The organism is Streptomyces sp. NPDC033131 (genome assembly GCF_055578365.1).
In genome coordinates this window covers 11,843-68,392 of record NZ_JBVIPA010000042.1, presented here as the reverse complement: position 1 = coordinate 68,392, position 56,550 = coordinate 11,843, and the positions used below count along the sequence as shown (strand labels likewise).

49 protein-coding genes (1 of these 49 running past the window's edge) are annotated in these 56,550 nt (G+C 70.8%); 26 read left to right on the top strand and 23 right to left on the bottom strand.

Going from position 1 to position 56,550, the window contains the following annotated elements; all coding sequences use genetic code 11:
- The 3 genes from ACZ5XS_RS37270 to ACZ5XS_RS37260 all read right to left on the bottom strand — a co-directional run.
- Positions 1–1,395, bottom strand: partial view of an ABC transporter ATP-binding protein gene (locus tag ACZ5XS_RS37270; RefSeq protein ID WP_468659039.1) — the 5' portion only. Its footprint begins 468 nt before the window's first position; only the first 1,395 of its 1,863 coding nucleotides appear in the window; it begins with the start codon at positions 1,393–1,395; its stop codon lies beyond the left edge, outside the window.
- Positions 1,396–1,812: 417 nt separating this feature from the next.
- Positions 1,813–2,250, bottom strand: coding sequence for a hypothetical protein (locus ACZ5XS_RS37265; RefSeq protein ID WP_468659013.1), 438 nt, complete (start codon positions 2,248–2,250; stop codon positions 1,813–1,815).
- Positions 2,247–3,074, bottom strand: coding sequence for an ATP-binding protein (locus tag ACZ5XS_RS37260; protein WP_468659011.1), 828 nt, complete (start codon positions 3,072–3,074; stop codon positions 2,247–2,249). Before ACZ5XS_RS37260 ends, ACZ5XS_RS37265 begins: the two co-directional genes overlap by 4 nt.
- A 231-nt stretch (positions 3,075–3,305) precedes the next feature.
- Between ACZ5XS_RS37260 and ACZ5XS_RS37255 the strand changes: the two genes are divergently transcribed.
- From ACZ5XS_RS37255 to ACZ5XS_RS37245, 3 genes are all read left to right on the top strand, one after another.
- Positions 3,306–4,166, top strand: coding sequence for a helix-turn-helix domain-containing protein (locus tag ACZ5XS_RS37255; protein WP_468659009.1), 861 nt, complete (start codon positions 3,306–3,308; stop codon positions 4,164–4,166).
- On the top strand, positions 4,167–4,421 hold the full coding sequence (locus ACZ5XS_RS37250; RefSeq protein ID WP_210575902.1) for a DUF397 domain-containing protein: 255 nt from the start codon (positions 4,167–4,169) through the stop codon (positions 4,419–4,421). It abuts the gene before it with no gap.
- A 77-nt stretch (positions 4,422–4,498) separates the two neighbouring features.
- Positions 4,499–5,302, top strand: coding sequence for an SAM-dependent methyltransferase (locus ACZ5XS_RS37245; RefSeq protein ID WP_468659007.1), 804 nt, complete (start codon positions 4,499–4,501; stop codon positions 5,300–5,302).
- A 26-nt stretch (positions 5,303–5,328) separates the two neighbouring features.
- On the opposite strand, the gene ACZ5XS_RS37240 is transcribed toward ACZ5XS_RS37245, so the two are convergent.
- A complete protein-coding gene (locus ACZ5XS_RS37240; RefSeq protein WP_468659037.1) occupies positions 5,329–5,649 on the bottom strand; it encodes a phosphatase domain-containing putative toxin in 321 nt (106 codons plus the stop codon).
- 356 nt (positions 5,650–6,005) lie between these two features.
- Positions 6,006–7,439, bottom strand: a complete 1,434-nt coding sequence (gene pdxR, locus ACZ5XS_RS37235) for a MocR-like pyridoxine biosynthesis transcription factor PdxR (protein ID WP_468659005.1) — start codon at positions 7,437–7,439, stop codon at positions 6,006–6,008.
- Between the two features lie 41 nt (positions 7,440–7,480).
- Here pdxR and ACZ5XS_RS37230 point away from each other — a divergent pair, with 41 nt between their 5' ends.
- A complete protein-coding gene (locus ACZ5XS_RS37230) occupies positions 7,481–8,065 on the top strand; it encodes a carboxymuconolactone decarboxylase family protein (protein ID WP_468659003.1) in 585 nt (194 codons plus the stop codon).
- Positions 8,066–8,116: 51 nt separating this feature from the next.
- On the opposite strand, the gene ACZ5XS_RS37225 is transcribed toward ACZ5XS_RS37230, so the two are convergent.
- The 3 genes from ACZ5XS_RS37225 to ACZ5XS_RS37215 all read right to left on the bottom strand — a co-directional run bounded on the left by ACZ5XS_RS37225 (position 8,117) and on the right by ACZ5XS_RS37215 (position 11,205).
- On the bottom strand, positions 8,117–9,604 hold the full coding sequence (locus tag ACZ5XS_RS37225; protein WP_468659001.1) for a glutamate synthase subunit beta: 1,488 nt from the start codon (positions 9,602–9,604) through the stop codon (positions 8,117–8,119).
- Between the two features lie 242 nt (positions 9,605–9,846).
- Complete coding sequence (locus tag ACZ5XS_RS37220) at positions 9,847–10,326, bottom strand: anthrone oxygenase family protein (protein WP_468658999.1); 480 nt, start codon at positions 10,324–10,326, stop codon at positions 9,847–9,849.
- Positions 10,327–10,482: 156 nt separating this feature from the next.
- Complete coding sequence (locus tag ACZ5XS_RS37215; protein WP_468658997.1) at positions 10,483–11,205, bottom strand: DUF2293 domain-containing protein; 723 nt, start codon at positions 11,203–11,205, stop codon at positions 10,483–10,485.
- Between the two features lie 192 nt (positions 11,206–11,397).
- On the opposite strand from ACZ5XS_RS37215, the gene ACZ5XS_RS37210 reads away from it, so the two are divergent.
- From ACZ5XS_RS37210 to ACZ5XS_RS37200, 3 genes are all read left to right on the top strand, one after another.
- On the top strand, positions 11,398–12,039 hold the full coding sequence (locus tag ACZ5XS_RS37210) for a nucleoside/nucleotide kinase family protein (protein ID WP_468658995.1): 642 nt from the start codon (positions 11,398–11,400) through the stop codon (positions 12,037–12,039).
- On the top strand, positions 12,027–12,266 hold the full coding sequence (locus ACZ5XS_RS37205; RefSeq protein ID WP_468658993.1) for a pyridoxamine 5'-phosphate oxidase family protein: 240 nt from the start codon (positions 12,027–12,029) through the stop codon (positions 12,264–12,266). The genes ACZ5XS_RS37210 and ACZ5XS_RS37205 overlap by 13 nt, the downstream gene beginning before the upstream one ends.
- Before the next feature lie 111 nt (positions 12,267–12,377).
- Entirely contained in the window at positions 12,378–12,809 is a 432-nt protein-coding gene (locus ACZ5XS_RS37200) for a CBS domain-containing protein (RefSeq protein WP_468658991.1), read from the top strand.
- Positions 12,810–12,837: 28 nt separating this feature from the next.
- On the opposite strand, the gene ACZ5XS_RS37195 is transcribed toward ACZ5XS_RS37200, so the two are convergent.
- A complete protein-coding gene (locus tag ACZ5XS_RS37195) occupies positions 12,838–13,965 on the bottom strand; it encodes a magnesium and cobalt transport protein CorA (RefSeq protein ID WP_468658989.1) in 1,128 nt (375 codons plus the stop codon).
- A gap of 258 nt (positions 13,966–14,223) precedes the next feature.
- Between ACZ5XS_RS37195 and ACZ5XS_RS37190 the strand changes: the two genes are divergently transcribed.
- A complete protein-coding gene (locus tag ACZ5XS_RS37190; RefSeq protein WP_468658987.1) occupies positions 14,224–15,018 on the top strand; it encodes a methyltransferase domain-containing protein in 795 nt (264 codons plus the stop codon).
- Between the two features lie 91 nt (positions 15,019–15,109).
- On the opposite strand, the gene ACZ5XS_RS37185 is transcribed toward ACZ5XS_RS37190, so the two are convergent.
- The gene (locus ACZ5XS_RS37185; protein WP_468659035.1) at positions 15,110–15,997 is read right to left on the bottom strand and encodes a carbohydrate kinase family protein; all 888 of its coding nucleotides are present in this window, start codon (positions 15,995–15,997) and stop codon (positions 15,110–15,112) included.
- Between the two features lie 77 nt (positions 15,998–16,074).
- A complete protein-coding gene (locus tag ACZ5XS_RS37180) occupies positions 16,075–16,983 on the bottom strand; it encodes a pseudouridine-5'-phosphate glycosidase (protein WP_468658985.1) in 909 nt (302 codons plus the stop codon).
- A 99-nt stretch (positions 16,984–17,082) separates the two neighbouring features.
- Between ACZ5XS_RS37180 and ACZ5XS_RS37175 the strand changes: the two genes are divergently transcribed.
- Positions 17,083–17,511: a VOC family protein gene (locus ACZ5XS_RS37175; protein WP_468658983.1), complete on the top strand. Its 429-nt coding sequence runs from the start codon at positions 17,083–17,085 to the stop codon at positions 17,509–17,511.
- A gap of 147 nt (positions 17,512–17,658) precedes the next feature.
- On the opposite strand, the gene ACZ5XS_RS37170 is transcribed toward ACZ5XS_RS37175, so the two are convergent.
- Together ACZ5XS_RS37170 and ACZ5XS_RS37165 are read right to left on the bottom strand one after the other, a co-directional pair.
- Positions 17,659–18,213 carry a methylated-DNA--[protein]-cysteine S-methyltransferase gene (locus ACZ5XS_RS37170; protein ID WP_468658981.1) on the bottom strand — a complete coding sequence of 185 codons (555 nt, stop codon included), beginning with the start codon at positions 18,211–18,213 and terminating at the stop codon, positions 17,659–17,661.
- A 91-nt stretch (positions 18,214–18,304) separates the two neighbouring features.
- Complete coding sequence (locus tag ACZ5XS_RS37165; RefSeq protein ID WP_468658979.1) at positions 18,305–19,171, bottom strand: glycerophosphodiester phosphodiesterase; 867 nt, start codon at positions 19,169–19,171, stop codon at positions 18,305–18,307.
- A gap of 280 nt (positions 19,172–19,451) precedes the next feature.
- On the opposite strand from ACZ5XS_RS37165, the gene ACZ5XS_RS37160 reads away from it, so the two are divergent.
- The 6 genes from ACZ5XS_RS37160 to ACZ5XS_RS37135 all read left to right on the top strand — a co-directional run bounded on the left by ACZ5XS_RS37160 (position 19,452) and on the right by ACZ5XS_RS37135 (position 28,123).
- On the top strand, positions 19,452–20,318 hold the full coding sequence (locus tag ACZ5XS_RS37160) for an MHYT domain-containing protein (protein ID WP_468658977.1): 867 nt from the start codon (positions 19,452–19,454) through the stop codon (positions 20,316–20,318).
- A gap of 40 nt (positions 20,319–20,358) precedes the next feature.
- Positions 20,359–22,497 (top strand): excinuclease ABC subunit UvrB, encoded by a 2,139-nt coding sequence (gene uvrB, locus ACZ5XS_RS37155; RefSeq protein ID WP_468658975.1) that lies wholly within the window; start codon positions 20,359–20,361, stop codon positions 22,495–22,497.
- A gap of 325 nt (positions 22,498–22,822) precedes the next feature.
- Positions 22,823–23,389 (top strand): TerD family protein, encoded by a 567-nt coding sequence (locus tag ACZ5XS_RS37150; protein ID WP_217235867.1) that lies wholly within the window; start codon positions 22,823–22,825, stop codon positions 23,387–23,389.
- Between the two features lie 48 nt (positions 23,390–23,437).
- The gene (locus tag ACZ5XS_RS37145) at positions 23,438–25,696 is read left to right on the top strand and encodes a TerD family protein (RefSeq protein ID WP_468658973.1); all 2,259 of its coding nucleotides are present in this window, start codon (positions 23,438–23,440) and stop codon (positions 25,694–25,696) included.
- Between the two features lie 226 nt (positions 25,697–25,922).
- A complete protein-coding gene (locus ACZ5XS_RS37140; RefSeq protein WP_468658971.1) occupies positions 25,923–26,930 on the top strand; it encodes a TerC/Alx family metal homeostasis membrane protein in 1,008 nt (335 codons plus the stop codon).
- 92 nt (positions 26,931–27,022) lie between these two features.
- Positions 27,023–28,123 carry a calcium:cation antiporter gene (locus ACZ5XS_RS37135; protein ID WP_468658969.1) on the top strand — a complete coding sequence of 367 codons (1,101 nt, stop codon included), beginning with the start codon at positions 27,023–27,025 and terminating at the stop codon, positions 28,121–28,123.
- 205 nt (positions 28,124–28,328) lie between these two features.
- Here ACZ5XS_RS37135 and ACZ5XS_RS37130 read toward each other — a convergent pair whose 3' ends face one another.
- Both ACZ5XS_RS37130 and ACZ5XS_RS37125 read right to left on the bottom strand, forming a co-directional pair.
- Positions 28,329–29,633 (bottom strand): MFS transporter, encoded by a 1,305-nt coding sequence (locus tag ACZ5XS_RS37130; RefSeq protein ID WP_468658967.1) that lies wholly within the window; start codon positions 29,631–29,633, stop codon positions 28,329–28,331.
- 60 nt (positions 29,634–29,693) lie between these two features.
- On the bottom strand, positions 29,694–30,740 hold the full coding sequence (locus ACZ5XS_RS37125) for a S66 family peptidase (protein ID WP_468658965.1): 1,047 nt from the start codon (positions 30,738–30,740) through the stop codon (positions 29,694–29,696).
- Between the two features lie 103 nt (positions 30,741–30,843).
- On the opposite strand from ACZ5XS_RS37125, the gene aroQ reads away from it, so the two are divergent.
- Complete coding sequence (aroQ, locus tag ACZ5XS_RS37120) at positions 30,844–31,317, top strand: type II 3-dehydroquinate dehydratase (protein WP_468658963.1); 474 nt, start codon at positions 30,844–30,846, stop codon at positions 31,315–31,317.
- Between the two features lie 35 nt (positions 31,318–31,352).
- Here the strand turns inward: aroQ and ACZ5XS_RS37115 are convergent, their stop codons facing one another.
- The 5 genes from ACZ5XS_RS37115 to ACZ5XS_RS37095 all read right to left on the bottom strand — a co-directional run bounded on the left by ACZ5XS_RS37115 (position 31,353) and on the right by ACZ5XS_RS37095 (position 35,786).
- A complete protein-coding gene (locus tag ACZ5XS_RS37115) occupies positions 31,353–32,108 on the bottom strand; it encodes an amino acid ABC transporter ATP-binding protein (RefSeq protein ID WP_468658961.1) in 756 nt (251 codons plus the stop codon).
- Entirely contained in the window at positions 32,105–32,998 is an 894-nt protein-coding gene (locus tag ACZ5XS_RS37110; protein ID WP_468658959.1) for an amino acid ABC transporter permease, read from the bottom strand. Before ACZ5XS_RS37110 ends, ACZ5XS_RS37115 begins: the two co-directional genes overlap by 4 nt.
- Entirely contained in the window at positions 32,995–33,879 is an 885-nt protein-coding gene (locus ACZ5XS_RS37105; RefSeq protein WP_468658957.1) for an ABC transporter substrate-binding protein, read from the bottom strand. The genes ACZ5XS_RS37110 and ACZ5XS_RS37105 overlap by 4 nt, the downstream gene beginning before the upstream one ends.
- Positions 33,880–34,396: 517 nt before the next feature.
- Entirely contained in the window at positions 34,397–35,053 is a 657-nt protein-coding gene (locus ACZ5XS_RS37100) for an MBL fold metallo-hydrolase (RefSeq protein ID WP_468658955.1), read from the bottom strand.
- A 46-nt stretch (positions 35,054–35,099) separates the two neighbouring features.
- The gene (locus tag ACZ5XS_RS37095) at positions 35,100–35,786 is read right to left on the bottom strand and encodes a maleylpyruvate isomerase family mycothiol-dependent enzyme (protein ID WP_468658953.1); all 687 of its coding nucleotides are present in this window, start codon (positions 35,784–35,786) and stop codon (positions 35,100–35,102) included.
- Between the two features lie 225 nt (positions 35,787–36,011).
- Between ACZ5XS_RS37095 and uvrA the strand changes: the two genes are divergently transcribed.
- The 4 genes from uvrA to ACZ5XS_RS37075 all read left to right on the top strand — a co-directional run bounded on the left by uvrA (position 36,012) and on the right by ACZ5XS_RS37075 (position 43,247).
- A complete protein-coding gene (uvrA, locus tag ACZ5XS_RS37090; protein WP_468658951.1) occupies positions 36,012–39,095 on the top strand; it encodes an excinuclease ABC subunit UvrA in 3,084 nt (1,027 codons plus the stop codon).
- 221 nt (positions 39,096–39,316) lie between these two features.
- Positions 39,317–39,796, top strand: a complete 480-nt coding sequence (locus ACZ5XS_RS37085) for a DUF4231 domain-containing protein (protein ID WP_468658949.1) — start codon at positions 39,317–39,319, stop codon at positions 39,794–39,796.
- On the top strand, positions 39,793–41,745 hold the full coding sequence (locus tag ACZ5XS_RS37080) for a TRAFs-binding domain-containing protein (protein ID WP_468658947.1): 1,953 nt from the start codon (positions 39,793–39,795) through the stop codon (positions 41,743–41,745). The genes ACZ5XS_RS37085 and ACZ5XS_RS37080 overlap by 4 nt, the downstream gene beginning before the upstream one ends.
- Positions 41,742–43,247 (top strand): toll/interleukin-1 receptor domain-containing protein, encoded by a 1,506-nt coding sequence (locus tag ACZ5XS_RS37075; RefSeq protein WP_468658945.1) that lies wholly within the window; start codon positions 41,742–41,744, stop codon positions 43,245–43,247. The genes ACZ5XS_RS37080 and ACZ5XS_RS37075 overlap by 4 nt, the downstream gene beginning before the upstream one ends.
- 53 nt (positions 43,248–43,300) lie before the next feature.
- Here ACZ5XS_RS37075 and ACZ5XS_RS37070 read toward each other — a convergent pair whose 3' ends face one another.
- The 3 genes from ACZ5XS_RS37070 to ACZ5XS_RS37060 all read right to left on the bottom strand — a co-directional run bounded on the left by ACZ5XS_RS37070 (position 43,301) and on the right by ACZ5XS_RS37060 (position 46,472).
- A complete protein-coding gene (locus tag ACZ5XS_RS37070; protein ID WP_468658944.1) occupies positions 43,301–44,206 on the bottom strand; it encodes a carbohydrate kinase family protein in 906 nt (301 codons plus the stop codon).
- Positions 44,203–45,378, bottom strand: a complete 1,176-nt coding sequence (locus tag ACZ5XS_RS37065; protein ID WP_468658942.1) for a LacI family DNA-binding transcriptional regulator — start codon at positions 45,376–45,378, stop codon at positions 44,203–44,205. Before ACZ5XS_RS37065 ends, ACZ5XS_RS37070 begins: the two co-directional genes overlap by 4 nt.
- 146 nt (positions 45,379–45,524) lie before the next feature.
- Complete coding sequence (locus ACZ5XS_RS37060; protein ID WP_468658940.1) at positions 45,525–46,472, bottom strand: hypothetical protein; 948 nt, start codon at positions 46,470–46,472, stop codon at positions 45,525–45,527.
- 500 nt (positions 46,473–46,972) lie between these two features.
- On the opposite strand from ACZ5XS_RS37060, the gene uvrC reads away from it, so the two are divergent.
- From uvrC to gap, 6 genes are all read left to right on the top strand, one after another.
- Complete coding sequence (gene uvrC, locus ACZ5XS_RS37055) at positions 46,973–49,048, top strand: excinuclease ABC subunit UvrC (RefSeq protein ID WP_468658939.1); 2,076 nt, start codon at positions 46,973–46,975, stop codon at positions 49,046–49,048.
- The gene (gene rapZ / locus ACZ5XS_RS37050; RefSeq protein WP_468658937.1) at positions 49,045–50,004 is read left to right on the top strand and encodes an RNase adapter RapZ; all 960 of its coding nucleotides are present in this window, start codon (positions 49,045–49,047) and stop codon (positions 50,002–50,004) included. Before uvrC ends, rapZ begins: the two co-directional genes overlap by 4 nt.
- Positions 50,001–51,068, top strand: a complete 1,068-nt coding sequence (locus ACZ5XS_RS37045) for a gluconeogenesis factor YvcK family protein (RefSeq protein WP_468658935.1) — start codon at positions 50,001–50,003, stop codon at positions 51,066–51,068. Before rapZ ends, ACZ5XS_RS37045 begins: the two co-directional genes overlap by 4 nt.
- The gene (whiA, locus tag ACZ5XS_RS37040) at positions 51,059–52,048 is read left to right on the top strand and encodes a DNA-binding protein WhiA (RefSeq protein ID WP_217235683.1); all 990 of its coding nucleotides are present in this window, start codon (positions 51,059–51,061) and stop codon (positions 52,046–52,048) included. Before ACZ5XS_RS37045 ends, whiA begins: the two co-directional genes overlap by 10 nt.
- A gap of 153 nt (positions 52,049–52,201) precedes the next feature.
- Positions 52,202–55,153: a M14 family metallopeptidase gene (locus tag ACZ5XS_RS37035; RefSeq protein ID WP_468658933.1), complete on the top strand. Its 2,952-nt coding sequence runs from the start codon at positions 52,202–52,204 to the stop codon at positions 55,151–55,153.
- 226 nt (positions 55,154–55,379) lie between these two features.
- Positions 55,380–56,390: a type I glyceraldehyde-3-phosphate dehydrogenase gene (gene gap / locus ACZ5XS_RS37030; RefSeq protein WP_468658931.1), complete on the top strand. Its 1,011-nt coding sequence runs from the start codon at positions 55,380–55,382 to the stop codon at positions 56,388–56,390.
- Positions 56,391–56,550 lie beyond the last annotated feature (160 nt).

Here is a 56,550-nt window from a genome sequence, read left to right as displayed (position 1 = left end):
CGAGGAACGGCCGACCGCCACGTTGACGCGGGCCGTGAACGGCCACCGCTTGAAGTCCTGGGCCACCATCGCGACGCGCTCCGCGAGCAGATGCCGGTCCGCGCCCGCCGCGTCCACGTCGTCCCACAGGACCCGGCCCCGGTCGGGGGCGTACAGCCCGGCCAGCAGCTTCACCAGCGTGGTCTTGCCGGATCCGTTCTCGCCGACCAGTGCGACGATCTTGCCGAGCGGGACGGTGAGCGTCACGTCGTCGAGGGCGGGGCGGGCCGCGTCACCCGGATAGGTGAAGGTGACGTTCTCGAACCGGATCTCGCGCGGATCGTCCGGCAGGGCGGCGCCGCCCACCGGAATCGCCCGCTCGGCCGCCTCGACGTAGAGCCGCTGGAGGTCGCCGACGAACAGTGCCTCCTCGTGCAGGGAGTTCATCTCCACGACCAGCGTGGCGAGGCTCTGCGAGCCGGTGCGGATGGCGATCACGGCCGTGCCCGCCACCGACAGGGCCATCGCGCCGGCCAGCAGGAGCCCGCCCAGCGTCGCGTACGTCGCCGCCGTCGCCAGACCCGTCCAGGCCGCCGCGATCAGACCCGTACGGGCCGCCAGCCGGGCCAGGCGGGCCTGTTCCGCCTCCGCCGTCTCGGACATCTCGCGGAAGTGGCGGAGCAGGAACGGGCCCACCCCGTGCACGCGGATCTCGGGAGCCGCCTCCGGCTCGATCAGCAGGGCCCCGAGCAGCCGTCCCGCGCGCGCGTGCTGCACCCAGGTGTGGAACGACTCGTAGCGGCGGCGCGCGTTCGTCAGCGCGCTCCAGGCGCTCGGCAGGGTCATCGTCACCAGCAGCGGCAGCAGCGCCGGATGCAGCACGGTCAGTACGCCCGCCGCTGCGATCAGCGAGATCATCGCGTTCACCACGCGCGTGGCGTACGAGATCATCCGCCGGGCGGACGTGGCACCGTACTGCGCGGTGTCCAGCAGCTTGTGGAAGGCGTGGTCCTCGATCGCGGACAGTTCCACGGTCGCCGCCCGCTCCAGATACCGTTCGGTCGCCACCCGCTCGACCTTGGGCTCCAGGCGCCCGGTGGCGTACGTCGACGCGGCCCGCAGCAGCGCCCCGACCAGCATCACCGAGGCCATCACGACCAGGGCGGGTACGGCCCCGCGCAGCCGGTCCTCCAGGGCGCCGCCGCCGATCAGCCGGCCCAGCACGCTGTTCACCGCGAGCAGGCTCACCGCCTGGGTCAGGCCCCGGCCGACCTCGGCGGCCAGGACGGTCCGGGCGGCGCGCCGGTCGGCCTGCCAGGCGAGCCGGAAGCTGGCCGTCAGCAGGGACGGCAGGCGGGTGATCATGGCCCGGAAGTTCAGCTCCAGGAACGCGTCCGCGTGCGAGTTCCAGCCCATGTCGTAGCGCAGCGGGCCGCCGAAGAGCAGCTGCTCCGACTCGGAGACCTCGGGCTTGTCCGGGACGCCCTCGCCGCGTCTGTTTCCCACCGTCGGCCTCCCGCGATCGTGGACGAACGGCCACTATCGCGGGGGCGGACACCCGAGGGGCAGGGCGTGTGCCGAAGAGACGGGAGCGCGCGGGCGCACACCCGAAGGGTCAGGGCCTGTCCGGCGGGTCATGCCGCAGACGCGGGGCCTGGCACGCCGGTCTGCGGCTTTCTCGTCGGTTGCCGACTCCGCCACTCTCGACTTCCCTCCCGCGGGGCCCATCGCGTCGACGCCCTCCTCGGCCTTGCAGCTCGAGGCACCAGGCCCCGCTCGCCTGCGTCGATGAGGCGCCGTGGATGTCCTGCGACTTGATCCGCCGGACAGGCCCTACGCGCTGACCGGCCGGGACCAGGTGGGAGTCGTGCCGGTGAGCCGGCACAGGGCCAGGAAGAGCGGTATCGGCGGGGTGTACGGAAGCGTGCCGTCCGGCTTGTGGATCAGCTCGGGGACGCCGGGCGCGTCGGGGACCGTGGCTCCGGTGGCGTAGCGCGCGGGGGCGGGCCACTCCAGGGCGTAGTCCGAGTCCGCCGGAACGATCCACCACCAGTGCGTCTCGTCGGCGTAGACGCATCCCATCTGCGGCAGCCGGGACCTCAGCAGCGGACCGAGGCGGGCGGGCACCGCCACCGCGTCACAGCCCAGCGGGGCCGTCATGCCCTTCGGCAGGGGCAGGCCGCGCGGGGTTCCCGGTGTGGGCAGCGCGCGACGGAGGCGGACCAGTGTGTCCAGGTTCAGCACCTGGCCGCCACGGGCCCCGGCGGTCACAGCCTCCCCCGATCCCGGCTCCGCTCCGTCGGGGGTGTCCCCATGGCCCACGACCCGTGCGGGCGTGCCTCGGTGCATGTCCGGTGAGGGCGCGCCTCGGCGTCGGGCAGCGCTCGGTGGTGTGTCGTTTCTTCTTTTTCCGGCTCCGGACGTGTCGAGGGTGCGGGAGCCGCCTTGGCGGTCGTCCCGTGGTGCGCCTCCGCCGCGTCCTCCTCGCCCGAACCGCCGGACGGCCCCGGCTTCGGGCGGGCTCCCCAGCCCAGGTCGTTGCGCGGGACGTCGGCGTCGTCGCGAGGGGTGTCGCCCTTGCGCGGCAGCTCCGCCCAGACCAGCAGTCCGGGTCCGGGACCGTGCTCGTGGGCCCCCCAGCTGTGACAGAGGGCGTCGACGAGGAGCAGCCCCCTCCCCTGCTCCTCCTCGGGCCGCTGCGGGGACGAGTGCGGCTCACCCGGTGCGCAGCCCTCGTCACGTACGGCTATGCGCACGAGGTCGTCACCGTCGTGCAGCTCGCAGACGACGCTGCGGCTCGCGGTGTGCACGATGGCGTTGGTGACCAGCTCGGAGACGACCAGGGCCGCCGAGTCGCAGGTGTCCTCGCAGACCGACCAGTGGGTCAGCCGGGCCCTCGTCAGCCGTCTGGCCTGCGCGGGAGAACCCGGGTGTGCGGCCAGCTCGAAACGGAACCGGCGCGCGGCAGCGGCCCTGTCGGGGCTCACTCCCGCGGCGGCGCCGAGACCGGTGGGGCGGTCCGCAGCGGCATCTGTTCCTAAGGGCGGGGACGGAATCACGCTTGCCACTATCGCCCCGCCGTGAACACTTGGCAAGTGTCACTCTGAAAAATGCAGAGTGCCGGGTGACGCGGTGAAGTGCCGTGGCACACTGCTCGCAACAGCACGTCGAGCGGCGCCAGTTGGGATCAGCGAAGATCCGTACAGATCTTCGAATAGATCTTCGAATGGCGCCGTAGGGCTGTCAGCATGCTTTTGTGACCGGCCCGATCCCCTTGGTGGCCGTACTGTCGGGGCTTTCCGGCAGGGACTTAGTGGAGGTGGAGGGTGAGCGAACCGCGGTCCGCGCCGACAGTCGGCCAGGTCGTCCTCGGTCGGCGCTTGCTGGACCTGCGCGAGCGCGCGGGCCTCAAGCGTGAGGAGGCCGCCCGTATCCTCCGCGTCGCCCCCGCCACGGTCCGCCGTATGGAGATGGCCGAGGTCGGGCTCAAGATCCCGTATCTCCAGCTGCTCCTGAAGGCCTACGGCGTCACCGACCTGGAAGCCGAGGGCTTCGTCCAACTGGCCGAGGAGGCCAACCGGCCCGGATGGTGGCAGCGTTTCCACGACGTCCTGCCGGGCTGGTTCTCCATGCACGTCAGCCTGGAAGGCGCGGCCGCCCTCATTCGCCAGTACGAGCCGCACTTCATTCCCGGCCTGTTGCAGACCGAGGACTACGCGCGAGGTGTCCTGCGGTCCGGGGCCATCGGACAGACCAGCCCCGACGACATCGAACGCCATGTCGCCCTGCGCATGCAACGCCAGGATCTGCTCACCCGTCAGGATGCCCCCCGGCTGTGGGTCGTGATGGACGAGACCGTGCTGCGCCGCCCCGTCGGGGGCCCGGAGGTGATGCGTGCCCAGATCGGCAAACTGCTCGACGCCACGAAGCTGCCCAACGTCACGCTGCAGGTCGCCCCGTTCGCCAACGGGCCGCACCCCGGCACGTACGGGCCCTTCGTGCTGTTCCGATTCGCCGTGCCGGAACTCCCGGACATGGTTTACAGCGAGTACCTGACCGGCGCCGTCTACCTGGACGCGCGCGCGGAGGTGGCGACCCACCTCGAGGTCATGGACCGCATGGCGGCGCAGGCCGCTACGGCACATCGCACGAAGGAGATCCTCCGGGATCTCCGCAAGGAGTTGTGAATGGATCGCATCAAGCCGCGCCTACGCGTCTACAACGGCATGCCCGCGCGGGACTTGGGGAGCGAAGGCTGGCACAAGCCGTGGAGCGGCGGCAACGGCGGGAACTGCCTGGAGGCGATGAAGCTCGCCGACGGCCGGATCGCCGTGCGCCAGTCCACCGACCCGGACGGTCCGGCGCTGATCTACACCACGGACGAGATGACCGCGTTCATCGAGGGTGCGAAAGCGGGGGAGGCCGACTTTCTGCTGTCGTGACGTGATGGGCTGACTGCCGCTCAACTTTCTTGTCTTGATGCTCAATTGATGGATATCGATGATATTGATGAATGTTGATGGGTGTTGAATCAATGGTCGAGATCGACACCACCAAGCCCCACCCGGCGCGCATGTACGACTGGTACCTCGGCGGTGAGGACAACTATCCCGTCGACGAAGCCATGGGCCGGCAGATGCTCACCCTCGACCCGCGTGTTCCGGTGATGGCACGAGTCAACCGGGCGTTCATGCACCGGTCCACGCGCTGGCTCGCCGAACACGGCGTACGCCAGTTCCTGGACATCGGCACCGGCATCCCCACCGAGCCGAACCTCCACCGGATCGCCCAGCGCGTGGTGCCCGACGCACGCGTCGTCTACTGCGACAACGACCCGATCGTCCTCACCCACGCGGCGGCCCTGCTGCGCGGCACGGACGAGGGGGTGACCCACTACCTCCAGGCCGACGTGCGGGATCCCGACGCCATCCTCGAAGGCGCCGGGAAGATCCTGGACTTCAGCCGGCCTGTCGCCCTCTCGCTCATCGCGCTGCTGCACTTCGTCTCCGACGAGGACGGCGCGCACGAGCTGGTCGGCCGGCTGCTGTCCGAACTGCCCTCCGGAAGCCATCTGGTGGTCAGCCATGCCACCGCCGACTTCACGCCCGAGGAGTCGAAGGCGGCCACAGAAAAGCTCAAGGCCGCCGGAGTCACGCTGGCGCTGCGCTCCCGTGCGGAGTTCAGCCGTTTCTTCGACGGCCTGGAACTCGTCGAGCCGGGCATCGAGGTGCCGCAGCTGTGGCATCCCGAGCTGGGGGAGCCGGTCCCCGGGCAGGACGACGGGGTCATTCCCGGATACGGGGCGGTGGGGCGCAAACCCTGACCGCGGGTCTCTCGCGACCCCAGCCCTTACAGCGAGGTCCGGATCCGGCGGGGCGCGTCCACGAGACGGTTCACCATGACCACCGGAAGCGGCGGCTGCTGCGCCTTGCTGGGGCTGAGGTTCAGCCCGTAGCAGATCTGCTCGATCGACGGCGGTCCGGCCGCGAGGTCGCGCCGGACCGCCGTCGCGGACGACTGCTCCCCGGTCCGGACGAGACAGGCCGCGGCCGCCGCGCCCGTACGGCCGACTCCGGCCCCGCGGTGCACGAACACCGGCCCGGAGGCCTCGGCGACCACGCCGAGGAAGTGCCGCACCTGATCGGGGCTCGGCGTCTGCCCGTCGCGAATGGGCAGGTGTACGACGTCCAGTCCGGCTGCTCGGGGGATTGGCGAGCTGCGCCGCGCTCAGGTCCTCGGGCGCCGTACGGGGCGCTACCCGCCCGGCTCCCGCCTCACCGCTTGGACCCCGCAGGCAACGGGAGTGCGGCGCTGGGCCGGTCCAGCGGGACGGCGGCCGGGAGGCCGGCCTCGAACAGGCCGGGCACGCCCTGCCCTGCTTCGGGCAGTGGAGAGGAAAGTCGAGAGGAGACCGGTGCAGCGGTACGGCCCCCCGGCGCGGCTCCTCCGTGGGCAGCAGCGGACGGCTCCGGCGAGGGACAGGACACCGCACGTGGCCGCTCCTCCGAGGACAGGAATCCCCAGGCCTACCCGGCCGGCGGCAGCACCCCGCACAGCGCCTCCAGCGCCGCCTCGTACGCGTGTTCCGAGGGTGTCGCATACCCCACGACCAGGCCGTCCCGGGCCGCCATGGCGGTGTCCGGGTGCCGGAACCCGGCGAGGCCGTCCAGGGCGACGCCCTGCCAGGCGGCGGCCTTGACCGTGGAGCGCTCGGTGCCGGGCGGCAGCCGCAGCACGGCGTGCAGTCCGGCCGCGACACCGGTGACCTCGACGTGCGGCGCGTGCACGGCGAGCGCCGCGGCGAGCCGGTCCCGGCGGCTCCGGTACCGCTGCCGCATCCGCCGCACATGACGGTCGTACGACCCACCCGAGACGAAGTCGGCAAGGCTCAGCTGGTCCAGGACGCTCACCCACGCCTCCCGCTCGCCCTTGGCCGCGAGGACGCCGTCGACGTACCGCTCCGGAAGGACCATCCACCCGAGCCGCAGCGCCGGGGACAGGCTCTTGCTGACCGAGCCGACGAAGATCACGCGCTCCGGGTCGAGCCCCTGGACGGCGCCGACCGGCTTGCGGTCGTAACGGAACTCCCCGTCGTAGTCGTCCTCGACGATCACGCCTCCCCGCGCGCGTGCCCAGTCGACGACGGCGGCCCGGCGCGCGGGATCCAGCGGCCCGCCGGTCGGGAACTGGTGCGCGGGCGTGAGCAGCACGGCCCGCTCCCGCCCCAGCCGCTCGACCTGCGCGCCGCGCTCGTCCAGGGGCAGCGGTACGGTCCGCACCCCGGCGGCGTCGAGAAGCTCCCGGTGGAATCCGAGCCCGTACGCCTCCACCGCCAGCGGCCCCCGCAGCACCCCGCCGCCCCCGCCCCTGTCCTGGCCGAACAGCAGCCGCAGCGCGTGCGCGAAGCCGGAGCAGATCACGATGCGGCCCGGCTCGGTGCGTACGCCACGCGCGCGTGCCAGGTATTCGGTGAGCGCCTCTCGCAGTTCGACCCGGCCGGCGGGATCGCCCGGCCCGAACACCTCGTTGGGCGCCTGCTGGAGGGCCCGCCGGTAGGAGGCGAGCCAGGCCGTGCGCGGGAACGACGACGCGTCCGGAGTGCCCTGGCGCAGGTCGTGCCGTGGTCCACGCGCGCGTGGAGGTGCCTTCCAGGGCACCCGTGCGGCGTGTCGCAGCGGTTCGGCACGCTCGGCGACCCGGGTGCCCGAGCCCTGCCGCGCGGTGAGCCACCCCTCCGCGACGAGCTCGGCGTACGCGTCCGCCACCGTGTTCCGGGCGACCTTGAGGTCGGCGGCGAGCGAGCGGTACGGCGGCAGCCGAGTCCCGGGAGCGAGCCGCCCGCTGCGCACCGCCTCCCGCAACGCCCGGATCAGCGCCGCCCGCCGCCCGCCGGGGCCGGACAGCTCCAGATGCAGGTCGGCGCCGATGCGCTCGGCGGAATTGACCCACGATTCATCCATGGAAATGCACCCTACAGAGGGTCTATCCGGCTCGTAGGTTGATGCACATGACGACGAACACGATCGACACCACGACCGCTGACAGCACGACGGCTGACGTCACGGACACCGGCAACACGACAGCTGACCCCACGACCGTCGGCTCCGCCGCCGCGGTGGCCCGGGCGGAGGCCCGGCGGTCCCGCCTGGACTTCGCGAAGTCCGCCCCGAAGGTATTCCGCGCCCTCGTCGGCTTCGACGCCGCCGCCCGCGAAGGCCTCGACCCCGCCCTCGTCGAGCTGATCCAGATCCGCGCCTCGCACCTCAACCACTGCGCGTACTGCCTGCACATGCACACGAACGACGCGCGCAAGGCCGGCGAGAGCGAGGACCGGCTGCACATGGTCGCCGTGTGGCGCGAGGCCCGTCACTTCTACACCGAGAAGGAACAGGCGGCCCTCGCCCTCACGGAAGCGGTGACCCTGGTCGCCGACGGCGGAGTCCCCGACGACGTCTACGCCCGGGCCGCAGCCCACTTCGACGAGGACGAACTGGCCCACGTCCTCGCCCTCATCCTCGCGATCAACACCTGGAACCGGGTGGCACTGTCCACGGGCAAGGTGGCGGGCACGGACGAGCGCCGCTAGGCGTTCGGGCTCTGCACGACCAGGACGAGCTCTGCACGACCAGTTCGGGCTCTACACGACCATGGGCCGGTCGTACGGACCGATGGGTGCCGGCAGCCGTGAACTCCCCGTCAGATGACGGTCGACGGCCGCCGCCACCGCCCGCCCCTCGGCGATGGCCCACACGATCAGCGACTGACCGCGCGCGGCGTCACCGGCGGCGAACACGCCGGGGACGTTGGTCGCGAAGCCCGCGTCCCGCGTGAGCGTCCCGCGCGGCTCCAGGCCCAGCCCCAACTGGTCGACGAGACCGTCGGCCCGGTCGGGCCCGGAGAAACCGAGGGCGAGGAGCACGTGGTCGGCGGGCAGGGTCCGCCCGGTGCCCGGCACGGGCCGGCGCTGCGCGTCGACCTCGACGAGATGGAGCGACCGTACGTGTCCGTCGGCGTCCCCGGTGAAGCGGAGCGTGGACGCCGCGAACAGCCGCGCGTCCGCGTCCGCCGCCGGGGCCGTCCGCAGCACGCCGGCCTCCTCGTGCGCCGCCGACAGCCGGTAGACCTTCGGGTACGTCGGCCAGGGGTCGGTGTCCTCGTCCCGCTCGGCGTCCGGCTGCGCGTAGATGTCCAACTGCGTCACGGACGCGGCCTCGTCCCGCACCGCCGTGCCCAGACAGTCGGCCCCCGTGTCCCCACCGCCGACGATGACGACATGCTTCCCGGCGGCGGACATCGGCGAGACCTCAAGGTCCCCCTCGCACACCCGGTTGGCCAGTGGCAGATACTCCATCGCCTGGTGGACACCGGCCAACTCCCGCCCAGGCACGTCCAGTTCGCGCCAGGCCGTCGCTCCGGTGGCGATCACCACGGCGTCGTAGCGCGCCCGCAGCTCGGCGGCGCCGACCTCCCGTCCCACCGCGGTCGACGTACGGAACTTCGTGCCCTCGGCCCGCATCTGCTCGATCCGCCGCTCCAGATGGTGCTTCTCCATCTTGAACTTGGGGATGCCGTATCGCATCAGCCCGCCGAGCCGGTCGTCCTTCTCGTACACGGCGACCGTGTGTCCCGCCCGGGTCAGCTGCTGCGCCGCGGCAAGCCCGGTGGGCCCCGACCCGATCACCGCGACCGTCCGCCCGGACAGCCGCTCCGGCGGGCGCGGCGGTGCGAACCCGGACTCCCACGCCCGGTCGGCCACGGCGACCTCGACGTTCTTGATGGTGACCGCCGGCTGGTTGATGGCCAGCACACACCCGGTCTCGCAGGGCGCCGGGCACAACCGGCCGGTGAACTCGGGGAAGTTGTTGGTCGCGTGCAGCCGGTCGGCGGCCGCACGCCAGTCCTCACGCGACACCAGGTCGTTCCACTCGGGTATCAGGTTGCCGAGCGGACAGGCGTCGTGGCAGAAGGGGATGCCGCAGTCCATGCAGCGGTCGGCCTGCTTACTGATGATGGGCAGCAGTGCCCCGGGGACGTACACCTCGTCCCAGTCCCGGACCCTCTCCTCGACCGGCCTGCGCGGCCAGTCCTGGCGGGGCGTGGTCATGAATCCCTTGGGATCGGCCATGAGCGTCTTCCTTGCGTACGCGTGCGACGCTTGCGCGTCCGACGTGGCCGTGCGTCATCGAGCGGCACTCTTTCGGAACGCCTGCGGAATCTCCTGCGGAAGTCTTCGGACCCTCGTGCGGAACGCCGTCGGAGGCTCGCTCGATCCCCCTTCGGAGGTTCTTTCGGCCACGATACGTCCCCTCGCCCACTCGCGCAGAGCGTCGGACAGCGCCTTGTCGCCCGCCGATGGGGCGCCTGCCATCAGGTGAGAGCCAGTACGTACGCGAGGGCCGCGGCCGCCGAGGCGACCGTGCGGACGTGGTTCCACAGCGTCCACTCACGGACGTACGTCGGCCAGTACGCCGCCCCTTCCCGGGTGTCCGGATCCATCCTGGCCAGCGCGTCGTTTCGCGGCACGTTCGCCACCATGGTCAACCCGAACACGCCGAACAGGTACAGCCCGCTGCCCACCAGCAACTCCACCGTCCCCTCGTCCGGCCACAGCACGAACGTCACCACCGCGATCACCGCGCACAGCACCGCCGACCCGGCGAACACGACCATGAACGCCGGCCGCACCGCACTCACGTTGATCGCGTTCATCGCGGCGACCCCCTGTGCGGGCGGCAACGCGGCGAGCCCTCGCATCACGAACGTCGAGAACCCGCAGAAGACCCCGGCCACCAGCCCGGTCCCCAGGACACCCAGCACGGTCAGTGCGAAATACGGACCCTCGATCATCCCGACACCCACTCCCACATCCGGCCGGGCTTCTGCCCGGCCCCGCCCGGCACCACCGGTCACGACAAGTGAATCCCCGCCCAGACCCACGAACCATGCCCGAACCGCGCGGGGGCATGCGCGAGCGTCCAGCGCTCCACCGGCGGTGCCCGCCCCTCAGCCGACCTCCGCCTCCGCTCCTGCCGCCATTCCCGACATCGCCTCCGCCCGCCACCCCCGCAGCACCGTCTCCACCCCCGCCGCGATCCGCCGTCGCGCCTCGTGCCGTGCCACCCCGCTCATCAGCAACTGGTCGTACGGCGTGTCCACATGCCGTACGGACGCCACGACAGCCGAGATCACCGCCCCGTCGGACAATGCGCGACCCGCCGCGCTCCGCCCGACCCGTCCGCTGCCCCGTGCCGAGGCATGCTCGGCGATCGCCCGCGCCCGGGCTGCCGGGCACCCCGGGAAGAGCCGCCGTATCTCCGCCGCGAAGGCGTCGGTGAACCGCAGGTGCTGAGCCGCCCGCCGCGCGGCGTCCCGCACCCGGCGTCTGCGACGGGCCTCCGCGTCCGCCAGGCAACGTCTCTCGGCCCGGGCGAGCCCAGCCTCCTCGACGAGGACGCCTTGCCGCTCGTAACGGCCCTTGCGCCGGTTGAACCGTACGACCACCGCCGACAACGCACTCTCCTCCCGCGACCTGCGGGTCAGAGCCGTGTCGCCGCGCGGCAGGAACACCAGGTGCCCGAGGTCCGCACAGTCGAGGCACCGCGGCGCACCGTCCTCCAGCACGAGCATCGACAACGGACCGCCGCAACACTCCGAGCAGGGCCGTCTCCGCAACGGCTGGATGACGAGAAGCCCCGTCCGAGGCGGGGGAATTTCGGGAGCTGCCATACGGTCTTCATGCCCGCCGCCGACGTCCGGAACTACGCCCTCCGTGCCCGACTCCGCCGCGCCGGCGCCCGCGCCCGCATCCCCAGGACGAACCACCGACACCGGCGTCCGATGACCGCCCGTCCGCCCGCCCGGCCCGAGCAGGTTCGCGAACGCCCCGACGACGACCAGCCGCCGCGGGCCTGACGCATCATGGGCCGTGTGCGACTCGAAGCGATCACCTGGGACCGGCTCGGCGACCTCCTGGCAGAGCGACTGCTCGACCTGAAGCCGGCCGACGGCAGCCCCTGGCCGCGCGTCGCGTTCGACGGCGCCCCGGCCGCCCGCCCGGGCGACCTCGCCGACCGCGTCTGCGAGGCCCTGCGCATACGCGGCCGCCCCTCGCTGGTCGTCGGCACCCACGGTTTCCTGCGCCCCGCCTCGCTCCGCCTGGAGTACGGCCACCAGGACGTGGACGCCTACTACGACGGCTGGTTCGACACCGGTGCCCTCTGGCGCGAGGTCTTCGGCCCCGTGGAACCCGGCGGCGACGGCCGTGTCCTGCCCGACCTGTGGGACCCCGCCACCGACCGCGCCACCCGCAGCCCTTATGTCCAACTTCCGCCAGGCGGCTTGCTGTTGCTGCACGGCCCCCTCCTGCTGCGGCACTGGTTTCCCTTCGACCTGACCGTCCACGTCCTCCTCTCGTCCGGCGCCCTGCGCCGCCGCACCCCCGAGGCCGAGCACTGGACCCTCCCCGCCTTCGAGCGCTACGAGGAGGAGGCCGACCCGGCCGGCACGGCCGACGTCCTGGTGCGCGCCGACGACCCACGACACCCGGCGTGGAGCGGCTGACCCGAGCCCGCGACCCCCGCATCAGCATCTCGGTGTTCGACCTCGCCAACCCCTACAACTCGGTCGAGATCCGCGGCGCCGCCGAAATCCTCCCGGACGAGGGCAAGCGGCTCCCGTACGACCTCTCGCACAAGTACCTCGGCATCGACCCGCCCGCCGAGAAGGACGACGAGGTCCGGTTGATCATCCGCGTCGTCCCGCGGAAGATCGTCGGCTTCTCGGCCTGAGCACGAGGTCCGGGGTGCGTGCGCCTGGCCACGCGGCGAGAATGTAGGGCGCCGGGACTTGCGGTGCTCTCTCTCGCGCCGCGCCGGCCGCCCGGCACCGGGAGGTACTTCATGACCACCGCCGGAGACATCATGCACCGTGGGGCCCAGTGGATCCCCGCCCACGAGACCCTGGACCGCGCCGCCCAGCTGATGCGCGAGCTGAACGTCGGAGCACTGCCCATCAGCGACGAGAACGAACGGCTCTGCGGCATCCTCACCGACCGCGACATCGTCGTCGGCTGTGTCGCCCTGGGCCACGACCCGGCCAGGGTCACCGCGGGCGAGATGGCCCACGGAACCCCGCGCTGGATCGACGCGGACGCCGATGTCAGCGAGGTGCTCCACGAGATGCAGGAGCACCAGATCCGCCGGCTCCCCGTCATCGAGAACAAGCGCCTGGTCGGCATGATCAGCGAGGCCGACCTGGCCCGGAACCTGGCGGAGGACCAGATCGCGACCTGGGCCGAGAGCGTGTACGCCAGGCCCCCCGGCCGCCACTGACCCCCGTGCCGGGCGGCGTCCCCGGTCGTCAGAGCCAGCCGTTGCGCCGGAAGCCGCGGTACAGCGTCAGACATGCGACGGATATCACGCCGATCACCATGCCGTAGCCGTACCGCCAATGCAGCTCCGGCATGTGCTCGAAGTTCATGCCGTACACGCCGCAGACCATCGTCGGTACGGCGACGATCGCGGCCCACGCCGTGATCTTCCGCATGTCCTCGTTCTGCGCGACCGTCACCTGCGCGAGGTGCGCCTGCAGAATCGAGTTGAGCAGTTCGTCGAACGCGGCGATCTGCTCCTTGGCTCGCAGCAGGTGGTCGGAGACGTCGCGGAAGTAGGCCTGTATCTCCGGATCGACCAACCGGATCGGCCGGGTGGCGAGATCCTCGAGCGGGCGGCCGAGAGGGACCACGGCCCGCTTCAGCTCCAGGAGTTCACGCTTGAGCTGGTAGATGCGTCCCGCGTCGACACGCGCGCCGTTCTCCGCGAAGACGGCCATCTCGACCAGGTCGATGTCCGCCTGCACGGCATCGGTGACGTGCAGATAGTCGTCGACCACGTGGTCCGCGAGCGCGTGCAGCACCGCGGCCGGTCCCTTGGCGAGTTGCTCGGGCGCGGCCTCCAGCTCCTCGCGCAGCGGGCCCAGTGAACCGTGCCGTCCGTGTCGTACCGTGATCACGAAGTCGCGGCCGACGAACACCATGATCTCGCCGGTGTTGACCACTTCGCTGGTCGCCGTGAGTTCCTCGTGTTCCACGTAGCAGACCGTCTTGAACACCGCGAACAGTGTCTCGTCGTAGCGCTCCAGCTTCGGGCGCTGGTGGGCCTCGACCGCGTCCTCGACCGCCAGCGGATGCAGGTCGAAAAGCTCCGCGATCCCCGCGAACTCGTCGTCCGTAGGCTCGTGGAGACCGAGCCAGACGAAGCCGTCGCGGTTCTTGCGCACCCGTTCCACGGCGTCCACCAGGTCGACGCAGGCCGGCATCCGGACGCCGTCCCGGTACGTCACGCAGTTCACCACCGAGGAGCCCAGCGGGGACCGGGCCGGGTGGCTCAGGTCGACGCGCGGGCGCCGCCGGGCCAGCCGTGCCACCTTGCGGAGGCCGCCGACCCTGCCGAGGCTCGTGACCTTCCGCAGATTCCCTGCCATGGACATCTGGATCTCCTTGCGTGGATCTCCCTCGCGCCGTGTTTCCGCGCCCTGGCGAGCCAGTTTGCCAGCTCGGGGTGTGGACCGGGTAAGCCTGTGGGAACACGAGGTTCCGCTTGGTTCCCGGCTGTGGACAACGGATCCGGCTGTGGGTGACTTTCCGGCCGTGGACACGGCGGACCCGGTCGGCCGGGCGTCCGCCATCTCGTCGTGGGCACCGCGTCGACGACTCCGAACAAGCCGGACAACTGGGATGATCGCGGCATGACGCGAACCGACGGGTATCTCCTCGACAACCGGCAGAGCGAGGCGGCGGAGCGTTTCGACGCCTTCGCCACTGTCTTCGACCCTACGACCTTCCGGCACCTCGAAGCGCTCGGCATCGGATCGGGCTGGCGCTGCTGGGAGGTCGGCGCCGGCGGCACCTCCGTGGTGTCCTGGCTGGCCAAGAAGGTCGGCCCGACCGGACGGGTCGTCGCGACCGACACCGAGACCTCCCGCCTCGCCGCGGCCGCCCGGCCGCCGGTCGAGGTACGCGTCCACGACGTGGGTGCGCAGGAGCCGCCGGGGGAGGGATTCGACCTGGTCCACGCCCGCCTCGTCCTCGTCCACGTGCCGGACCGCGAAAGGGCGTTGCGGTCCATGGTCAAGGCCCTGCGGTCCGGCGGGCGGATCCTGGTCGAGGACGCCGACCCCGCCCTGCAGCCCCTGCTCTGCCCCGACGAGCACGGCCCCGAGCAGCAACTGGCGAACCGGCTGCGGCAGGGTTTCCGTCAACTGCTCGCCGACCGGGGCGCCGACCTCGCCTACGGCCGCAGGCTGCCGCGCCTGCTCCGCGATGCCGGCCTGCGCCGGGTGGAGGCCGACGCGTACTTCCCGGTGACCTCGCCCGCCTGCGCCGCGCTGGAATCCGCCACGATCCGCCAGATCCGCGACCAGCTCGTCGCCGCGGACATCGCCACGGACCAGGACATCGACCGGCACCTCACCAACGTGGCCTCCGGCAGCATGGACCTCGCCACGGCACCGATGATCTCGGCGTGGGGACGCAAAGCGTAGAGACACGGCGGGAATCGACGCCGACAGCCCACGGCGGCGGCACAAACCGGAGCAGCGTGGCGGCCGTACGTGTCCGAGCCGCCCGCTTCCGTCAGGCGTCCACCGGCGGCCGGCCCCCCACCCGCTCGACGGCCACGGCGCCCGCCCGGCACCCCTCCGCCGCCGCGGCTTCCGGCCCGGCGCCCATGAGGAGGGCGGCGAGGAAGGCACCCGTGAAGGCGTCGCCGGCTCCGGTGGTGTCCCGGAGCGTCGCCGGGACCGCCGGGACGTGGGCGACCACCGTGCCGGAGCGGGCCACCAGCGCACCCTCCGCGCCCTGCTTGGCGACGACCAGCGGGACGTGACGGCTCAGCTTGGCCGCCGCGTCCGCCGCCTCGGGCAGTCCCGTGAGCAGGCATGCCTCGTCTCGGCTGGGCAGCAGGACGTCGACGCCCTCGATGAGCGTCAGAAAGCGGTCGACTCCCAGCTCCACGAGGAAACCGGCCGACGCCGGATCCAGGCTCACCGGCACCCCACGCGTGCGTGCCGCCGCCAGCGCGACCGCCACCAGCGCGCGGCTCTGCTCGGAGAACAGCAGGTATCCCGACAGATGAAGCCGCGCGACCCCGTCGAGCAGCGTGTCCGACCAGTCGTCGGGCGCGAGCCGCAGCGACGCCCCGCTGTCCGTGAGGAACGTCCGCTCAGCGGCGTTCCCCGCGTCGACGAGGCAGATCACCGTGCCGGTCGCCGCCTCGGGGTCGACGACCAGCCGGGGCTGTACACCGCACGCGACCAGCTCCCGCTCGTGCCAGGCGGCCGAGTCCGCGCCCACTCGCCCGAGCAGCCTCACCTCGGCACCGCCGCGGTGCGCGGCCCAGCAGGCCACGTTGGCGCCCGCGCCGCCCGGCACCGTCCGGATCGTCGCGGCCGTGTCGGTGCCCGCCGCGAGGGGGCCTCGGTGCCGGGCCACGACGTCCGTGATGACGTCCCCCACGACCAGGAGCGCGCCGTCCGGGGATCCTCCGCCGCGCCGGTGATCCGGCCCTGCGGCCCCACCGCGCCCAGGTCGCCGCGCCGTCACGCCCCCGCCCAGGCCGCCGCGATCCGCGCGGCCAGCCGTACGTTGCCGCGCACCGCCGCGAGATTCGCGGTCAGCGAGGCACCGTCGGTGTGCCGCACCAGGTAGTTCAGCAGGAACGGCGTGACTCCCTGCCCGGTGACCCCCTCCTCCTCGCACGCGTGCAGCGCGTCGGCGAGCACGCGCGCGTGCAGCTCGGGATCCAGCTGCTCCGCCTCGGGCACCGGGTTGGCGACGATCAGCGCCGACTCGGGTCCGGCGACCGCGTCCTGCGCCCGCATGACGTCCGCCACCTGCCCGGGGCTGTCCAGCGTCCACTCCACGGGATGACCCGAGTCCGACAGGTAGAAGCCGGGGAACCGGTCGGTGCCGTACCCGGCCACCGCCACGCCCAGTGTCTCCAGCCGCTGCAGGGTCGCCGGCACGTCCAGGATCGACTTCACGCCCGCGCACACGACGGTGATCCGCGTCCGGGCCAGCAGGCCGAGGTCGGCCGACTCGTCCTGGGTCACCGTCCACTCCCGGTGCACCCCGCCGAGCCCGCCCGTGGCGAACACCCGCACGCCCGCCAGGGCCGCCAGCAGCGCGGTCGCCGACACCGTGGTGGCCCCGCTCGCCCCGGAGGCCACCGCGAGCGGCAGGTCGCGGTGGCCCAGCTTGCGGATGCCGTCCTCGTTCGCGACCCGCTCCAACTGCTGCTTGTCCAGGCCGACATGAGGCCGCCCGTCCAGCACGGCGATCGTCGCGGGTACGGCACCCTCCTGCCGTACGACGTCCTCCAGCTCCAGCGCCACCTGCAGGTTGCGCGGGCGCGGCAGCCCGTGCGCGATGATCGTGGACTCGAGCGCCACCACGGGGCGACGCGCGTCGATCGCGTCACGCACTTCTTCGGACACCACCAGCACCACGTGCCTGCCTCCTGTCGGTCGGTCTTCCCTCATCTCTGGCGGGCGGCGCACCCGGTCAAACACTTGCGGCCTGTGGGGGACGACACCAGCCTGGGATCCATGACGGACAACACCACACGTCTCGACCATGTCGTCCTCTGGGTGCACGACCCGGTGGCGGCGGCCGACTTCTACGAGAAGGCGGTCGGCCTTGAACCCCTGAGGCTCTCCGAATTCACCGCGGGGGCGGAACCCTTTCCCTCCGTACGGCTCAACGACGAGACCATCTTCGATCTCATGCCGCACTCCATGGCGGAGCGTATGAAGATGCTTCCCGGCGCCGCCGACAGCGCGGGCCACCCGGTCAACCACGTCTGCCTGGCCCTGGCCGGCGACGACTTCGAGGCACTGCGCGCCCGCCTGGAAGAACGGTCGGTCCCGGTCTCGGACTTCTCCTACGACTCCTTCGGCGCCCGCGGGTCGGCCCGGCGGAGCTTCTACTTCCGGGACCCGGACGGGAACGTCTTCGAGGCGCGGCACTACAACTAGCGTGCGAGGGGGTCACGCGCGCGTGGTGTGGCCCCCCTGAGCGACGTCTCTTCGCCCACCCGAGCCCGAGTCCGAGCCCGACTCTTCGACGTCCCGGCGTTCCCGGCGTTCCCGGCGTTCCGGCGCTCCCGCTCCTCGCGGCCTCGGCTAGAACAGCGGCTCGGGCAGCACGCCCTCCAGGGCCAGCAGCTTCCGCTTGGTCTCCAGGCCGCCCCCGAACCCGCCGATGCCGCCGTCGCGCTCCACGACCCGGTGACACGGCACGACGACCGGCAGCGGATTGGAGCCCATCGCCACTCCCACCGCCTGGGCCGCGCCCGGCTGACCCACTCGCCCCGCCAGATCGCCGTACCCGACCACCGTGCCGAACGGGACACCGGACGCCAGTTCGCGCAGCACCTGCCGGTTGAAGCCCGAGATCAGCGACCAGTCCAGCGGCAGCTCGAAGTCGTGCCGCTCCCCGGCGAAGTACGCCTCCACCTGGTGTATCGCCTCGGCCAGCAGCGGGGAGCCGGGCGCTTCGACGGGCTCGCCGCCCAGCCGGGACGCGAGCCGGTCCAACGCCTTGTCGCGGACCGCGTCCGTGGCGTGGAACACCACGTTGACCAGACCCTCGCGGGTCGCGGCCAGCAGCAGCGGACCGACGCCGGTGGTGACGACCGTCCACACGACCTGCTGCCCGTACTGCCCATGGCTGTTCATGCGACCCACCGTACGACCCGCCACTGACAACGCCCGGGGAAGCGCGGGGAGCCTCCGGCGAGGCCCCGCGGGGCTGCTCGGGCAGCGGCGGTCAGCCCCAGCGCAGCGCGGCGCCCACCAGGTCCGGCTTGTTGCTGATGACGCCGTCGACCCCGTACCCGGCGACACGTCGGGCGGCGGCCGCGGAGTCGACGGTCCAGGCGAAGACCTGCAGCGGCCTGCCGTGCGGACCCGTGAAGGCGTGGACGGCCGAGACGTACCCCTTGGATAGGGAGCCGTGCGAGGGATTGATCTGGTCGGCGAAGGTCGCGTACGCGTCCAGGTTCGCCACGGGTGGCGTACCGAGGAGCCCGGTCTTGACGCCCGGCTTCAGCTTGTGGACGGCGCGCACGCTGGCCGGGCTGAAGCTCTGCACGATCAGCCGGCTCGCGACGTGCTGCTGGTCCAGCCACCCCTCGTTGCCGAGGACCTTGAGGGTCTGGCCCTCGATGCCCGGGTACAGGTCCGGGTTCTTGATCTCCAGGAGCAGCTTCTGCTGGTGAAGCTCGACGCGGCGCACATACCGTTCGAGCGTGGGCACGCGCGCGCCCGCGTAGGCGGGGCCGAACCAGCTCCCCGCGTCGAGGCGCGCGATCTCGGCCGCGGTGAAGTCCCGCACCTTCCAGGGCGCCCGGTCGGGGAAGACCTCCTCGACGTCGGTGGTGCGCCGCAGATTGTCGTCGTGGAGGACGACGAGCCGGCCGTCCTTGGTGCGCTGGACGTCGTTCTCCACCCAGTCGATGCCCAGCCCGGCCGCCTTGTCGACGGCGGCCAGGGTGTTCTCGGGCGCGTAGGCGGAGGCGCCTCTGTGGGCGACGACCGTCGGCCGCTTGCCGTCGGCCCGGACGTCGGAGGGGGGCAGGAAGGCGGCGGCTCCCAGGAGCGCGGTGGTCGTGGCGGCAACTGCGCGCGCGTGCATGCGTACTCCTCGCGTCGAGCGATCACAGACAGCTCAACTGTGACAGCAGAGAGTCAACGGGAGGGGTGCACAGAATAGACACAACTTGAATGGAGTTGTCCCAAGTCCGCGCACGGGTACCGCACAACTGAGGCAAGGGCGTGTTTCTTTGCCGGAAAATCGTTCGACCATTCCGGTGGGAGTCATACTCTCTGCGTCAACCCCGACCGCTCGGGCGGTCCTGGGAAGGGGCGAACATCAGGGAATTCCGGGACGCAAGAGGGCGGAAGGACAGCCGCGCATGCAAGGCACGGTCGACGGATTCAGCTACGGACTCGTCACACCGGTGGTGGCCTATCTCATGGCCTGCCTGGGCGGCGCCCTCGGCCTGCGCTGCACCACCAGAGCCATGGTCAGCAACGCCTGGCGCCCCGGCTGGCTGGCCCTCGGCTCGGTCGCGATCGGCTCAGGCATATGGACCATGCACTTCATCGCGATGATGGGCTTCAAGGTCGAGCAGGCGCCGATCCACTACGACAGGGCGATGACCTACGCGAGTCTGGGTGTCGCCATCGTCATGGTGGGCCTGGGGATCTTCATCGTCGGCTATCGCGGGGCGTCCGGAACGGCCCTGATGACCGGGGGTGCCATCACCGGCCTGGGAGTCGCGTCGATGCACTACCTGGGCATGGCCGGCATGCGGCTGAACGGCAAGCTGGAGTACAACACCCTCACCGTGGGCGCCTCCGTCGTCATAGCTGTCGTCGCCGCCACCACGGCCCTGTGGGCCGCCGGACAGGTGCGGGGGTTCCTGTGGAGCGTCGGCGCGAGCCTCGTCATGGGGCTCGCCGTGACCGGCATGCACTACACGGGCATGGCCGCCCTCACGGTCCATCTGCACAGTTCCACGGCCCCCACCGGGGGCGACTCCGCGGCCTCCCTGATCGCGCCCATGATGATCGGCCCGCTCGCCTTCCTGCTCCTGGCAGGCGCCGTCGTGATGTTCGACCCACTGATCATCATGGGAAAGCCCGCACAGACGCCCGTCGAGAACAAGCCAGGTGTGCCCGCACGCGAGCTCGTCTCCCACCCGCCGGCCCGCCGGCCCTCCCTGCGCACCCGGCGGAACCTGGACCACGAGGGCTCCCGCACCCCGCAGAACCGCTGATCCGGCCGCGTTGTCAGTGGGGGGTCGTACGGTTGATGGCATGCGGCCCGTTTCCCACATCGAACGCACGGTGGCGCCCTTCGAGGTCGTCAGTCCGTACCAGCCCAGCGGTGACCAGCCCGCGGCCATCGCCGAGCTCGCCCGGCGCATCGAGGCCGGTGAGAAGGACGTCGTCCTGCTCGGCGCGACCGGCACCGGCAAGTCCGCCACCACCGCGTGGATGATCGAGAAGCTCCAGCGCCCCACGCTCGTGATGGCGCCGAACAAGACCCTGGCCGCCCAGCTGGCGAACGAGTTCCGGGAACTCCTCCCGAACAACGCCGTCGAGTACTTCGTCTCGTACTACGACTACTACCAGCCCGAGGCCTACGTCCCCCAGTCGGACACCTACATCGAGAAGGACTCCTCGATCAACGAGGAGGTCGAGCGGCTGCGCCACTCCGCGACGAACTCGCTGCTCACCCGCCGTGACGTCGTCGTGGTCGCCTCGGTCTCCTGCATCTACGGCCTCGGTACTCCGCAGGAGTACGTGGACCGCATGGTGCCCCTCCGAGTCGGCGACGAGATCGACCGGGACCAGCTGCTGCGCCGCTTCGTGGAGATCCAGTACACGCGTAACGACCTGGCTTTCTCCCGAGGCACCTTCCGCGTCCGCGGCGACACCATCGAGATCTTCCCGGTCTACGAGGAGCTCGCCGTCCGCATCGAGATGTTCGGCGACGAGATCGAGGCCCTGTCCACCCTGCACCCGCTCACCGGCGAGATCATCAGCGACGACCAGCAGCTGTACGTCTTCCCGGCCTCCCACTACGTCGCGGGCCCCGAGCGCCTGGAGCGGGCCGCCAACGACATCGAGAAGGAGCTGGGGGAGCGCCTGTCCGAGCTGGAGAAGCAGGGCAAGCTCCTGGAGGCCCAGCGCCTGAGGATGCGCACGACGTACGACCTCGAGATGCTCCGCCAGATCGGCTCCTGCTCCGGCGTCGAGAACTACTCGATGCACTTCGACGGCCGGCAGCCCGGCTCCCCGCCCAACACGCTGCTGGACTACTTCCCGGACGACTTCCTGCTCGTCATCGACGAGTCCCACGTCACCGTCCCGCAGATCGGCGCCATGTACGAGGGCGACGCCTCGCGCAAGCGCACCCTCGTCGACCACGGTTTCCGGCTGCCCTCGGCCCTGGACAACCGTCCCCTGAAATGGGAGGAGTTCCAGGAGCGCACCGGGCAGACCGTCTTCCTTTCGGCGACCCCCGGCAAGTACGAGCTCTCACGCGGCGACGGCGCCGTCGAACAGATCATCCGTCCCACCGGCCTGATCGACCCGGAGGTCGTCGTCAAGCCCACCGAGGGTCAGATCGACGACCTGGTGCACGAGATCCGGGAGCGTGTCGAGAAGGACGAGCGCGTCCTGGTCACGACCCTCACCAAGAAGATGTCCGAGGACCTCACCGACTACTTCCTGGAGCTCGGCATCCAGGTGCGCTATCTGCACAGCGACGTCGACACGCTGCGCCGCGTCGAGTTGCTGCGCGAGCTGCGGTCCGGCGAGTTCGACGTGCTGGTCGGCATCAACCTCCTCCGCGAGGGCCTCGACCTGCCCGAGGTCTCCCTGGTGGCGATCCTCGACGCCGACAAGGAAGGCTTCCTGCGTTCCGGCACCTCCCTCATCCAGACCATCGGCCGCGCGGCGCGCAACGTCTCCGGCCAGGTCCACATGTACGCCGACAAGATCACCCCGGCGATGGAGAAGGCCATCGAGGAGACCAACCGCCGTCGGGAGAAGCAGGTCGCGTACAACACGGAGCGGGGCATCGACCCCCAGCCGCTCCGCAAGAAGATCAACGACATCGTCGCGCAGATCGCCCGCGAGGACATCGACACCGAGCAGCTGCTCGGCTCCGGCTACCGCAAGCTGAAGGAGGGCAAGGGCGCCAAAGCACCCGTGCCCGCCCTCGGTGGCAAGGCGGCCAAGGGCACCAAGGCCGCCAAGGGCAAGTCCAGGGAGACGGTGCCGACCGACCGCCCCGCGGCCGAGCTCGCCGAGCAGATCGAGGAGATGACCGAACGCATGCGTGCCGCAGCGGCCGACCTCCAGTTCGAGATCGCGGCCCGACTGCGGGACGAGGTCTCCGAGATGAAGAAGGAACTCCGCCAGATGAAGGAAGCCGGCCTGGCCTGACGGCTTGACGGTCCGATCGCGTGACGGCCTGATAGTCCGATCGCGTGACGGCCTGACGGCCTGACGGCCTGACGGCCTGACGGCCTGACGGCCTGACGGTGCGCCGGTCACTGGAGGGAACCGGCGCCCCGGACCTGCCCGCCACCCCGGGCATGCGCGCTGTGTTGCAAGACCGACACAAAGTGTGGATCGGGGTACGGCAGTGTCAGTGGCCCTGCGTAAGGTGCTGGCCATCCGCGGATCCCGCGGCAACAGGGGACATACGAGAGGGGATCAGCGCGTGGTGGACGTATCCAAGGGCGGCGCGTCCGGTGGCGGCGTCAATCTGACCAAGGGTCAGGCCATCAGCCTGCAGAAGTCCGACGGCGGCAGCCTGACGGCGGTACGCATGGGGCTCGGCTGGCAGGCGGCTCCCCGGCGCGGCCTGTTCGGCTCGCGTACCCGGGAGGTCGACCTGGACGCCTCGGCCGTCCTGTTCGCGGACAAGCAGCCGGTCGACGTCGTCTTCTTCCGCCATCTGGTGAGCGACGACGGCTCGGTGCGCCACACCGGCGACAACCTGGTCGGCGGCGTGGGCCAGGGTGGCGACGACGAGGCGATCCTCGTCGACCTGTCACGGGTGCCGGTCCACATCGACCAGATCATCTTCACCGTGAACTCCTTCACGGGCCAGACCTTCCAGGAAGTGCAGAACGCGTTCTGCCGTCTGGTCGACGAGACGAACGGCCAGGAGCTCGCCCGCTACACGCTCGCGGGCGGCGGCGCGTACACGGCCCAGATCATGGCCAAGGTGCACCGCACGGGACCGGGCTGGACGATGACGGCCCTCGGCACTCCGACGAACGGCCGCACCTTCCAGGACCTGATGCCGGCGATCCTGCCGCATCTGTAGAGGCAGCGCGGCGGCAGCACACGACACACGACACAGGGGGAGAAGGCGATGGCGGCCGAGCTGGTGCGGGGACAGAACCACCCGCTCTCACAGGCCCGTCTCGAGATCCGGGTGGCGGCCGGCACGCCGGTCGTGGTGGGCGCCACGCTCGGCGACGAGCAGGGTGTGGTGCACGGCGTCGAGTGGGTCGCCCACCCGGGCGCACCCACCCTGCCCGGGCTCGAGGTCTCACGTCAGGCGGCCGCAGACCATCGCCTCGCGGTCGACCTCGGCGCCGTGCCGGAGGCCGTGCACCGGGTCGACGTGCTGCTCGCCCTGCCCTCGGCGGGCGGAGCGGGGCCGGTGTGCTTCGGCGCCGTCGCCGCCCCGTTCGTCGCGGTCACCGACCTCGACGGCACCGAGATCGCCAGCTACACGATCACCGGTCTGGACGCCGAGTCGGCCGTCGTCGCCCTGGAGCTGTACCGCCGGCAGGGCGCCTGGAAGGTGCGTGCCGTCGGCCAGGGGTACGCGGGCGGACTCGGCGACCTCCTCACCGACCAGGGGCTGGCCGAGGCCCACGGACTGGCGAGCGGTATCAACGAAGCGGTGGCCCAGGGCCTGGCCCGCTCGCTCCCGGCACCGTCGCGCCCCGCCGAAGCCGACCGCTCCCGGCAGGCGACCGCACCGGCCCTCAGCGGCGACCAGGGCGACTCCGCTGCCCAGGGCGCCTCCGGCGCCGCACCGCCACGGCCACTGACTCCCAACGGAACCCAGTCCTCCGGCGTCGCACCAGAGCCCACGTCTCAGTCCGGCGCCCAGACTCCCGGCGTCGCCGCGCAGCCCACGTCCTCGTCCGGCGTGCAGGCCCCCGGCGTCCCGCCGCAGCCGACGTCCGGACACCGTCCGCCGGTCAGCCCGGCGCCCGGTGCGCCCCAGCAGCCCGGCTCGCCCTACGGCACACCAAGCACTCCGGTGGGCGGTACACCGCAGCAACCCACCTCGCCCTACGGGCCGCAGAGCACGTCGGCGGCCGCCGCGCCGCGGCCCGCGAACCCCCAGGGCCACGCGCCCGCGGATTCCTCAGCCGTCGCCCAGCCGCCCGGCGCGGCCCCCGGCGGTCCGGTCGACTACAGCCACCCGCGGCGGAAGAGCGCGACGCCGACGCCTCCGCCGACACCGCCCCCGGGGCAGCCCGCGCAGCCGGTCGCGGGGGACGCCACCGGGTGGTCCATGGACGAGCGGCTCTACAACCAGGTGTGGGGCATGTTCGAGGACCTGGCCCGCACCATGGCCGCGTACCGCAGCGCCGTCGACTTCGCCGACTCGCGGATGGAGAAGGAACTCGACCAGGTGCTGTCCGACCCGCGCAGCCGGCTCGGCGGGCAGGGCGACGCCGCGCGCGAGGCGGCCCAGGCCAAGCACGCCCAGCTCGTCGACCAGGCCAGAACGGTCCTCGACCGGGACCTCGCCCAGCTCACCGCCGAGGTCGATGTCGTCGAGCCCGCGCTGCCGCCGGCGTACGCACGCTGGGACAACCCCGTGTGGCACGGCTACCGCGTGCCGATGGAGGTACCCATGGCGGTGCGCCTGGGTGACGTGCACCTGCCGGAGGCCGCCGAGCTGCGCATACCGCTGCTGGTCCGCCTGCCGCTGGAGCGCGGCCTGTGGATCGACAGCGGACGCGCCGGATCGCTCGACGGCTCCTTCACCGACTCCCACGACCTGCGACGCCTCGCGATGGAGACGGCGGTGGCGCACGCTGCCCGGCTGCTGGCCGTGTATCCGGCGGGCGAGTTCACCGTGCACGTCATCGACCCCGCCGGCTCGGCCGCGCAGGCGCTCGCGCCCCTGGTGCGGACGGGTGTGCTCGCCGCCCCGCCCTCCGTCGGTGCGGCAGGGGTGACGGACGTTCTGGCCCGGCTCACCGAGCGCGTCGACCTGGTGCAGATGGCGGTGCGCGCGGGCGCGGCCGACTCGCTCCCGCCCGGCCTCGACACCGCCGAGCAGCTGCTGATCGTGAACGACTTCCCGCACGCATTCGACGACCGAGCGGTGACCCAGCTCCGCTACCTCGCGGACGAGGGCCCGGCCGTCGGCGTTCACCTGATGATGGTCGCGGACCGTGAGGAGGCCGCCGGCTACGGTCCATTGCTCGACCCGCTGTGGCGTTCACTGCTGCGACTGACCCCGGTGCCCGACGACCACCTCGCCGACCCGTGGGTCGGGCACGCCTGGACGTACGAACCCTCTCTCGTGCCGCCCGGCAGTCAGGTGCTCCAGCAGGTGCTCACCCGTGTGGCGATGGCGCGCACCAAGTACACGTAAAGTCGCCTGACCAGCGCTTTTGACCCTTCTTTTGCCAATCACTTTACCTTTCCTTGGTGATTCGGTACGGTTGTTCCCACGGAGGGGAGTACTCCCTGTCGACTGCGGCGTACCCGTCAATACGGATCAGGCCTGATCCCGGGGCGCCGGCCCATCCTGGGTGGAAGAGACCTCCGGCAGCGCGACGACGCTGGTTACTTGCCGTTACGTAATGCCGGAGGCAGCAGTGGATGTTTCCCCGACCCTGTGGGTCCTGACGATCTTGGGTCTGGCCGCGCTCATCGCGGTCGACTTCTTCATCGGCCGCAAGCCGCACGACGTGTCCATCAAGGAAGCCGGGATCTGGACGATCGTCTGGATCGTCCTGGCCGGACTCTTCGGTCTCGGTCTGTTCCTTTTCGCCGGCGGCCAGCCGTCCGGCGAGTTCTTCGCGGGCTTCATCACCGAGAAGTCCCTGAGCGTCGACAACCTCTTCGTCTTCGTCCTGATCATGGCGAAGTTCGCGGTGCCCTCGCAGTACCAGCAGCGGGTGCTGCTGGTCGGTGTCCTCATAGCCCTGGTGCTCCGGGCGATCTTCATCGCCGCAGGTGCCGCCATCCTCGCCAGCTTCGCGTGGGTCTTCTACCTCTTCGGTGCCTTCCTGATCTGGACCGCCTGGAAGCTCATCCAGGAGGCCCGGGCCGACGAGGAGGAAGAGGAGTTCGAGGAGAGCAAGCTGCTCAAGGCCGTCGAGCGCCGTTTCGGCGTGGCCGACCGGTACCACGGCACCAAGCTGTGGATCCAGGAGAACGGCAAGCGGGTCATGACCCCGATGCTGGTCGTGATGCTCGCGATCGGTTCGACGGACGTCCTGTTCGCGCTCGACTCGATCCCGGCGATCTTCGGCCTGACCCAGGACCCGTACATCGTCTTCACGGCCAACGCCTTCGCGCTGATGGGCCTGAGGCAGCTGTACTTCCTGATCGGCGGTCTGCTCAAGAGGCTGGTCCACCTCAGCTACGGCCTGTCGATCATCCTCGGCTTCATCGGCGTCAAGCTGGTCCTGCACGCGCTGCACGAGTCCGGGGTCCACGTCCCGGAGATCAGCATCCCGGTCTCCCTCGGCGTGATCTGCCTGGTCCTGATCGTCACCACGATCACCAGCCTGCGGGCGTCCAAGAAGCAGGCGGCGGCCGAGGCGGCGCAGGAGCAGGCGCCGGGCGAAGGTGCTCCGAAGGACAGCATCGAGGCCTGACCCCATCGGACGCAGTGCCCGAGTTCCCATGACGCCGACTGGCCCCGCACTCCTGGAGTGCGGGGCCAGTTCGCCTCTGCGACGATCACTGCATGATCGCTCGGCTCATGTCGTCCACGACACGGTGGACGTCCGTCGTGCCGGTACTCGCGGTCGTCATGCTGCTGTTCACCTGGGGCCGAGACCTGCCCGGCATGGTCGTCGCGCTGATGACCGTGGTCCTCGCCGGAGCTGTGCTGGCCGCCGTGCACCACGCCGAAGTGGTCGCCCACCGGGTCGGCGAGCCCTTCGGCTCCCTGGTTCTGGCCGTTGCCGTCACGGTCATCGAGGTCGCCCTGATCGTCACCCTGATGGTGGACGGTGGTGACAAGAGCTCGACGCTGGCCAGGGACACGGTCTTCGCAGCCGTGATGATCACCTGCAACGGCATTGTCGGTCTCAGCCTCCTGGTCGCCGCCCTGCGCCACGGCACGGCGGTCTTCAACCCCGAGGGCACCGGCGCCGCCCTCGCGACGGTCGCCACCCTGGCCACGCTCAGCCTGGTGCTGCCGACGTTCACCACCAGCAAGCCGGGCCCGGAGTTCTCCGGCGTCCAGCTGACCTTCGCGGCACTCTCCTCGCTGGTCCTGTACGGCCTGTTCGTGGCGACCCAGACCGTACGGCACCGTGACTACTTCCTCCCGGTCAGCCGCCAGGGCGAGGTCATCGCCGCCGAAGAACACGCCGGTGTACCGTCCGCCCGGACCACCCGGATCAGCGTCGGGCTGCTGAGCCTGGCCCTGATCGGCGTGGTCGGCCTGGCCAAGGGCGTGTCGCCGACCATCGAGTCCGGGGTGGAATCAGCCGGCATGCCGCAGGCCGTCGTCGGTGTGATCATCGCCCTGCTGGTGCTGCTGCCCGAGACCATCGCCGCGCTGCGCTCCGCCCGCCGCGACCGGGTGCAGACCAGCCTCAACCTCGCGCTCGGCTCGGCCATGGCCAGCATCGGCCTGACCATCCCCGCTGTGGCCCTGGCCTCGATCTGGCTCTCCGGCCCGCTCGTGCTCGGCCTCGGCTCCACGCACATGGTGCTGCTCGCGCTGACCGTGGTGGTGAGTTCCCTGACGGTGGTGCCGGGCCGGGCCACGCCACTCCAGGGAGGGGTCCACCTGGTCCTGTTCGCGGCGTATCTCGAACTGGCGATCAATCCCTAGACGCCGAATCCCTAGACGCTCAATCCCTAGACGATCAGTCCGATCAGCCCTTGCACGATCAGCCCTTGCACGATCAGCCCATGCACGGTGAGTCCGTGCACGAGCAACCCCGGACGGTCGATCCCTCGACAGTCGGCCGATCACCGGATGGCCGCCCACCAAGCCGGCGTAAACGCTCGCGCAAGCGTTTACGCACCGCCCGCGCTCATCCGGTGGCCGGTTCCGCCGCCACCACCGGCACCGGCCGCGTCTCGGGAAGCAGCGCGAAGCACCCCAGGCTGAGCAGGGCGATCCCTGTCAGATACGCCCCGACACCCCACGGCACCCGGCCGCCCTGCTCGACGAGCGCGGTGGCCACGAGGGGCGTCAGCGCGCCCCCGACGACCCCGCCGAGGTTGTAGCCGACCGCGGCGCCCGTGCAGCGCACCCGGGGTTCGTACAGCTCCGGCAGATAGGCGGCGATCACCGCGAACATGCTGATGAACGCGAGCATCGCCCCCAGGAAACCGAGGAACATCAGCACCGGCTCTCCCGTGGCGAGGAGCGCGACCATCGGGAACATCCACACGGCGGCGCCCGCACACCCGGCCAGGCACAACGGCCGACGTCCGTACCGGTCGCCGAGCATCGCCGCCACCGGCGTCAGTGAGCCCTTCACCAGCACCGCGGCCATGATGCAGGTCAGCATGACGGTCCGGCTCACGCCGAGCCGCTCGGTGGCGTAGGCGAGGGACCAGGTCGTCACGGCGTAGAAGATCGCGTACCCGATCGCGAGTGCCCCCGCGGTCAGCAGGACCAGCCGCCAGTGGTCACGCGTCACCTCGGCGAGCGGCACGCGCGCGTGGTCGTCGATCTCGAGGAAGCTGGGGCTCTCGACGAGCGAGGAGCGCAGCCACAGCCCCACCACGGCCAGCACTCCGGCCGCCCAGAACGGCACCCGCCAGCCCCACTGGGCGAACTGCGCCTCGGACAGCGTCGCCGACAGCGCCAGCACCACGCCGTTCGCGAGCAGAAAGCCCACCGCGGGCCCGATCTGCGGGAAGCTCGACCACAGGCCACGCCGTTCGGCGGGCGCGTGTTCCACGGTCAGCAGCACGGCCCCGCCCCACTCCCCGCCGAGCCCGAGCCCCTGCAGAAAGCGCAGCACGAGCAGGAGCACGGGAGCGGCGACGCCGATGGTGTCGTAGGTCGGTACGCAGCCGACCGCGACCGTGGACGCACCCGTCAGCAACAGTGAGGCGACCAGGACCGGCCTGCGCCCCTGCCGGTCGCCGATGTGTCCGAACAGCACCGATCCCAGCGGCCGGGCGACGAACCCGACACCGAACGTCCCGAAGGCGGCCAGCGTCCCCGCCACCGGCGAGAACGTGGGGAAGAACAGTGGCCCCAGGACCAGCGCCGCGGCGGTCCCGTAGACGAAGAAGTCGTAGAACTCGATGGCCGTCCCGGCGAGCGAGGCGGCCGCGAGCCGCAGCATGGAGGGTGCCTTTACGGTGCGTACGTCGTGCATGCCGCGTCAACTACCCACGGTGATCACGGGTTACGGGGGCGCGCGGGGTCGCGGTGTGCGTCAGTAGGTGACGGTGATGCGCCGGGCGGGACCGTCGACGCGGACGATACCGCCGTAGGGGATGACGAGCTGGGGGTCGGTGTGACCGAAGTCGACGTCGAGGACGATCGTGGTGTCGGGGGCGTACGCCCGCATGGCGCGCAGCACGGCCTCGCGCTGTCCGGCGGCGTAACGAGCGGCCTCCTGCGGGCTGTTGGGGCGCTCGAGGGACCAGGTCCTCGCTCGGCCCATCAGCAGCGCGGAGAACCGCTGGAGCAGGCCGCGCTCGCCCATGTTGCGCATCGTCGAGAAGACCTCCGCGGCACTTGGCATGTCCTCCGAGGTCTCCAGGAGGAGTACGCCGCCGTCGTACTCGGTCAGGTCGTGCGAGACCTCGCGGTCGGCCATCAGTAGCCAGCCGAGGATCTCCAGGCATCCGCCCCAACTGCGGCCCTCGACCACCCGGTCGGGGTTCACCCAGGTCCATCCGGTGCCGGGTCGGGTCTCCGGTTCCGCGTCGAAGGTCGCGGGGTCGGCCCAGTCGCCGTTGACGTCGTTCCAGCGCTCGGCGGGCCGCAACTCGTACTCGCCCGAGGTGAACAGGGCCGCGCGCAGCGACTCGGCGGTCTGCGGGTGCATGGCGCCGGGCCGGCCCAGCTCGCACATCACGGTCGCACCGTGGTAGCCGACGATCCCGGCGTTGCGCAGGAACGCGAGCAGGTTCGTGTTGTCACTCATCCCGAAGAACGGCTTCGGGTTCGCGGCGATCAACTCCCGGTCCAGCAGCGGCAGTACGGTGATCTGGTCGTCACCGCCGATCGACGCGACGACCGCCTTGATGTCCGGGTCGGCGAAGGCGGCGTGGAGGTCGTCGGCACGCTCCTGCGGCGTGGAGCCCATCTTGCGGGTCGCCGGGTACTCGACCGGTTCGAGCCCGTACTCCTTGCGCAGCCGCTCCAGGCCCAGCTCGTGAGGGCGCGGGAAGAGGCCGGGCAGGCCGGACGAGGGCGAGAGCACGGCGATGCGGTCGCCAGGTAACGGCTTGGGCGGATAGGAGGGCGTCGTCATACGGGGAGGGTACGGGCGGCCGACCGGGCCCCGCACCGTGATAAACCGGGTCCGAGCAGCGGTCCTCGGCGGATCGCCCCATCCTGAACGGACCGGAGGAACCGTGCCCCGCACCCTGGCCCACGCCCCGATCATGATCCTCAACGGCCCCAACCTGAATCTGCTCGGCCAGCGCCAGCCGGAGATCTACGGCTCCGACACCCTCGCCGACGTCGAGGCCCTGTGTGCCAAGGCGGCGGCCGCGCACGGCGGAACGGTGGACTTCCGCCAGTCCAACCACGAGGGTGAGCTGGTCGACTGGATCCATGAGGCGCGGTTGAACCACTGCGGGATCGTGATCAACCCGGGTGCCTACTCGCACACCTCGGTCGCGATCCTGGATGCGCTCAACACCTGTGACGGGCTTCCGGTGTTGGAGGTCCACATCTCCAACATCCATCAGCGCGAGTCGTTCCGGCACCACTCGTACGTCTCGCTGCGCGCGAACGGTGTCATCGCCGGATGCGGAGTGCAGGGCTACGTGTTCGGGGTGGAGCGGGTCGCTGCGCTGGTGGGGGCGGCACAGGCGGACGCGTAAACGCTTACGCCTCCCCGTGGCCTTGACCCGGCGGCCTAGGGGAGTCGGCCGGCCTCCACGATCCGCCGCAGAAAGCGCTGCGTGCGCTCCTGCCGCGGATCGCCGAAGATCTGCTCGGCGCCGCCGCGCTCCAGGACCACACCGCCGTCCAGGAAGCACACCTGGTCGGCCACCTCGCGGGCGAAGCTCATCTCGTGCGTGGCCAGCACCATGGTCATGCCGTCGTCCTTCAGATCGCGCACGACGGCGAGGACCTCGCCCACCAGCTCGGGATCCAGCGCGGCGGTGACCTCGTCGAGCAGCAGCAGCCGGGGACGTACGGCCAGAGCGCGCGCGATCGCGACCCGCTGCTGCTGTCCGCCGCTCAGCCGGTCCGGGTACTCGCCCGCCCTGCCGCCGAGGCCGAGCCGCTCCAGCAGCTCACGCGCGCGTGCCTCGGCCTCGGCGCGGGACACGCCGTGCACACGGCGCGGGGCCAGGGTGATGTTCTCGAGGACGGTCATGTGCGGGAACAGGTTGTACGCCTGGAAGACCACGCCGATACGGCGGCGCACCGCGTCCTGGTCGACGCGTGGATCGGTGATCTCCTCGTCGTCCAGCCAGATCGCGCCGTCGTCGATGTCCTCCAGGAGGTTGGCGCACCGCAGCAGCGTCGACTTGCCGGACCCGGACGCGCCGATCAGCGCGGTCACCGTGTGCGGGGCGACCTCCAGGTCGACGTCCCGCAGCACGACCGTGCCACCGAACGTCTTGCGGACCGACTCCATGCGCAGCACGGGGGCGTCACTCATAGGGATCCTCCCTGGGCCCGCTGACGGTCCATCCGGGCCGTCACCCAGTCAGTGAACCGTGTCATGGGGATGGTCAGCGCCACGAAGACCAGGCCCGCGACGATGTAGGGCGTGTAGTTGAGGCTGCGGCCGACGATGATGTCGGCGGCCCGTACGGCGTCCACCGCGCCGCCGATCGACACGAGCCCGGTGTCCTTCTGGAGCGACACCAGGTCGTTGAGCAGCGGCGGCACCTGGCGACGCACCGCCTGCGGGAGGACGACGTACCGCAGCGCCTGCCGGTTGTTGAGGCCGAGTGAGCGGGCCGCGGCGCGCTGCGAGGGGTGGACGGACTCGATGCCGGCGCGGAACACCTCGGCGACGTACGCCGAGTACGTCAGCGTCAGCGCCGTACCGCCCAGCAGCACCGGGTCGACGGTGACACCCTGCAGCCGCAGCGCGGGCACGCCGAGGACCACGATCATCAGGTTGATGATGAGCGGCAGGCCCCGGAAGAAGTCGGTGTACGCGGCGGCGAGCACGCGCAGCGGGAAGAACACCGGGCCGCGCAGGGTGCGCGCGACGGCTATGAGCATCCCGAGGACGAGCACGGCAGCGCCGCAGATCAGCAGCAGCCGGACGTTGAGCCACAGTCCTTCGAGGACCTTGGGCAACGCCTCGCGCGCGTACTCGGCGCTGAAGAACGTCTCCTTGGTGCGCGCCCAGCCGGGTGCGTTGACGACGACCAGGTAGAGGACGACGCCTGTGACCAGCGTCGAGAGCGCGCCGATCGCGGTGGCGCGGCGGGAGCGGGCGCGCTTGTAGGCCTCGCGGTCGATGCGCCGCTGCGAGGGGACGTATCCCTCGCTTCCCTCGCTCTCCTGGCCGGACTCGTCCTTGGTGAGCGTCACTTGAGAACGGGTGCGTCGACGGCCTCGGACAGCCACTGCTGCTCGATCTTCGCCAGCGTGCCGTTCTCGCGCAGGGCGTCGACGGCGTCCGTCACGCACGAGGTGAGCGCGCTGCCCTTGTCGAGCACGAGCCCGAACTGCTCCGGCGTACCGCCCTGGTTCTCGAACTGCCCCACGATCGTCGCGTCGGTGACCTCGGCCGCGGTGATGTAGAAGGCGGTCGGCAGGTCGACGACGATGGCGTCGACCTGGCCGTTCTGCAGGGCGGACTTGGCCTGGTCGTTCTTGGCGTAGGCGGCGGGCTCCCGAGTCGGCTTCACCACGTCGTCGATGTAGTTGAGGCTGGTGGTGCCGACCTGGGCGCCCAGCTTGAGGCCCTTCAGGTCGGCGAGGCTCGTCGCCTTCGCGGCCTTGCTGTTTTTGAGGGCGATGACGGCCTGGCGCACGTCGTAGTAGCCGGACGAGAAGTCCACGGCCTTCTTGCGCTCGTCGCTGATCGACACCTGGTTGATGTCGAAGTCGAACGTCTTTTCGCCGGGCGCGAAGGCCTTGTTGAAGGGAACGCTCTGCCAGACGACGGCGCTCTTGTCGTAGCCGAGCTCCTTCGCCACGGCGTAGGCGACCGCGGACTCGAAGCCCTCGCCGTTCGCGGGCTTGCCATCCTTGAACCACGGCTCGTACGCGGGCTCGTCGGTGGCGATCGTCAGTGTGCCGGAGGTTTCGGTGGCCAGCTTGCCCTTGGCGCAGGTGGCCCCGGCCGACCCCGAAGGCGTGTCGGCCGCCTTCTCCTCCGGCTGCGGAGCGCAGCCGACAGCGGTGGCGAGCAGGGCTGTGGTCGCGGCGGCGAGGGCGCGGCGCAGCGGGCGCGAGGCAAGAGGCATGGCGGGAGAGTGGCAGTCCGTCGCCCCGTTTGTCGAGGTCAGGGCGAGATTCGTCCGCATGGTGGGAACGGGTGTTTCATTCTTGTGAACGCGTCCCGTGAGGTGATGCTCGCCGGGGCCGCCGGTCGAGGGCGGGGATCGGAAGACCGGCGGCCCGTACCGCGCAGGAGCCGTCGTCCTGGGCGGGGCTGCCACCAGTTGACTGCGCAACCACGTGCGCCGGGAGCGCGCGCACGGCACCGGCGTGAGCGAAGGGTTCACACGGGGCGCGTGGGCGGGGTGGACGCGGGGCGCACACTCATCGCCGCGCGCCTGTGCTGGTCGCCCATCCCCGCGTGCCGGCGGCCCTCGTCGGCCGCGGGCGCCGGTCGCTTACCGGCCCCGTGCCCCCGGGAGCCCGCGCAGGACGCCGGCGAGCGCGGAGGGTTCACACGGGGCGGGCTCTCCTCGCCCTGCGCGCCGGATGCTCACGGCCCCCGCGACGGGTGGCAGTCACCAGCTCCGCGACGGGTGGCAGTCACCAGCCCCGCGCGTGCCACTCCGGCAGATGCGGCCGCTCCGCGCCCAGCGTCGTGTCGTTGCCGTGCCCGGGGTACACCCATGCCTCGTCGGGGAGGGCGTCGAAGATCTTCGTCTCGACGTCGTGGATCAGGCTGGCGAACGCCTTCGGGTCCTTGCGGGTGTTGCCCACCCCGCCGGGGAACAGGCAGTCGCCGGTGAAGACGTGGGGATGCCCGTGCGGGTCGTCGTAGACGAGGGCGATCGAGCCCGGCGTGTGGCCGACCAGATGGCGCGCGGTGAGTTCCACGCGCCCCACGCGGATGGTGTCGCCGTCGTCGACCAGGACGTCGGTGGGCACGGGGATGCCGTCGGCGTCTTCCCGACCCGCGTACGTGCGCGCGCCCGTGGCCGCGACGACCTCGGCGAGCGCCTGCCAGTGGTCACCGTGCTGGTGCGTGGTGACGACCGACGCGATGCCGTCCTCGCCGATGCTGCCGAGCAGGGTGCCGGCGTCGTTGGCGGCGTCGATCAGCAGTTGCTCGTCCGTGGCCCGGCAGCGCAGTACATAGGCGTTGTTGTTCATGGGTCCGACCGCGATCTTCGTGATCATCACGTCTCGCAGTTCGTGCACGTCGGCCGGGCCGCCGACCGTCACCACTCCGCTGTACGTCATGACGTTCAGCCTATAGCGGGGAGGGGCCCGGCCGAGGGGGAGCGGACTACAGCGGGGGAAGGGCCGGCAGTGGGCCGCCGGTCACGGTCAGAGCGGATCCGTCGCGGCGTCCCGCGAGCCAGCCCAGCAGGTCGGCCCGGTGGCCGGTGACGGTGATCCGAGCCGTCCCGTCACGGCCGGTCGTGATCCGGCGCCGGCCGTCCTGCTCGATCAGCACGGCGGGTACGTCGGGATGGCCCCGGAAGCGGTCGGCGAGGAAGTCGATCTCCCGCTGGGTGAAGTCCTCGGGGAGGTCTTCCAGGTTGTACCCGATGTCGAGGTCCACATGGTGCAGCTCCACCTCGATCCAGCGCCGGAACGGCACCCGGGAGGCGGAGTCGGTGACCCCGTTGCGCAGCTCCACCGTGCGCGACCAGTCCGCCGGCCCGGCCCCCGCCTCCTGGAAGCGCGCCGCGCTGTCGCGGAGGTCGGTGACCTGGACGGAGAGGGGGCGCGGGGCGTCCCGCTCGATGTCGCAATCCCGGGCGTTCGCGGAGGCGTACATGGGACGGTCTTCGAGGACGTTCACGAGGGCGTCCGCGTTGCGGGCCAGGTGGGCGAGGATGTGGCCGCGGGTCCAGCCGGGCAGCCGTGACGGCTCGGTCACAGCCGAGTTGTCCAGTTTGGTGACTGCGATGAGCAAGCGTTCGGTAGCGTCACGTACAGACGCCAGGTCATGCGCGTGATCAATCATGGTGCTGACCCTAGCTCCGGCCACACCTTCGGGTGAAGCTCGTGTAGCGGAACCGTAAATCGAATGCACGTGCTATATGGTCGGGCGTGGCGTCGGGCATGCTGGAGAGCCGGGGATTGTTTACGCATCCGGGAATCCGACCGGCGTTGTCAGTGGCTCCCCCTAGTCTGAGAAAGCACGGGGGCCTCGCCCCTGTCACTTCTCTCAAGAAAGGTGCGGACCGGCGTGGCCGACCGTCTCATCGTCCGTGGCGCGCGCGAGCACAACCTGAAGAACGTCTCGCTCGACCTGCCTCGCGACTCGCTCATCGTCTTCACGGGCCTGTCCGGGTCGGGCAAGTCCTCCCTGGCCTTCGACACCATCTTCGCCGAGGGCCAGCGGCGCTACGTGGAGTCGCTCTCCTCGTACGCCCGCCAGTTCCTCGGTCAGATGGACAAGCCCGACGTCGACTTCATCGAGGGCCTCTCGCCCGCGGTCTCCATCGACCAGAAGTCGACCTCGCGCAACCCGCGCTCGACGGTCGGCACCATCACCGAGGTCTACGACTATCTGCGACTGCTCTTCGCGCGCATCGGCAAGCCGCACTGCCCCGAGTGCGGCCGTCCGATCTCGCGCCAGTCGCCGCAGGCCATCGTCGACAAGGTCCTGGAGCTGCCGGAGGGGAGCCGCTTCCAGGTGCTGTCGCCGCTCGTCCGTGAGCGCAAGGGCGAGTTCGTCGACCTCTTCGCCGATCTCCAGACCAAGGGCTACTCCCGCGCGCGCGTCGACGGCGAGACGATCCAGCTCTCCAACCCGCCCACGCTGAAGAAGCAGGAGAAGCACACCATCGAGGTGGTCATCGACCGCCTCACGGTGAAGGACTCCGCCAAGCGTCGCCTCACCGACTCCGTGGAGACCGCGCTCGGCCTGTCCGGCGGCATGGTCGTGCTCGACTTCGTCGACCTCGCCGAGGACGACCCGGAGCGCGAGCGCATGTACTCGGAGCACCTGTACTGCGCGTACGACGACCTGTCCTTCGAGGAGATGGAGCCCCGTTCCTTCTCCTTCAACTCTCCCTTCGGCGCCTGCCCGGACTGCACGGGTATCGGCACGCGCATGGAGGTCGACCCGGAGCTGATCGTCCCGGACGAGGACAAGTCCCTCGACGAGGGCGCCATCCACCCCTGGTCGCACGGCCACACCAAGGACTACTTCGGCCGCCTGATCGGTGCCCTCGCGGACGCCCTGGGGTTCCGTACGGACATCCCCTTCGCCGGCCTGCCGCAGCGCGCCAAGAAGGCACTGCTCCACGGCCACAAGACGCAGATCGAGGTCCGGTACCGCAACCGCTACGGACGCGAGCGTGTGTACACCACGCCCTTCGAGGGCGCCGTCCCGTTCATCAAGCGCCGGCACAGCGAGTCCGAGAGCGACGCCAGCCGGGAGCGCTTCGAGGGCTACATGCGCGAGGTCCCCTGCCCGACCTGTGAGGGCACACGCCTCAAGCCGGTGGTCCTCGCGGTCACGATCATGGAGAAGTCGATCGCCGAGGTCTCCGGGATGTCCATCAGCGACTGCGCGGACTTCCTGGGCCGGCTGAAGCTGAGCGCCCGCGACAAGAAGATCGCCGAGCGTGTGCTCAAGGAGGTCAACGAGCGGCTGAGGTTCCTGGTCGACGTCGGCCTGGACTACCTCTCGCTGAACCGCGCGGCCGGCACCCTCTCCGGCGGCGAGGCCCAGCGCATCCGTCTCGCCACCCAGATCGGCTCCGGCCTGGTCGGCGTCCTGTACGTCCTCGACGAGCCGTCCATCGGCCTGCACCAGCGCGACAACCACCGGCTCATCGAGACCCTGGTCCGGCTGCGCGACATGGGCAACACGCTGATCGTCGTCGAGCACGACGAGGACACCATCAAGGTCGCCGACTGGATCGTCGACATCGGCCCCGGCGCGGGCGAGCACGGCGGCAAGGTCGTGCACAGCGGCTCCCTGAAGGAGCTGCTCGCCAACCCCGAGTCGATGACCGGCCAGTACCTGTCCGGCAAGAAGGCCATTCCGCTGCCCGACGTCCGGCGCCCGCAGGACCCGTCCCGCCGGCTCACGGTGCACGGCGCCCGCGAGAACAACCTCCAGGACATCGACGTGTCCTTCCCGCTGGGCGTGTTCACGGCGGTCACGGGCGTGTCCGGGTCCGGCAAGTCGACGCTGGTCAACGACATCCTGTACACGCACCTGGCCCGTGAGCTCAACGGCGCCCGGAGCGTTCCGGGGCGGCACACGCGCGTGGACGGCGACGACCTCGTCGACAAGGTCGTCCACGTCGACCAGTCGCCCATCGGCCGTACGCCCCGGTCCAACCCGGCGACGTACACCGGCGTCTTCGACCACGTCCGCAAGCTGTTCGCCGAGACCACCGAGGCGAAGATCCGCGGCTACCTGCCCGGCCGCTTCTCCTTCAACGTCAAGGGCGGCCGCTGCGAGAACTGCGCGGGCGACGGCACGATCAAGATCGAGATGAACTTCCTTCCGGACGTGTACGTCCCGTGCGAGGTCTGCCACGGTGCCCGGTACAACCGGGAGACCCTGGACGTCCACTACAAGGGCAAGTCCATCGCCGACATCCTGAACATGCCGATCGAGGAGGCGATGCACTTCTTCGAGGCCGTGCCCGCGATCTCCCGCCACCTGAAGACGCTCAACGACGTCGGTCTCGGCTACGTCCGTCTCGGCCAGTCCGCGACCACCCTCTCCGGTGGCGAGGCCCAGCGGGTGAAGCTCGCCAGTGAGCTCCAGAAGCGCTCCACCGGCCGTACGGTCTACGTCCTGGACGAGCCGACCACCGGTCTGCACTTCGAGGACATCAGCAAGCTGCTCACCGTCCTGGCCGGTCTCGTCGACAAGGGCAACACGGTCATCGTCATCGAGCACAACCTCGACGTGATCAAGACCGCCGACTGGGTCGTCGACATGGGTCCCGAGGGTGGCGCCGGCGGCGGCCTGGTCGTCGCCGAGGGCACGCCCGAGCAGGTCGCCGGCGTACCGGCCAGCCACACCGGCAAGTTCCTCCGCGAGATCCTCGACTCCGACCGGATCAGCGACGCGGACCCGGTGAAGGCCCCGCGCAAGACGGCCGTCAGGAAGGCGGCGGCCAAGAAGGCGGTGGCGGCCACATCGGCGGTGAGGAAGACGGCGACGGCCAGGACGACCACCACGACGGCCGAGGACGTCGACACCACCGCGGCCAAGAAGGCGACGGCGGCCAAGAAGGCGACCGCGGCCACGAAGAAGGCCGCGCCGGCGAAGAAGACGACCCGGGCCCGCAAGGCCTGACAAGGAGAGCCGAACAGACGGGGAGAGCCTGACACCGACGGGGGAGCTGGGCCAGGGGTCACCTGGAGGGGACCGCTGCGGGGCGCGGACAAGCACCCGCAGCGGTCCGCGTCCGCCCTCCTCCAGGGTGGACCGCCCCCATGCGTTCTTGCCCCGCCCCTGCGCTTACGCCATCGTGACCTTGGCGGAACGGCCCGTGACGACGCGGGCACGCCCCGCTGATGACCACGGAGGGGGAGCCGGTGATGGAACCTGATATTCCGGCAGCTCGGGGCGGGCCGTTGGAACCACGGGCGGCACGGCCTGCCGACGTCACCTGGCACCGGCTCCAGGACCAGCTGAACTGGTTCGACCGGAAGAGCGGTCTCGCCCAACGCCGCTTCAAACAGCTGAAGTTGGCCACACTGATGCTGGCGGCCGGTCTTCCGGTGACCGTCGCCGCCTCCGCGCCCAACTGGATCCCGGCGTTGATGGGCGCCCTCGTCGCGGTCATCGAGGGCGCACAGCAACTGTTCAAGTTCCAGGAGAACTGGATCAACTACCGGTCCGTGTGTGAGGGTCTGCGCCGCGAGCACTACCTGTACCTGGCGCGGGCGGGGCACTACGGCGAAACGGCCGACGTCGACACCCTGCTGGCCGAGATGGTGGAGCGGATCATCGGACAGGAAACCACCCACTGGGTGGAACGGGAGGCCACATGATCATCGTCTTTACCGGTCGGCGTCCCTCAGGGCCGGACGGAGTGTTCCCCGATACGGCCGTGGACTGGCTGGAGGAGCGTCTGAAGCTCCTCATCGCCGGACTCCGGCCGCGGCTCGTCGTGGGTTCCGCCGCCGCGGGCACCGACCTGCTCGCCGCCGGGGCGGCACTGCGCGCCGGTATCCCGGTCGAACTCCTGGTCACCGAGGACCCCGAGGAGTTCGTGAGCGCCTCAGTCGCCGACAAGGGGCCGCGATGGGAGGAGCGCTTTCGCACGCTGACCGCGCAGACGAAGGCCGCCGTGATCCCCGTACCGGGAGCGGGGGCCGACGACGACGGATTCCGCGCCGTCAACCAGGCGATCCTGAGCCACGCCCGCGACAGCATGCGCGACCCGGTCCAGGCAGCGGACGCGCCCGAGGAGCTCGTGGTGGTCGCGGTGACCGAGGGGCCTCGCGCGGGAGAGGACCACACCGAGTCCCTCGCCCGGTCCGCCGAAGCCCTCGGCCACCTGGTGCTGCGCCTCGACCCCTCCCAGATCCAGCCCGAGGCGCCGACCGCGTTCGTCGCCATGCCGTACGGCGTCAAGGCCGACTCCACACGGGACCTCAAGCGGTTCGAGGCGGACCAGTCCTGGCACCGGGTGGTCGTACCCGCCCTCCTCGACAGCGGATACCGGCCGATCCGCACGGATCTGGAAGCCGGCCTGAAGAGCATCGACGCGCGCATGCTGCACAGCATCAACACCGCCGACCTCTTCGTGGCCGACCTCGCCACGCTCAACCCCAACGTCCTGTGGGAACTGGGCGTGCGACACGCCTGGCGGCCCCACGCCACCCTCCTGATGGCGCCGAACTGGGTCACACCGCCCTTCGACCTGGGGCATTCCACCATCCAGCGCTACGAGCGGGGAATGAAGAAGGTCAGCGATCGGCAGGCGGTCACCGCCATTCGAAAGCTCAAGGCCGCGCTGAGCGCGACGCAGCGGGGGGACGACAGCCCGGTGTGGGCGGTGTTCCCGGCGCTGGAGCCCGTACAACTGCCTCCCGACGCCGATGTGGAGCTCTTCTCGCGGCTCACGCGCTACAGCGAGGAGATCAACCTCGCGGCGGCACTGCGTGACTCCGGGAAACTGCTCGACCTCGCCGACCAGGTACGGGCGGACGGACTACCCGACAGCAACTGCCGCGACCAGCTGGAGCAGATCGGGCTGGCCCTCGTGAAACTGGGCAGCTTCGATGAGGGGCGCAGGCTGCTCGAGCCGCTGGCCGCGGCCGACGTCTCCTTCGGCCGGATCCGCATGCAGCAGGGATACGCCCTCACACTGATCCACCGTGACGGAACGCCCGAGGAGCGGCTGAAGTACCTGAAGGACGGCGAGCGCAGGTTACTGCTGCTCGACCGCCACCATCCCGGCTCCTCCGAAACCTGGGGACTGCTCGGCAGTGCGGCCAAACGGGCTTTCGAGCTCGCCTTCCGGCTTGCGGAGGAGAACGCCCCTTCCCACCTGGACCGCGCCATCGAGGCCTATCGCAAGGGCATGGAGGCCGATCCCGGCGACTACTACCCGGGGATCAACGCCCTTGCCCTGGTACGAGTGAGGGGGCAGCACTTCGACGGCGGCCAGGACGACGTGGCGCTGGCGGAGTCCCTGCTCCCGGTGGTCCGGTTCGCCGTCGAGCGCCGGCCGGTCGGCCCGAACGACACCTGGGAGCACGCGACGCTGGCCGAACTCGCCCTGCATCAGCACCTGTTGGACAAGGGTATGGCTTCGGAACCGCCCGTCGAGGCACTGCGCCACTACACCTTCGCGGCCCATTCCGCCGACGGCGCCGAACTTGCCTCCATACGCCGCCAACTCGAGTTCCTCATGGCGGTGGGAGACCCGCCCGAGGTGATTGCACCGCTGCTCGCGGCCATCCCCGCACCCGCCGAAGGGAACGCCCTGTGACATACGGGACCACCGAGCCGTACGTGATGGTGAGTTTCTCCAGCCGGGACGCGGCACAGGTCGACGAACTCCTGGCCGAACTCGACCGGCAGGGCGTGCGCCACTTCGAGTACCGGCGCGACATCCGGCACGGGGCGGACATCCTCGGCACGGTCCGGAACGCGATCGAACAGTCCTCACATGTGGTGATCTACCTGTCGCCGGCCAGCCTCGAGTCCCCATGGGTGTGGCTGGAGGTCGGAATGGCCTTCGGGCGGGAGAAGACACTGGTCTTCGTCCTCGACGAGGCGCTGACCTCCATGCCGATGCCGTTCGACGGCCTGCGACACGTCACGGGCCCGAGCGAGTACGCCCGGTTCGTGCGGGAACTGGTCGAGAGCGGGAAGGCGGGCGGCCCCGACTTCCCGCCGGGCTCCGTCGAAGAGGCGGCCCGGGACAAGCTGTACTACCACCCGGGAGGGTGGGTGAGAGCCGTCAGGCTCTGGGGCGCCGAGGACGTGTACTTCACCGAGGACCGGGTGCGGGTCGAGTACGAGCACGTTCCCCTGGCCATCCCGCCGGAACTCGCGCAGGCCCGGGACCGCACGATCGAAGCCAAGAAGAAGCGCGCGGAAGCCATCGGCCAGGTGTTCTTCGACGGCCCGAACACACGCCTGCTGGACTTCCGCGCCTCACCGGTCGACGAATCGTCGGCACTGGAGGTTCCGGCGCTCACGCTCCGGCTCGGCCCCGTGGGCTGGTACGACTACGAAGGGCTCGACGAGGCGTTCAGAGAGACGCAGGGCGACTCGCCCCCGCTCCACGTGTACCGGTACTACCTGAAGCTCGACGCTCTGATCAGGGACGGTGACGTCTCGGGCAGTCGGCTGTCCAACATCATGGACAACGCGGTGACGATCGTGACGGAGGACGGCCATGTCCTCTACGGCGAGCGGTCCCGGCGAGTCACCTACCCCGGCGGCCTCACCTGTGCCGTGGCGGAGAACCTCAACCGGTACCTGGACGACGCGGATCCGCGGACCGGGCGGCTCCTCAATCCGCTTCCCTCGGCGGCGGACGGCCTCCCCGAGAACGCCCTCGACGGGTCCTACGTGCCGACGGGCGTTCCCAGCCCCTTCGCCGCCGCCCGACGCGGCCTGTCCAGCGAGGTCTCGCCGCGCCTCGACGGGCTCTACCCGCCCTCCGCGCTCAAGGTCACCGGTCTCGCGTTCGGCTTCGACATCCTCCACCCGAGCCTGCTGTTCTGCGTGTTCGTCCCGGCGTCGCGCGACGAGATCCTCGCGATGCGCGCGCAGGAGCCGGGCGACGAGGCGTACGAGCAGGTCCTGCGGAGCGTCCCGGCGGACCGGAACAGCCCCGAGACCGCCCGGGTCCTCAACCTCGACAACTGGGCGGAGGGCGGCAAGGCCTCACTCGTCCGGGCGCTCGAACTGATCCACGCGGTCCGGCGCCGGCGCGGGTGCTCCTTCGCCGATGCCTTCCAGCTGCTGCTCGACGAGTAGCGGACCGCCGGGGCATCACCCGGGGTGCTCCGTCCCACGGAACGGCCGGCGTCTCAGGCCAGTTCCGCCGTGTAGGGCGGCTCCGCCCCCGCGCGCGAGCAGGTGATCGCCGCCGCCCGCGCGGCGAACCTCAGCAACCGCGCCCAGCCGTCCGCGCCCAGGCCGGCGAGCGCCTCCGGGGACAGGGCGTCACGGTCGGCCAGGCCGTGCAACAGGGCGGCGTTCACGGTGTCGCCGGCGCCGATCGTGTCGACGACGTCGACCTTCTCGCCCGGCACCGCGTGCACCGCGCCGTCCCTGGTGAAGGCCGTCATCCCGTCGCCGCCCTGGGTGATCACGACGGCCGAGGGCCCCGCGGCCAGCCACTCGCGCGGGGTACCGCCCAGCCACAGCGCGTCCTCCTCGGAGAGCTTGAGCAGGGAGACCGACGGCAGCCAGCTCTTGAAGCGCGCCCGGTAGGCGTCCGCGTCGGGGATCAGCCCCGCCCGGATGTTCGGGTCGAGCGCGGTGAACACGCCCCGCGCGGACGCGCTCCGCATCAGCTCCTCGTAGGCGCTCGCGCCCGGTTCCAGGACGAGTGAGCACGTCCCGAACGAGACCGCCCGGGCCCCCGCGGGAAGCTCCGCGGGCGCTGTGAACAGCCGGTCCGCGGTGCCGTCGACGTAGAAGGAGTAGGCGGCCGAACCGTGCGTGTCGATCGTGGCGACCGCGAGGGTGGTCGGCTCCGTGCCACGCTGTACGGCCGTCACGTCCACCCCCGCCGCCCGCAGCCCGTCGAGCAGCGCCTCGCCGAAGGCGTCGTACGAGACCCGGGAGCAGAAGGCCGTGGGGGAGCCGAGGCGGCCCAGGGCCAGGGCCGTGTTGTACGGGCCGCCGCCGAGCGCCGGCTTCAGGCCCGCGAGGGCGCCCGTGCCCTGCGGTACCAGGTCGATCAATGCCTCTCCGGCGACGACGATCACGCGACGGTTCCTCTCTTGGACTGCGAGGGCTGCTGGGGCTGCTGGGGTTGCGCGGACCGAGGGGGTTGCAAGGGCTGCTGAGGGTTCTGCGAAAGCTGGTGAGCGGACTGTGACGGCTGACGGAGCTGCGAGCCCTGCGCCGCCGACGGCCCCGCCTCGTCGTCGCAGCCGCACGAGGCGCGGTGGACGAAGGTGCAGGCGAGCCGCACGGTCCGGGCCGGCCGGTCCGGCGTGGCGAGACGCTCCAGGAGCACATGGAACGCCCGGGCGCCGATCTCCTTGCCGGGCTGGGCGATCGCGGTGAGCCGCGGTGTGAACAGGTCGGCCCAGGTGAAGTCGTCGAAGCAGCACAGGGCGATGTCGTCCGGCACGGACAGGCCGTGCTCCCGCAGAGCGCGCAGGGCGCCGATGGTCATCGCGTTGTTCGCGGTGACGAGCGCGGTGGGCGGCGCGGCGAGGGACAGCAGGGCCGCGGTGGCCCGTTCGCCGCCGTCCGACCCGGAGTCGCCGTGCACGACGAGGCGTTCGTCGTAGGGAAACCCGGCGGCGGCCAGGCCGTGCCGGTACCCGGTGATCCGTTCGCCGGTGGTGCTCAGCCCGGCCCGGCCCGCGATCAGGGCGATCCGCCGATGGCCGAGCCCGGCGAGATGGGTGACCAGCTGGGCCGTCGGCTCGGCGCTGTCGGCGCAGACCTGGTCGAAGCGCGGTGCGCGGTCCTCGGGGAAGTCGATCACCCGGTCGAGGAACACGGCCGGTACGTCGTGACGCGTGAGGTAGGCGACGAGTTCCCGCGGTTCGGCGGAGGGCGCGACGATCATGCCGTCCACCCGCCGTTCGTGCAGGAGCTGGACGACCTTGAGCTCGTGCTCCGGATCGTCGTGCGGGTCGGCGATGAGCAGGCCGTAGCCGTGCTCCAGGGCGGCGGCCTCGACCCCCTGGAGGATGTCCGTGAAGTACGGGTTGCTGATCGCCGACACCGCGAGGCCGACGGACCGGGTGCGGGAGGTCACCAGGGAGCGGGCGAGGGTGTTGGGCGTGTAGCCGAGCTCCGCCACGGCGTCCAGCACGGCCTGGCGGGTGTGCGGCAGGACCGGCCGGGTGTCGTTCAGGACGTGCGAAACGGTCGCGACGGACACGCCGGCGCTGCGTGCGACGTCGGCCATGGTCGGCATGGGGTCCTCCTCCCGGAACGGCAGCGGCCGAAGCAGCAGCAGAGAAGACGGCAGCGGTAGCGGCACCGGGAACGTATCGCATACCAGCCCGCACGTAAACGCTTGCGCAAACGCTTACGTGCGGTCACCGACCCCGGCCCAGGGAGTCACTCCCAGTCCCACCCGATCCCCACGATCCCCGACCGCACCCGGGGTTCGACGAGGTGCACGGAGTGATGCCGGCCGGTCAGGGCCAGCTCCTGGCGCCCGCTGCGCGGCGCCGCCGCCGAATGCTGGGCGAACCGGTGGCAGCGCACCGGCAGCGCGTGTTTGTCGAAGCGGACCTGGAGCGCGTACTGGCCGCCCGCCGGCCCGAACCCGCGGACGCACTCCCGTGACACACCGGCCGTGCCGTCCTCGACGCCGTAACGGAAGAGGAACGTGTCGCCGGCCCGCAGCCGCGTGTCGAAAAGCAGCTCGGCCACGAGCACCCCGGTGTCGTGGTCGCAACGCACGCGTCCCGTCCGGCAGTTCTCCACGGCGTGGACGGTCATGCGCTCCGGAGCGCACCCCGGGTCGCCGTGGTGGACGGCCACGAAGCGGTCGACGCCGTCCCGGTGGGCGCGCACGATGTGGTGCGACTCGCGCCCCGCCAGCTCGCGGCGCCCGCCGATCCGTACCCGCTCGTGGTGCCCGACGGTGTGCAGCCCGCCGTCGAGCGGCGATCCCAGCTCCGCCAGCAGGTGTTCCAGGACGCCGGAGGCCTCGACGAGGGAACGGTAGGAGCGTGCCGCGGGCCGCTCTGCGGCCGGGTCCTCGTCGGTGTGGGCGAGCAGCCGGATCAGGGACTCCTCCGGCAGCTGGAGGATCTCCTCCAGCGCCCGTACGGCCCGCAGCGACTCCGGGCGCTGCGGGCGCCGGGCGCCCTGTTGCCAGTAACTGAGACTCGTCACGCCGACCTTGACCCCGTGGCGCGACAGATGGTGCTGCACGCGCTGCAGCGGCAGCCCGCGGGCGGCGATCGCGGCGCGCAGCGCGACATGGAAGGGCCCGACACGCAGGGCCGAGTCCAGTTCCGCGGTGGCGACGTCCGCGTGCTGTGTGGCGTGCGGCATGCAGGGGCCTTTCTGTGAATGTTCACAACGGCTGGTCAGACCGTTCGCGGGAGTCGGGGCCCCCGATCCGGCGCCGGGGTCTTCACATCCGTACGCCGACGTTCAGGGCCCGAGTTCCCCCGCATTGAAGCGTGTTGACCAAGCCCCGACAACACCTGATGCCCAACCGCGGTGCACACCTGGCCGACTTCGCGCGGCGACGGACCTGGGCGGGATTCCGCTCGTGCGACCGGACTCCTGGGGCCGGCCGTCTCCATGAGCCCGGTCACACATGTGGACGAGTTCCGGCGGAGCCCGGAAACCGGAAGGAAGCCCGCCCGCACCGCCCCGGCCCACCGGGCGCGCCTGCCAGAAGGCCACCGACGGCGACCGAGGCCGACGACGGCTACCGCCGCGTACCGGCGCTTCCCGGTTCTCCCCTCCCGGAGTCCCCGTGAGGGCGTCGGACCGTCGTCCACAGGCTCGCCGCGCTGTCAGCCCCCGCCAGTAGGGTGTGAGACATGGCCGACCCCTCCAGCTACCGCCCCAAGCCGGGACAGATCCCGGACTCTCCCGGGGTGTACAGGTTCCGTGACGAGCACCGCAGGGTGATCTACGTCGGAAAGGCGAAGAGCCTGCGCCAGCGCCTGGCGAACTACTTCCAGGATCTGGCGGGCCTGCACCCCCGCACCCGCACCATGGTCACCACGGCCGCGTCCGTGGAATGGACGGTGGTGTCCACGGAGGTCGAGGCCCTCCAGCTGGAGTACTCCTGGATCAAGGAGTACGACCCCCGGTTCAACGTCAAGTACCGCGACGACAAGAGCTACCCGTACCTCGCGGTGACGATGAACGAGGAGTTCCCGCGCGTCCAGGTGATGCGCGGTCACAAGAAGAAGGGCGTGCGCTACTTCGGGCCGTACGGCCACGCGTGGGCGATCCGCGACACCGTCGACCTCCTGCTGCGCGTCTTCCCGGTCCGCACCTGCTCGGCCGGCGTCTTCAAGAACGCCGCCCGTACCGGCCGCCCCTGCCTGCTCGGCTACATCGGCAAGTGCTCCGCACCCTGCGTCGACCGCGTCTCGGCCGAGGAGCACCGCGAACTCGCCGACGAGTTCTGCGACTTCATGGCCGGCCGCACGGGCACGTATCTGCGCCGCCTGGAGAAGCAGATGACGGCGGCGGCCGAGGAGATGGAGTACGAGCGGGCGGCCCGCCTGCGCGACGACATCGGGGCCCTGAAGAAGGCCATGGAGAAGAGCGCGGTCGTGCTCGCCGACGCGACCGACGCCGACCTCATCGCGGTCGCCGAGGACGAGCTGGAAGCAGCCGTGCAGATCTTCCACGTCCGCGGCGGCCGCGTGCGCGGCCAGCGCGGCTGGGTCACCGACAAGGTCGAGGAGATCACCACCGGAGCCCTGGTCGAGCACGCCCTCCAGCAGCTCTACGGCGAGGAGACCGGCGACTCGGTCCCCAAGGAGGTCCTGGTCCCGGCCCTGCCCGACCCGGTGGAGCCGGTCCAGGAGTGGCTGACCGTGCGCCGGGGGTCCAACGTGTCGCTGCGCATCCCGCAGCGCGGCGACAAGAAGGCCCTCATGGAGACGGTGCAGCGCAACGCGCTCCAGACGCTCGCCCTGCACAAGACCAAGCGCGCCTCCGACCTGACCACGCGCTCGCGCGCGCTGGAGGAGATCGCCGACGCCCTGGGCCTGGACAGCGCCCCGCTCAGGATCGAGTGCTACGACATCTCGCACCTCCAGGGCGACGACGTCGTGGCCTCCATGGTCGTCTTCGAGGACGGGCTCCAGCGCAAGAGCGAGTACCGCCGCTTCCAGATCAAGGGCTTCGAGGGGCAGGACGACGTCCGCTCCATGCACGAGGTGCTCACCCGCCGCTTCCGGCGCTACCTCGCAGAGAAGGAGCGGACGGGGGAGTGGACGGACGGCGAGGACGCCCTCGATGACGGCCTGGACGGCACCGTCCTCCAGGACGGCAACGGCCTCAAGGACGACGACGGCCGGCCCAAGCGCTTCGCCTACCCGCCCCAGCTCGTCGTCGTCGACGGCGGGCAGCCGCAGGTGGCCGCCGCCAAGAAGGCCCTCGACGAGCTCGGCATCGACGACATCGCCGTCTGCGGCCTGGCCAAACGCCTGGAGGAGGTCTGGCTGCCGGACGACGACGACCCGGTGGTCCTGCCCCGCAGCAGCGAGGGCCTCTACCTCCTCCAGCGCGTCCGCGACGAGGCCCACCGCTTCGCCATCACCTACCAGCGCGCCAAGCGCGCCAAGCGCTTCCGCGCGAGCCCTCTGGACGAGGTCCCCGGGCTCGGGGATGCGCGCAAGCAGGCAGTGCTGAAGCATTTCGGTTCGTTGAAGAAACTGCGATCCGCCACCATCGACCAGATCTGTGAGGTTCCCGGCATAGGCCGCAAGACGGCCGAGACGATCGCCGTGACCCTCGCCCGGACGGCTCCGGCCACGCCGGCGGTGAACACGGCGACTGGAGAGATCATGGAAGAGGAACCCGACACCATGGGTTCCGGTGGGGAGCCCGTGGCGACGGGCGCCCCGGACGAACGACGGGGGCAGGAGACATGAATGTGAACGAGCACGACGTGCAACCAGGCCAAGCCGGAGACGGAGCACAAGTGAGTACGGGCACGCCCAACGAGACGGCCGCGGTCCCGGACGCGGCCATCCCCGAGCTGGTGATCATCTCCGGTATGTCCGGAGCCGGTCGCTCCACGGCCGCCAAATGTCTGGAGGACCTCGGCTGGTTCGTCGTCGACAACCTTCCGCCCGCGCTGATCCCCACCATGGTGGAGCTCGGCGCCCGCTCCCAGGGCAACGTGGCGCGGATCGCGGTCGTCGTCGACGTACGTGGCCGCCGCTTCTTCGACAACCTCCGCGAGTCCCTGGCCGACCTCGACAGCAGGCAGGTCACCCGGCGGATCGTCTTCCTGGAGTCCTCCGACGACGCCCTGGTGCGCCGTTTCGAGTCGGTGCGCCGCCCGCACCCCCTCCAAGGCGACGGCCGCATCGTCGACGGCATCGCCGCCGAGCGGGAGCTGCTGCGCGAGCTGCGCGGCGACGCCGACCTGGTGATCGACACCTCCAGCCTGAACGTGCACGAGCTGCGCGCCAAGATGGACGCCCAGTTCGCGGGCGAGGAGGAGCCCGAGCTGCGGGCCACCGTCATGTCCTTCGGCTTCAAGTACGGCCTCCCGGTCGACGCCGACCTGGTCGCGGACATGCGCTTCCTGCCCAACCCGCACTGGGTCCCGGAGCTGCGCCCCTTCACCGGCCTCAACGAGGAGGTCGCCGCGTACATCTTCAACCAGCCCGGTGCCAAGGAGTTCCTCGACCGGTACGCCGAACTGCTCAGGCTCATCGCGGCCGGCTACCGCCGTGAGGGCAAGCGGTACGTGACCATCGCCATCGGCTGCACGGGTGGCAAACACCGATCGGTCGCGACCTCGGAGAAGCTGGCCGCGCGCCTCGCGGCCGAGGGCGTGGAGACGGTGGTCGTGCACCGGGACATGGGACGGGAATGACGGGACGTACTCCCCGGCTGAGCAAACTGCGCCGGGCCGTGCCCGAGGGCCGCGCGAGCCGGCCCGTCGAGGCCCGTGGCGCCAAGCCGCGCCGCCGTGGCGCCCAGCCCAAGGTGGTCGCCCTCGGCGGCGGCATGGGCCTGTCGGCCTCGCTGGCCGCACTGCGCCGGATCACCGGTGACCTCACCGCCGTCGTCACCGTGGCCGACGACGGCGGCTCCAGCGGACGCCTGCGCGACGAGCTGGGCGTGCTGCCGCCCGGCGACCTGCGCAAGGCCCTGGCCGCACTGTGCGGCGACGACGAATGGGGCCAGACCTGGGCCCGGGTCATCCAGCACCGCTTCCAGTCCAAGGGCGACCTGCACGAACACGCGGTCGGCAATTTGCTGATCGTCGCCCTGTGGGAGCAGCTCGGCGACCACGTCCAGGCTCTCGACCTGGTCGGCAGGCTGCTGGGCGCGCACGGGCGCGTGCTGCCCATGTCCGCCGTACCGCTGGAGCTCCAGGCCCTGGTCAAGGGCCACGACCCGGACCGGCCCGACGACGTCGACACCGTGCGGGGCCAGGCGACCGTCGCGCTCACGCCCGGCGAGGTGCAGTCCGTGCACGTGGTGCCGCACGACCCGCCAGCGGTGCCGGAGGCGGTGGCGGCCGTCCTCGACGCGGACTGGGTGGTCCTCGGCCCCGGCTCCTGGTTCTCCTCGGTGATCCCGCACCTGCTCGTGCCCGATCTCCTGGACGCGGTCACCCAGACGAAGGCGCGCCGGGTGCTCTCCTTGAACCTCGCCCCGCAGCCGGGAGAAACCGATGGCTTCTCCCCGCAGCGTCATTTGGAGGTTTTGGGACGACACGCCCCTAAACTCGCCCTGGACGTGGTGCTGGCCGACGAGGCCGCCGTGCCCGACCGCGAAATGCTCACCGAGGCCGCCAAGCGGCTCGGTGCCGCGGTCGAGCTGGCCCCGGTCGCCCGGAGTGACGGAACTCCTCGGCACGACCCGGAGCTGTTGGCCGCCGCGTACGACCGTATTTTTCGGATGCATGGAAGGATCGGCCCATGGCGATGACGGCAGCGGTGAAGGACGAGATTTCCCGGCTCCCCGTCACCCGTACCTGCTGCAGGAAGGCGGAGGTCTCCGCCGTTCTGCGGTTCGCCGGCGGCCTCCACCTGGTGAGCGGGCGCATCGTGATCGAGGCGGAGCTGGACACCGCGATGGCGGCCCGCCGCCTCAAGCGGGACATCCTGGAGATCTTCGGCCACAGCTCCGAATTGATCGTGATGGCGCCCGGCGGACTGCGCCGCGGCTCGCGCTACGTGGTGCGGGTGGTCGCCGGCGGTGACCAGCTGGCCCGGCAGACCGGCCTGGTCGACGGCCGTGGCCGCCCGATCCGCGGCCTGCCCCCGCAGGTCGTCTCCGGCGCCACGTGCGACGCGGAGGCCGCCTGGCGCGGAGCCTTCCTGGCGCACGGCTCGCTCACCGAGCCGGGCCGCTCCTCCTCGCTGGAGGTGACGTGCCCCGGCCCCGAGGCCGCGCTCGCCCTGGTCGGAGCCGCCCGCCGCCTGTCGATCGCGGCGAAGGCCCGAGAGGTACGGGGAGTGGACCGGGTCGTCGTCCGTGACGGTGACGCGATCGGCGCCCTGCTGACCCGGCTCGGCGCCCACGAGTCGGTCCTGGCCTGGGAGGAGCGCCGGATGCGCCGCGAGGTGCGTGCCACGGCGAACCGTCTCGCCAACTTCGACGACGCCAACCTGCGCCGCTCCGCGCGCGCGGCCGTCGCCGCCGGGGCCCGTGTCCAGCGTGCCCTGGAAATCCTCGCCGACGACGTGCCCGAGCACCTCGCCGCCGCCGGCCGGCTGCGCATGGACCACAAGCAGGCCTCGCTGGAGGAGCTGGGGGCGCTCGCCGACCCGCCGCTGACCAAGGACGCCGTGGCCGGCCGGATCCGCCGCCTGCTGGCGATGGCCGACAAGCGGGCCCAGGACCTCGGCATCCCCGGCACGGAGTCCAGCATCACCGAGGAGATGGCGGACAACCTCGTGGGGTGATGTGCGCGGTACGTACAACACGCCGGTGCCGACGCCCACTTGGGTGATCGGCACCGGCTTTTGCGTGTCGTTGAGGCCCCCTTGACTGGATCGTGGACTGACATGAGCCTGGCATCTGTTCGCCGACGTGGCGAACCACTGCTAGGGGGGTTCATGAGACGAAAAGCGAGACCGATCCTCGCTGTTGGCGCGCTCCTGCTGGGCGGTGCGGGAATCGCACCCATCGCCCAGGCCGCAGGGAGCGAAGGCTCTCCCGATCCAAGCGAGGTCAAGGTCTTCCGCGCCGACGTCACGCAGAAGCAGGTACCCCTGCTGCTGGCGGCCGGCCAGGACGGCCACGAACTGAGTGAAGTGGTACCCGAGAAGGGCGAGGCCACGGTCGAGGTCTACCTCACAGACCAGCAGGCCGAGAAGCTCGAGGACCAGGGTGTCGGCCTCACCGAGCACAAGCTGTCCGCCAGGGCGGAGAACCGCGTCGAGGCGGCCGCCGAGGGTGTGTTCCGCCCGTACAGCGGAAAGGGCGGCCTGAAGGAGGAGATCGTCAGGGCCGGCCAGGAGAACCCGGACCTCACCAAGGTCGTCTCCATCGGCAAGACGGTCAACGGCCAGGACATCCTGGCCCTGAAGATGACCAAGGGCGCGAAGAAGGCGAAGGACGGCTCCAAGCCGTCCGTCCTGTACCTGTCCAACCAGCACGCGCGCGAGTGGATCACGCCGGAGATGACCCGCCGGCTGATGCACCACTATCTGGACGGCTACAAGACGGACAAGAAGATCAAGAAGCTCGTCGACTCGACCGAGCTGTGGTTCGTCCTGTCGGCCAACCCCGACGGGTACGACTACACCTTCCAGAACTCCGACAACCGTCTGTGGCGCAAGAACCTGCGCGACAACAACGGCGACGGGGCCATCACCACCGGCGACGGCGTCGACCTGAACCGCAACTTCTCCTACAAGTGGGGCTACGACGACGAGGGTTCGTCCCCCAACCCCACCAGCCAGACCTACCGCGGCGCCGCCCCGGGCTCAGAGCCCGAGACCCAGGCCCTGGACGCCTTCCAGAAGCGGATCGGCTTCACGTACGGCATCAACTACCACTCCGCCGCCCAACTCCTTCTCTACGGAGTCGGCTGGCAGGTCGCCACCTCCACTCCGGACGACGTGCTCTACGAGGCGCTCGCCGGCACCCCGGAGAACCCCGCGGTCCCGGGCTACCACCCGCAGGTCTCCTCGGAGCTGTACACCACCAACGGCGAGGCGGACGGCCACGCGGCCAACGTCAACGGCATGGCGATGTTCACCCCCGAGATGTCGACCTGCCAGACCGTCTCGGACCTCGATCCGAACGACGCCTGGAACGCGAAGGACTGCCAGTCGGTCTTCAACTTCCCCGACGACGAAAAGCTGATCCAGCAGGAGTTCGCCAAGAACATCCCGTTCGCGCTCTCCCTCGCCGAGACCGCCGCCAAGCCCGACCAGCCGAAGTCCGCGGCCGGCCTGAGCGCCGCCGACTTCACTCCGGCCGCCTTCCCGACGTCGTACTCGCGCGGAGCGGACCAGGAGATCTCGGTCGTCGTACGGAAGTCCGTGCGCGACAAGGAGCTCAAGTACCGCGTCAACGGCGGCCGTACGTGGGACATGGCGCTCAAGGCATGGAAGGGCGGCGAGACGTACGGCGGTGAGGACAACCTCTACTTCGACGAGTACCGGGCCAAGGCCAAGGACGGCGAGCCCGGCGACAAGGTCGAGGTGTGGTTCACCGGCGAGACGAAGAGCGGGAAGGCCGTCTCCAGCGAGCGCTTCACCTACACCATCGCCGAACGCCCCAGGGCGGACACGCTCGTGGTCGCCGAGGAGGGCGCGGCCGCCACGCAGGCGCAGACCTACGTCGACGCGCTGAAGGCCAACGGCCACAAGGCGCTGGTGTGGGACGTCGCCACCCAGGGCGCGCCCGACGCGCTCGGCGTGCTGAGCCACTTCGACACCGTCGTCCACTACACCGGCGCGAGCACCCCGGGCGTCGCCACCCAGCTGCAGCTGCGTGCCTTCCTGAACGAGGGCGGCAAGCTGGTCGAGGCGGGCGAGCTGGCCGGCGGCAGCGTCGACCTCGGCGGCGGCACCCTGTCGAACGACTTCAGCCAGTACTACCTGGGTGCCTACACGCGTACGTCGACCTCCGGGGCCACCGGCTTCACCGGGTCCGGCAAGCTCGGCGGCTTCACCGGCGCGCTCGGCCCCGCGGCCGGCAACCCGCTGGACCGGGCCGGGACGTACGGCGTGACGTCCGACGAGCTGCCTGCGGACACCTACCCGCAGTTCGCGAGTGCGGGCGCGGGTCAGTTCGCCGGGACGGCCAATCCGTACGGGCCGTACGCAGGCTCCTTCATGGCCGCCGCCGTCCACACCGACGACGCCTACAAGCGGCTCACCCGGACCGTAGACCTCACCGGGGTGAGCGCGGCCGACACGCCCACCCTGCGCACCCGGCTGCTGTGGGACACCGAGCCCGGCTACGACAACGTGCTGGTCGAGGCCCACACCACCGGGGCCGGCGACTGGACCACGCTCCCGGAGGCGGGCGGTGCCACCGGCACCGCCGTGCCCGCGGAGTGCGAGGCCGGGTACTACGTGGGCGAGCACCCCCAGCTCGAGCACTACCTGACCGTGGCGTCCGACGCCTGCACCGCGACCGGTACCACCGGCGCGTGGAACGCCCTCACCGGCTCCTCCGGCGGCTGGCGGCAGGTGAACTTCGACCTGAGCGCCTACGCCGGCAAGTCGGTCGAGGTCTCGATCAGCTACGTCACCGACCCGGGCAGCGGCGGCCGTGGCGTCCTCGCCGACGAGGCCTCGCTGGTCGTCGGCGGCACCGCCACCCAGACCGAGGGCTTCGAGACGTCGCTGGGCGTCTGGAGCGTGTCCGGACCGCCCGCGGGCAGCCCGGCCGTCCTCAAGGACTGGGCACGCACCGGGGCGCTCTTCCAGACATACGGAGCAGTCACCACGGACGACACCGTGCTGCTGGGCTTCGGCCTGGAACACGTCACCTCGGCGGCCGAGCGGACGACTCTGATGAGGAAGGCACTCGCGGCCCTCGAGGGGTGAACCCACCCGGTCAACCGCGTGTGATCCTTCGTGATCAGATCGGGTGATCCGGACTTCGGGCCGGGGCGGTCCGTACCCCTACTGGTGGGTACGGACCGCACTGCCGTGTATGGGCCATCTCGATGTCACCCCGCAGGGCTCAGGGGGGTAGGGTCGTAGGCGGTCGGGGACATCCCATACAGCTCGCCGGATTCGAACCCGGCGTACCAACGAGGAGATCGGTTTCGTGACGATCCGCGTAGGCATCAACGGCTTTGGCCGCATCGGTCGTAACTACTTCCGCGCGCTGCTGGAGCAGGGTGCTGACATCGAGATCGTGGCTGTCAACGACCTGGGTGACACCGCGACCACCGCTCACCTGCTCAAGTACGACACCATCCTGGGCCGCCTGAAGGCCGAGGTGTCGCACACCGCCGACACGATCACCGTCGACGGCAGGACGATCAAGGTTCTCTCCGAGCGCAACCCCGCCGACATCCCCTGGGGCGACCTCGGCGTCGACATCGTCATCGAGTCGACCGGCATCTTCACCAAGAAGGCCGACGCCGAGAAGCACATCACCGGCGGTGCCAAGAAGGTCCTCATCTCGGCTCCGGCCAAGGACGAGGACATCACCATCGTGATGGGCGTCAACCAGGACAAGTACGACGCGGCGAACCACCACGTCATCTCCAACGCCTCCTGCACCACCAACTGTGTGGCGCCGATGGCGAAGGTTCTCGACGAGAACTTCGGCATCGTCAAGGGCCTGATGACGACGGTCCACGCGTACACGAACGACCAGCGCATCCTGGACTTCCCGCACTCGGACCTGCGCCGCGCCCGCGCCGCCGCCGAGAACATCATCCCGACCACGACGGGTGCCGCCAAGGCCACCGCCCTGGTGCTCCCGCAGCTCAAGGGCAAGCTGGACGGCATCGCAATGCGCGTCCCGGTTCCGACCGGCTCGGCCACCGACCTGGTCGTGACGCTGCAGCGCGAGGTCACCAAGGACGAGGTCAACGCCGCGTTCAAGAAGGCCTCCGACGACGGCGACCTCAAGGGCTTCCTGACCTACACCGAGGACCCGATCGTCTCCTCGGACATCGTCGGCGACCCGGCCTCCTGCACCTTCGACTCCTCCCTGACCATGGTCCAGGAGGGCAACTCGGTGAAGATCCTCGGCTGGTACGACAACGAGTGGGGTTACTCCAACCGCCTCGTCGACCTGACGGTCTTCGTCGGCAACCAGCTCTGATCGACAGAGCAGGCACCTTGATGTGAGAGCAGGGCTCGGGGGGGGGGGGGGGGGGGGGGCCAAACCCCCCCCCCCCCCCACCCCACCCCCCCCCCCCCCCCCCGACCCCCCCCCCCCCCCCCCCCCCCCCCCCCCCCCAAAACACCCCCACAACCCCCCC

What these genes read in the sequence shown, in the direction of transcription:
- ACZ5XS_RS37210 (WP_468658995.1), top strand. Translation starts at nt 11,398, where the DNA reads ATGGGCCGTGTGCGACTCGAAGCGATCACCTGGGACCGGCTCGGCGAC.
- whiA (WP_217235683.1), top strand. Translation starts at nt 51,059, where the DNA reads ATGGCGATGACGGCAGCGGTGAAGGACGAGATTTCCCGGCTCCCCGTC.
- ACZ5XS_RS37035 (WP_468658933.1), top strand. Translation starts at nt 52,202, where the DNA reads ATGAGACGAAAAGCGAGACCGATCCTCGCTGTTGGCGCGCTCCTGCTG.
- uvrB (WP_468658975.1), top strand. Translation starts at nt 20,359, where the DNA reads ATGCGGCCCGTTTCCCACATCGAACGCACGGTGGCGCCCTTCGAGGTC.
- ACZ5XS_RS37135 (WP_468658969.1), top strand. Translation starts at nt 27,023, where the DNA reads ATGATCGCTCGGCTCATGTCGTCCACGACACGGTGGACGTCCGTCGTG.
- ACZ5XS_RS37230 (WP_468659003.1), top strand. Translation starts at nt 7,481, where the DNA reads ATGCACATGACGACGAACACGATCGACACCACGACCGCTGACAGCACG.
- ACZ5XS_RS37080 (WP_468658947.1), top strand. Translation starts at nt 39,793, where the DNA reads ATGATCATCGTCTTTACCGGTCGGCGTCCCTCAGGGCCGGACGGAGTG.
- ACZ5XS_RS37095 (WP_468658953.1), bottom strand. Translation starts at nt 35,786, where the DNA reads ATGATTGATCACGCGCATGACCTGGCGTCTGTACGTGACGCTACCGAA.
- ACZ5XS_RS37045 (WP_468658935.1), top strand. Translation starts at nt 50,001, where the DNA reads ATGACGGGACGTACTCCCCGGCTGAGCAAACTGCGCCGGGCCGTGCCC.
- ACZ5XS_RS37195 (WP_468658989.1), bottom strand. Translation starts at nt 13,965, where the DNA reads ATGTCCATGGCAGGGAATCTGCGGAAGGTCACGAGCCTCGGCAGGGTC.
- ACZ5XS_RS37200 (WP_468658991.1), top strand. Translation starts at nt 12,378, where the DNA reads ATGACCACCGCCGGAGACATCATGCACCGTGGGGCCCAGTGGATCCCC.
- ACZ5XS_RS37165 (WP_468658979.1), bottom strand. Translation starts at nt 19,171, where the DNA reads ATGCACGCGCGCGCAGTTGCCGCCACGACCACCGCGCTCCTGGGAGCC.
- ACZ5XS_RS37250 (WP_210575902.1), top strand. Translation starts at nt 4,167, where the DNA reads ATGGATCGCATCAAGCCGCGCCTACGCGTCTACAACGGCATGCCCGCG.
- ACZ5XS_RS37160 (WP_468658977.1), top strand. Translation starts at nt 19,452, where the DNA reads ATGCAAGGCACGGTCGACGGATTCAGCTACGGACTCGTCACACCGGTG.
- ACZ5XS_RS37060 (WP_468658940.1), bottom strand. Translation starts at nt 46,472, where the DNA reads ATGCCGCACGCCACACAGCACGCGGACGTCGCCACCGCGGAACTGGAC.
- ACZ5XS_RS37085 (WP_468658949.1), top strand. Translation starts at nt 39,317, where the DNA reads ATGACCACGGAGGGGGAGCCGGTGATGGAACCTGATATTCCGGCAGCT.
- ACZ5XS_RS37225 (WP_468659001.1), bottom strand. Translation starts at nt 9,604, where the DNA reads ATGGCCGATCCCAAGGGATTCATGACCACGCCCCGCCAGGACTGGCCG.
- ACZ5XS_RS37220 (WP_468658999.1), bottom strand. Translation starts at nt 10,326, where the DNA reads ATGATCGAGGGTCCGTATTTCGCACTGACCGTGCTGGGTGTCCTGGGG.
- uvrC (WP_468658939.1), top strand. Translation starts at nt 46,973, where the DNA reads ATGGCCGACCCCTCCAGCTACCGCCCCAAGCCGGGACAGATCCCGGAC.
- ACZ5XS_RS37215 (WP_468658997.1), bottom strand. Translation starts at nt 11,205, where the DNA reads ATGGCAGCTCCCGAAATTCCCCCGCCTCGGACGGGGCTTCTCGTCATC.
- ACZ5XS_RS37100 (WP_468658955.1), bottom strand. Translation starts at nt 35,053, where the DNA reads ATGACGTACAGCGGAGTGGTGACGGTCGGCGGCCCGGCCGACGTGCAC.
- ACZ5XS_RS37170 (WP_468658981.1), bottom strand. Translation starts at nt 18,213, where the DNA reads ATGAACAGCCATGGGCAGTACGGGCAGCAGGTCGTGTGGACGGTCGTC.
- ACZ5XS_RS37065 (WP_468658942.1), bottom strand. Translation starts at nt 45,378, where the DNA reads ATGCCGACCATGGCCGACGTCGCACGCAGCGCCGGCGTGTCCGTCGCG.
- ACZ5XS_RS37190 (WP_468658987.1), top strand. Translation starts at nt 14,224, where the DNA reads ATGACGCGAACCGACGGGTATCTCCTCGACAACCGGCAGAGCGAGGCG.
- ACZ5XS_RS37245 (WP_468659007.1), top strand. Translation starts at nt 4,499, where the DNA reads ATGGGTGTTGAATCAATGGTCGAGATCGACACCACCAAGCCCCACCCG.
- ACZ5XS_RS37105 (WP_468658957.1), bottom strand. Translation starts at nt 33,879, where the DNA reads ATGCCTCTTGCCTCGCGCCCGCTGCGCCGCGCCCTCGCCGCCGCGACC.
- pdxR (WP_468659005.1), bottom strand. Translation starts at nt 7,439, where the DNA reads ATGGATGAATCGTGGGTCAATTCCGCCGAGCGCATCGGCGCCGACCTG.
- ACZ5XS_RS37115 (WP_468658961.1), bottom strand. Translation starts at nt 32,108, where the DNA reads ATGAGTGACGCCCCCGTGCTGCGCATGGAGTCGGTCCGCAAGACGTTC.
- rapZ (WP_468658937.1), top strand. Translation starts at nt 49,045, where the DNA reads ATGAATGTGAACGAGCACGACGTGCAACCAGGCCAAGCCGGAGACGGA.
- ACZ5XS_RS37145 (WP_468658973.1), top strand. Translation starts at nt 23,438, where the DNA reads ATGGCGGCCGAGCTGGTGCGGGGACAGAACCACCCGCTCTCACAGGCC.
- ACZ5XS_RS37125 (WP_468658965.1), bottom strand. Translation starts at nt 30,740, where the DNA reads ATGACGACGCCCTCCTATCCGCCCAAGCCGTTACCTGGCGACCGCATC.
- ACZ5XS_RS37175 (WP_468658983.1), top strand. Translation starts at nt 17,083, where the DNA reads ATGACGGACAACACCACACGTCTCGACCATGTCGTCCTCTGGGTGCAC.
- ACZ5XS_RS37130 (WP_468658967.1), bottom strand. Translation starts at nt 29,633, where the DNA reads ATGCACGACGTACGCACCGTAAAGGCACCCTCCATGCTGCGGCTCGCG.